Here is a 57,059-nt window from a genome sequence, read left to right as displayed (position 1 = left end):
GGCGGGGTTTGGTCCCACCGGCTGCGCACAGGGTTACCTCCCAAATCGTCCTCGGACATGTCGGCGCCCCCGCTGCGCGCTTCGCGCTGCGGGGGCGCCTCCGTCCTGCGGAAAGATTTGGGAGGTAACCCTGTGCGCGGCCTGCGGCTACTATGGGGTCGCCGCGTGATCTTGGGGTGCTGCACATACAAAGTTGGGAGGGCTGAATTGCACGTTGCCGTACTGGGCCCTTTTCCCGAAGAAGGCCTTGCTTGATGCGGCACTGATTTTGCTGAAATATAAAAACAGGGGCGTCCTCTTTTTGAGGGCGTCCCTGTCTACGTCTATTTGCTATTGGCTTGTGGCCGATTTGAGCGGTGGTTGCTCTATGCCAAGAACTCCTTGGTGGTCGCCACGATGTTGGCGGCGTCCAGGCCGTACTTGTGCAGGAGCTCGGCACCCGGGCCGGACTCGCCGAAGGTGTCGTTGACGCCAATCTTCTTGAGCGGCGTCGGGCACTGCTCACACAGGACGTCGGCAACGGCGCTGCCCAGGCCACCGATCACAGAGTGCTCCTCGACGGTCACGACGTGGCCGGTCTTGGTGGCGCTCTTGACGATCAGGTCGGCATCGATGGGCTTGATGGTGTGCATGTTGATGACCTCGGCGTCGATGCCCTCGGCAGCGAGCTGCTCGGCGGCCTCGAGAGCCTCGCCGACCATCAGGCCGCAGGCGATGATGGTCACATCGGCGCCCTCGCGCATGATAATGCCCTTACCCAACTCGAACTTATAGGTCTCGGGGTCGTTGATAACCGGCGAGGCCAAACGGGCAAAGCGCATGTACACCGGACCGTCGCACTCGTAGGCGGCGCGCGTCACGGCACGGGCCTCGACGTCGTCGGCAGGAACGATCACAGTCATGCCGGGGATGACGCGCATCAGGGCGATATCCTCGCAGCACTGGTGCGTGGCACCATCCTCGCCCACCGAGATACCGGCGTGCGTGGCACCGATCTTAACGTTGAGGTGCGGGTAGCCGATGGAGTTACGAACCTGCTCAAAGGCGCGACCGGCAGCGAACATGGCAAAGGTACTCGCGAAGGCAACACGACCGGTGGTCGCGATACCGGCGGCGACGCCCATCAGGTTGCTCTCGGCAATGCCCACATCGAAGAAGCGGTCGGGGCAGGCCGCCTTGAACTTACCGGTCTGCGTGGCGGCGGCCAGATCGGCGTCGAGGACCACAAAGTCATCGTGCTCGTTGGCGAGCTCGACGAGGGCCTCGCCGTAGCTTACGCGCGTGGCGATTTTCTTGACGTCTGCCATCCTAGAGCTCCTCTCCGGCGGCCGTGAGCTCTGCCATGGCCTGCTCAAACTGTTCATCATTGGGGGCCTTGCCGTGCCAACCAACCTGGTTCTCCATAAAGGACACGCCCTTGCCCTTCAGGGTCTCGGCGATAATGGCGGTCGGCTGGCCCTTGGTAGCGCGAGCCTCGGCAAAGGCGGCGCGGATCTGATCGAAATCGTTGCCGTCGGCAAGCTCCACCACGTGGAACTTAAAGGCGCGGAACTTGTCGGCGAGCGGCATGGGGTCGTTGACCTCCTCGACGGGACCGTCGATCTGCAGGCCGTTGTGGTCGACGATCACACAGAGGTTGTCGAGCTGCTGGTTGCCGGCAAACATGGCGGCCTCCCAGACCTGGCCCTCCTCGCTCTCGCCATCGCCCAGCAGGGCGTACGTGCGATAAGTATCGCCCCAGTGCTTGGCGGCAACGGCCATGCCCACGGCGGCGGAGACGCCCTGGCCGAGCGAACCGGTGGACATGTCGACGCCCGGAGTGTCGTTCATGTTGGGATGACCCTGCAGGTGGCTGCCGATGTGGCGCAGCGTCTCAAGATCCTCCTTGGGGAAGAACCCACGCTCGGCGAGCACAGCGTACAGACCAGGTGCACAGTGGCCCTTGGAAAGCACAAAGCGATCGCGGTCGGCCTTGCGGGGATGGGCCGGGTCGACGTTCATTTCCTCAAAGTACAGATAGGTCATGATGTCGGCAGCGCCGAGCGAACCGCCCGGATGGCCGGACTTGGCAGCGTGCACGCCGGTGACGATGCCCTTCCTTACCTCGTTGGCAACCTTTTTGAGCTCTTCGTCGCTCATTGTGCCTTCCTTTCATCCTCATTAGACAAAATGCGCACGGCACCGAAGGTAATCCCAACACAGCCGTAATGCACGTACGTCATTCATTATGCTGGAAACTGATGGCTTTACCAGAGTTTTTATCATTATTTGAACAATTTAGCAGGCAGAACCGCTGATGAAACGGTTTATCAATGTGAACGTCTTTTGGATGGGACGCGGTCGGCCCTACGCGCTAATGTCCTTGAATCCCTCGCCGAAAGCTTCCGTAACGTCGGCGACCGTCACAATGGCGTGAGGATCGCGCTCGCGCACGATCGTCTTGAGGGTATTGAGCTCTCGACGGTTCACGATGACCATGATCACCGGCTTCTCGGCACCCGAATACATGCCAGTCGCCTTAAACTTGGTACAACCACGACCCAGGCCATACATGATATCGGCAGCGATATCAGGGAACTTGTCCGAGATGATGAGTACCATACGGCGTTTGTTGCCACCATCGACCACGGCATCGATCACGTAGCCGCTAATGACCATCGAAAGGCCTGCATATAGTGCATTTTCGATTGAAAAGACCGGAGCCGACAGCGCGCATACGGCAACATCGATCGCCATGACGGTCGAGCCCACGGGCAGTGAGGTATTACGCGAGATGATTTGGCCAATCGTGTCCGAGCCGCCGGTGTTGGCGCCGGCGCGCAGCACCATGCCGTAACCGATGCCTGTAATAATGCCGCCCCACATGGCAGGGAGCATCAGGTCCGCATCCGCCAGAGGTGCTACAAACGGGGCGAACAGATCGGTAAAGAAGCCCAGCAGCACAAAGCCCGTCGCGGTCTGCACCACGTAGAACATGCCGCCCTCGCGCATAACGACCAGCAACAGCAAGGCGTTCATCACGATCGTCTGAATACCAACGGGAAGCGATAGACCGCGCGATGCGCCGACCGCCTGGATAATGGTGGCAAGGCCTGTAACACCACCGGCAGCAAGGCCGTTGGGAATCAAAAACAGGTCGGTCGCAATAGCGGCCAGAGCGCACCCCAACATAATCTGGGGCAGGTCGTGAAAGAAGTTCATCGATAGAATGCGCTTGATGTCCAGACGATATGCCATGCTACCTCCCTCAAAAAAGCGCACCCAAACGGATGCGCTTCGAACTTCTTGCTGTATTCGATTCTACCGATTCGCCGAACAAAAACCACCCCTGCGCAGGGTTTGCTTTGGATACAAAACCACCCTGCTCGGAGGGTTTTATCCATTTCCACATAAACCGGGCGGTTTATGCAGATGGGATCTCTGCGTCAGCGTTGCCAGTGGCCCAGCGATGGTAGCCAATAACAAACGGGTCCAGGTCGCCATCGTCAAGAACGGCCTCGACATTGCTGGTCTCCACGCCCGAGCGCAAATCCTTGACCATCTGGTACGGGTAGAGCACGTAACTGCGAATCTGGTTGCCAAAACCGATCGTGGTTTTGGGTCCGCGAATCTCATCGAGCGCCTCGGCGCGCTTCTCGAGCTCAATCTCGTACAGGCGAGCCTTGAGGATCTGCATGCACGCGGCCTTGTTCTGGATCTGGCTACGCTCGTTTTGGCAGGTAACCACAATGCCGCTGGGAAAATGCGTCACGCGCACGGCGGAGTCGGTGGTGTTGACGCCCTGACCGCCCGGGCCGCTCGCGTGGTACACGTCCACGCGGATGTCATCGGGGTTGATCTCGATGTCGATATCATCGGGCAGTACGGGAATGACCTCGACGCCAGCGAACGTGGTCTGGCGGCGCTTCTTGTCGTCGGTGGGGCTAATGCGCACCAAGCGGTGAACTCCGGCCTCGGCACGAAGCATGCCAAAGGCATCCTTGCCTTCGACGGTAAAGGTCGCGCGATCGATGCCGATGACCTCAGCAGCGGGGCAGTCGTTAATCGTGACCTTCCAGCCGCGACGCTGGCAGTACTTCATGTACATCTTAAAGAGCATGAAGGTCCAGTCCTGGGCCTCCAGACCACCCTGTCCGGGCTTGATGGTCACAATGGCATCGCCGTGATCGAACTCACCGGTGAACCAGCTCGAAAGCTCAAGCTCATCGATGGCACGGGCCAGGCGCTCAGCCGTGGCTGTAGCCTCCTCGCGAAGGGCGGCGGCATCGGGGTCATCCCCCATCTCCTCGGCAAGCTCCAGCGCGGCGCGGGCATCGGAAAGCTCGCCGCGCGCGTTGTCCACGGCAGCGATATCTTCCTTGGTGCGCGCGATTTCCTCCATGGTGGCACGGGCGGCGTCGGCGTCATCCCAAAAGCCGGGGGCCACGCTTTTGGCCTCGAGCTCGGTCACGCGCGTGCGCTTCTCGTCCAAATGAAGATACGACTCGACCTCGCCGAGCCGGTCCGCAAACGCGTCCAGCTCGGCGGGCGTTACCTCTAAAGCCTCAGCCATTAACGATTCCTGCCGTGGCAGTACTTAAACTTCTTGCCGCTACCGCAGGGGCACGGGTCGTTGCGGCCCACGTTGACGTACGGATCGTCGCTCTCGGACTTGCGATAGGTGGTCACCTTGCCACCGTTGTTGACGGCAGCCGGACCACCCTGGACAGCCGTGCGGGCCTGCACCTGCGCCTGCTTGCGCAGCACCGAGTCGCCGTTGTCACCATCGACCTCGGCAGGACCGGAGAAGTGCGCACCCTCGAGCGCGGGCTCCTCCTTGTGCTCCACGACACGCGGGGCAGCCTTGATCTCGATGCGCAGAACCGTGCGCAGGTAATCCTCGTACATGGTGTCGACGAGTATCTGGAACGCGCCGTAGGCCTCGGTCTTGTACTCGACCAGCGGGTCGCGCTGGCCAAAGCCGCGCAGGCCGATGCCGGTCTTGAGGTAGTCCATCTCCTGCAGGTAGTTCATCCAGCGGGTATCGATGACGCGCAGCATGACCTGGGTGTTGAGCTCGCGCATCAGGTCCTCGCCCAAGCGCTCGGCTTTCATGTTGTAGCACTTCTCTACGTAAGCCAGGACATCGGCAGCTAGGGCCTCATAATCCTCGTCGGGGAACTTCGGCGTATCGATGTGGCCGGTGAGCTCCACAACCCACTTGCGCAGGCCCTCCAGGTCGCGCTCGCCATCGTGACTGTCCTTGGTGCAGAACTCCTGCACGCAGCGGTACACGGTATCGTGCATGACCTCGGTGATGTGGTCGGTCAGATCCTTGCCGTCCAGAATCTTATTGCGCTCGGCGTAGATGACCTGGCGCTGCTTGTTCATGACGTCGTCGTACTCAAGAACGCTCTTGCGCATGGAGAAGTTGATGCTCTCGACCTTGTGCTGGGCGCTCTCGACAGCCTTGGAGATGATCTTGTGCTGGATGGGCATATCGTCGCCCATGTCAGCCGTGACCATCATCTTGGAGACGCGGTCCATCTTGTCGCCGCCAAACAGACGCATCAGATCGTCCTCGAGCGACAGGTAGAACTGGGTCTCGCCCGGATCGCCCTGACGGCCGGAACGGCCGCGCAGCTGGTTGTCGATACGGCGGGACTCGTGGCGCTCGGTGCCGATAACGGTCAGGCCGCCGGCGGCAAGAACGCGCTCGCGCTCGGCCTTGCAAGTCTCCTTGGCCTCGGCGTTAAACTGCTCAAGCTGCTCGGGCGTTACGTCCTCCATGGTCAGGCCCTCGTACTCCAGGCGCTCGCGCACCAGCTCGTCGGGGTTACCGCCCAGCAAGATGTCGGTACCGCGGCCGGCCATGTTGGTAGCGATGGTCACGGCGCCATAGCGACCAGCCTGGGCAACGATATGGGCCTCGCGCTCGTGGTGCTTGGCGTTGAGGACCTCGTGCGCGATGCCGCGCTTGGTAAGGGCGGCCGACAGTTTCTCGGAGCTCTCGATGGAGACGGTGCCCACCAGGACCGGCTGGCCCTTGGCGTGACGTCGCTCGACGTCGTCGGCAACGGCGTTGTATTTGGCCTGGATGGTGCGGTACACCAGGTCCTCGTGGTCAACACGCTGCACGGGCTTGTTGGAGGGGATGACCTCGACGGGTAGCTTGTAGATCTCGCGGAACTCGGCATCCTCGGTGAGTGCCGTACCGGTCATACCGGAGAGCTTGTCATACAGACGGAAATAGTTCTGCAGGGTGATGGTTGCCAGCGTCTGGTTCTCCTCGCGCACGAGCACGCCCTCTTTGGCCTCGATGGCCTGGTGCAGGCCCTCGGAATAGCGGCGGCCTTCCATGATGCGGCCGGTAAACTCGTCGACGATCTTAACCTCGCCGTTGGTGACCACGTACTGCTTGTCGCGATGGAACATGTACTGGGCCTTCAGCGCCTGCTGCAGGTGGTTGACCAGCTGGCCCGAAAGGTCGGCGTAGATATCCTCGATACCCAGACGGCGCTCGATCTTCTTAAGGCCGCGCTCGGTGGCGGCAATGGTGTGCTTGGCCTCGTCCATGACGTAGTCGCCCGTGGGCTCCACATCCTCGGTGGCGGTGAGCATGTCATGCGACACGTCCTCGCCGCGCTCCAGGCCGCGCACGGCGCGCGCAAAGTCCTTGTAGGTGCTGGCCGACTTGGTGCCGGCGCCCGAGATGATGAGCGGCGTCCTGGCCTCATCGATCAGGATGGAGTCGACCTCGTCGACGATGGCGTAGTTGTGGCCGCGCTGTACGCGCTGCTCGGGGCGGGTGACCATGTTGTCGCGCAGGTAGTCGAAACCGAACTCGGAGTTGGTGCCGTAGGTGACGTCTGCCTGGTAGGCCGGACGCTTGAGCTCGAGCGGCATGTTGTTCTGGAGCAGACCGACGGTCATGCCCAGGTACTTATAGATGCGGCCCATCCACTCGGAGTCGCGCTTGGCAAGGTAATCATTGACAGTAACGACGTGCACGCCCTTGCCGGCAATAGCGTTGAGATAGCCAGCCAACGTGGAGACGAGGGTCTTACCTTCGCCGGTCTTCATCTCGGCGATGTGGCCCTCGTGCAGTGCCATGGCGCCAATGAGCTGCACGTCAAAGTGGCGCATACCCATGGTGCGCTTGGAAGCCTCACGCACGGTGGCAAAGGCCTCGGGGAGCATGTCGTCAAGCGACTCGCCGTTGGCGTAACGCTCGCGGAACTTATCGGTCTGGCCGCGGAGTTCCTCCTCGGTCATCTTCTCAAACTGGGGCTCAAGACCGTTGATCTGGTCGACGATCTTGTAGTAGCGCTTAAGGTCCTTATCGGATCCAAAGGACAGCAGCTTTGACATGAATCCCATGTGGTTTTCCTTTTTGGCCATCGCCCACGCCGTGCAGCTGCGGGCGAGTTAAACACAGATGATTGTACTTTAGCCAAACAAGGCGCGGCCTATACGGTCGACCTCGACCGCCACGTAATAACTATGACCAACCTGCCACAATGGGACAGGTTTATTTTGGCAAGTTTTATCTGAGCAAACGCCGTCTCTCTGCCATTTGGTGCCACGGGGACAGGTTAGCTTGCACCAATAAAAAGAAAAGGGCCGCGCACCCAAACGGATGCACGGCCCTTATGCCATGAATGCGAGCGATTCCGCGGCGAGCTAGTTACTCAGCAGCCTCGGTGGTCTCGGCCTCGGCAGCGGCCTCCTCGACGGGAGCCTCTGCGGGAGCCTCGGCGGCCTGCTTGGCAGCCTCCTCGGCGAACTTAGCAGCACGCTTAGCCTTCTCGGCAGCCTTAGCCTCAGCGGCGGCCTTGCGAGCGGCCTCGGCCTCAGCAGCCTTGGCGGCCTTGGCGGCCTTGGCCTCCTCAGCCTTCTTGAGCTGGGCGGCAGCGGCGCCACCGAACTTGTCGGCGAAGCGCTGGACGCGTCCACCGGTGTCGACGAACTTCTGCTGGCCGGTGTAGAACGGGTGGCACTCGTTGCAAAGCTCGACCTTCATCTCGGACACGGTAGCGTGCGTCTTGAAGGTGTTGCCGCAGGAGCACGTCACCGTGCACTCGACATACTGGGGATGGATACCCTGCTTCATGGTAGGACTCCTTATTGGTCAGGCGCTGGTTACCGATCAGCGCATAAGGCGTCTTGGTTTCCGACCAAGACAACAAACTTGGCTATGGTACCACGGCGCCGCGCGTCCCACAAAAGGTTCACGGTCTTTTCGGAACGACACGAATCTGACCCATCGAAACACATCTCCACCGTTCCTTCAACTGGGAAAATGCCGTCCCCGGGGCCTGAGAAGGGCCCCGGGGACGTTCGACTGACTGCGGGAACGGCCTTTCCGCTCAATGTGTTCGGCTGAGATCGGAAATCAACCAAACTGAACCAGGTTCAGCTGGCATGGTTAAAAACGGGGGCGACGCTTTTGCGTCGCCCCTCGTCCCAGCCGGTTGCTTTAGTTGTACACGCGGTAGTTACACTTGAACTGGGTTATGTGTCCATAGCTGGAGCGGTACCAACCCGACGTATAGCTGATTACTTTTGCGCCTAGATATTCGTATCTCTTGTTGTAGCGAAGCTGACGGTAGGTCGTGTCGTACTCTGCTACGTAAAACGTGTCTCCAGAGAAGGCTTTGTACCGGTCTTTAACCGTCGAAGCCATGTACGCGGGTTCGACATCGCCTTTCTCCCCGTTGAGCGCATAGACGGGTGCCGCGATTCCGCATAAAGCCGTTGCCACGAGGATGGCGTAGACAGCCATGCGCGACGCATTGGACTTCAGCTGTTCAAATAGTTTCATGTCATTCACCTCCCTCGTATGTATCGAGGTATTCCTGCTTGAGCGTCTGCGAGGACGACTTGATCTTTTCCACGAGCGTGCCGGCCTCGATGAAGTAGAACGAGTTGGTGAGGTCTGCCAGGTCGTCGAGCAGATGGCTTGAAATGAGCACGCTGCGTCCCCGCGCCACCTCGCTGCGCATCGCGTCGCAGGAGGTTTTCCGCTTTCCCGGATCGAGGCCGTTCAGCGGTTCATCGAGGATGAGGTACGGGCAATCGGTCGCTATCGCCATGGCAAGCTTTACCTGCTGCTTCATTCCTGTCGAGAGTTTACGGGTCGGCTTGTCGAGATATGGGGAGATTCCGAGGGAGCTGCAGAGCGAGTCGATGTCGGCGGCCGATTTCCACGCCTCCCTAACGAAAGAGAGGTGCTCGCGGGCCGATAGCGTGGGATAGAGATCCGCGCCGCCCGAAGAGCTCAGGTAGACGAGTTCTGCAAATTCGGCTGATCGACGTTGGCTGATTCCGTCTGCCGCCAGGCTTCCCGAGTGGATACGGGTGGGAAATTGGCCCGACAGCGCTTCAAGAAGGGTGGTTTTCCCCGAGCCGTTGGGAGCAACGAGGCCCGCCGCCGTTCCCGGGCTCAGGAAAAGCGATCCGATTGAAAGTATCGTCGTGCTCCCGTATCCCACGCTCGCGTCCAGAAGCTCGAGCCCATGGTGCTTTTTCGCGGGTCCAGGCTGTTTGGGGGAACGTGCCGCAACGGCGCCGACCGCAAAAAGGACCGCGACGTATGCCAGGGCCACGGCAAGCATCGATGCGCTGCCTGAACCGGAGCCAATGAATTCTGTCGGGAAGCATCCTACGTAACCCGTTGCCTCGATAGGCGAGAACACGGCCAGCGGCAGGAGCCCGAGCACGGCGTTATGCTCCAGCGCCGAATCGGACAGCAACGGGAATGCCGGGGCCGCGACAAGCAGCGCGGAGGTAAGGGGGCCTGCGAGGACGCGCCTCGTTGCGGTCGATAGGACGGCGGAGAAAACGGATATCAAGGTTCCGCCCGCAAGCAGCGCGAGAAGCAGGGTCGTGAAGACGTTTCCCGCGGTCGTGGTGGTAAGCGCGCCGTCATGGAAGAAGGCGATCGGGTACCCAATTTGCCCGAAGCCGTTTAGGACCGAGGCGTAAATGCCCCCGGGTGCGAGGCCGGCGAGGAGCATCGCGGTCCCCGCGACGATTATCGAAAACACGATCTGGATAAGGCGCCGGAATTTGGGCGCGGGCGCCTTTGCCGCCAGGGTCCCGGGCCTTGTGGCGCCGAGCACGAGTATCGACGAGAGAAGGAAGGGGATGAAGGGAAGGAAAGACGGCGCCGTGGCAATGGCGTAAGGCAGGAAGGAAAGGAATGGCAGGTCGTTTGCGGAGGCCGGGATATCCGTGATGCCGGAGCTGCTCAGGGCACGGCAATATGCGAGCGCCGCGTCATTGGTCTCTCGGTCTCCCACGATGGACCCGGATTGGAAGCCTTCGCCCATGAGCGCGTAGTAGCTCTCGGCAGAATCGAGAAAGGCGGCGTCGGTTTGAGCGGCAAGGGCGGCGTTCGCGTATCTTGCAAGCTCCGCGTCATTTTGCTGCTCTGGAGATAGGTCTGTGCCGCTGGCCTGGGGCGCGCGCGTATTGAATGCGTCGACAAAGCTCTGCATGCCCTGTTTCATAAAGAAGGGCCCGTAGATGGGTGAATTGAACGCAATGGGGACGGAAAAGGCTGCAGCGAGAACGAGCGTACAAATCCATACGGCCTTGTCTCTTAGGATTAGTTTGAGAAGAAGTCGACAGTACATTTAGAAGCACCTACGTTCCTCAAAGAATTGTTAGATTAAAAGTAACAGACCGGATGAAGATACGTGCGACGGGGGCGAGGCGAATGGCTGAGCGGTATCGATATGCGGGTTCAACGGTATCACATTGGCCACATAGATTTTTAACTTGCATTTCTACCCGCCCTTTTCGTAGAGTCGCCGATACGTGCTTAGCGCACCCTCGGCGCGTCCGGCAGGCTTTGCGAAATGGGATCCAGGAGACTTCGGCGCAGCATCATCTTGCGGAATGCTTCTAATGAGCCTCCCATCCTTCAAAAACAGAATCTCATCGCACAGCCTATCGACCGAATCCAAGATGTGGGATGACATGATGATGCACGTACCAGAATCGGCCAGCTTCCTGAGAATCTCGGAATGCAAGTCCACCCTGCTGGGGTCGAGCGAGTTCATGGGCTCATCTAATAGAAGGTACCGCGCGCCCGTCGCATACGCAATCGCCAGGGTAAGCTGCTGCTTCATGCCCTGGCTCAGAGTGCGGATCCTCATCTTCGCGAACTCGCCTATCTGCGTTTGTTCCACTATCTCTTCGATATCGCGAGCATGCGGCCACATATCGCAAACCATCTTGAGGTGATCTTCCGCACGCAATCCGGGATACAGCAGCGTCCCCTCACCAGGTGCATAGAAGATCATAGAACGGACCTCTCTCGCACCCGTACCCTGCACCTCATCCAGAACGATGCTCCCGTCCACGCGAGGACCCGGCAAACCTGCCATCGCACGCAGCAACGTCGTCTTTCCATGCCCGTTCGGAGCGACGAGACCGTAGACCGTACCCGGGGCAAACTCAGCGTTCACCGAATCTACGAGCACCTTCTTTCCATAAGAGATCGTCAGCGTTTGAAGGTCAATCATCGAGATCATCCCCTTTCGATCTTTGGAACACTCAGGCGCACCATCAACGGAGATACGGCGCCCAAGACCACCAGCAGAGCGCCCGATGCGCCGACGACCTCTCCAAAAGGCATCGCGTTCGTCCCTCGCCCAAGGAACTCAATCGTCCCCACCTGGGAAGCGGGATCAAACGAGGCGAATGGAGCCAGCAGCGCGACGCCCATGCCCACGCTTTCAACATGAGCGCTCAACGAACCCAACACCAAGAGAACCGCGCAAACCATTCCGGTGACAACGGGGTTGCGGCTAATCGCTGCTGTCAACGCAGCGACGACGGAAATCACGCCGTATGCCATGACCAGCAACGGAATACTGCACAACACCGCCTCCCCCACCATGGACGTTGTCGAAGCTCCCGCCCGAATGAGAGCGACGGGATACTCCGATCCACCCGCACCGTTCTTAATCACGGACACAACGACAGCGGGAACCATCGACACCAAAAGCAGCACCAAGCCAAGCAGGAGAGCCAGCGCAACAGCCGTCAGAAAACGCACATGCGCTGTTGCGGGGATCTGGAGAACCAGAAGGGAACGACACTGCAGGTGGGTGCACGCGAGCGATGTGACAACCACGGGCAACAGCAAAAATAAGGAGGGAAGCGCTGCCTGGAGATACGAAAGGAGGATTAATGGGGGCATCTTCGTACTTAACTCGTAAACCTTGGGGTCCGGCAAGCTCGCGATCGACTCAAGCAGAAGGGCGCGCGCCTCCGCACGAGAAGGAGTCTCCGGCTCGATTCCGATCGATTGCAGGAGAGTCGCATCTGCCGCGCCCAGCTCACCTCGAGCGCGCTCGTACGTCGCAAGGCCTCGAAACCCCTCCGCAGGCATAGGCGCGTACACGAAACCCGAAAGAGCATCCCGCATGTCTTCCAGGGCCGCTTTGCCCTCGACGTCCATATTCGCAGCGTTCTGCTCTAGATACCGATCTATTGAACGGAGCTCCCCATCCCTATACCGAACAGCGGAAACGTTATCAGCGTCAGGAAACATCTCGACCAGAGCCGGGGCCAGCATCGTCGCCGACATTGCAATCGCGCATACGGCGAGGGTAGGAGAACGCAGGAGCAGTTTCCCCATCGTTCTTACGTATGCAACGGCGGAGGCACAAGCGCTCGAACGAGTTGCCGTTCTCGATGCAGCGAAGGAACCTCTCTCAAGACAAATCGGGGATATCGGGCGCGCGCAGCCGCTCTTTCCAGCAACGCAAAGCAGGCTAATTGCCAGCACCTCGATCCCGATTGCGCATACGAGGGCAATCGCGCCACGCTCGAAGCAAAGTCCAGGCAGATTCACTATCTGCGTTGTCGGGTACGGGCTATAGGCGCCGACGGTCAACTCAGTGTTCGCATACGTAAGGGGATTCAACAGGGCGAACTCACGTAAAGCGATGGATCTTCCGTAATACCCGGGAACCATCGTCACCCCCATCAGGGCACATACGAACACGATTCCAAGCGTAGGGTTATTGGCAATCTTCACGGCAAGGTGAACGACAAGCGAGATGAACGCTGCCACCAAGAATTGCAAGATGGCCGTCTGCGCGAACACCAGCCAAGCCGGTTTGATAACCGGAGTCGCATATTGAATGTAGCCTATCGGATAGAACGGCGAGCCCGGGCCATTCTTCACAAGCGCGGCGATTATCCCTGGAAGATTGATGGCGAGGACGGCAAGCATTGCAAAAACACTCGCCCATACGCTCGATGCAACAAGTCTACCCAGCTCGCCCATCGGCGCCTGGATGATGAGCTTTTCACGTTTGTTAAGACGTGCGGCAAGGAACGAGACGGCAACGGCCGTTGCGACCCATAGCAAGTACTCCTTCGATCCGTCATAATAGGTGTACTCTCCATCCGATATCTGCAGAAACGGAAGTAGGGGAGAGAGCGGTGCCAAGATAAGACGTCCCGCGGCAAGAGGGTACAGAAGCGCGGGCATGCTTGATGAAGAGGTATAGACACCGTCCTCCCCCGCATTCACAAGCGCATCCGCATAGGATGCTGACAATTCCTGCTCAACACGGGTTATTCCCGACTCGAGGTATTCGACCCGTCCGTCGATGCCAGCCGCGCTCCTGAAGACGGGCAGAGCACAAAGAACCATCAACGCAACAACGACAACACAGAGCGACCTGGAGGAGAGAAGCGACCTAAAGATCGCCTTCGAGATTTTGAGCATATTCATCGCCAACCTTAACCTCATCCAGTCGGAACAGAGGGGCCGAACAAAATGCTCGGCCCTTATTACTTGCCGGCAAAGTCAATTTAACATAAACTGTTAAAAAGTAACCTGAGTTTTTTAAATTCTTCGGAGGTTATTATGAGTTCCGACAATCGCACTCCCCGGCTTCATTCCTTCCGCATCGCATGTGCGATAGCCTCTGCGACCCTTTGCGCCACCGCCATCGCACAAGTGGCGTTCTCCTTAAAGCCAGCAATCGAAGTGCTCGACAACCCTGTAATTGCAGACTCCCCCGCGTATCCAGCCCTTGCGATCTCGACATTGGTCCCTGCCGTCATCGGTATCGCTACGACCATCCTCAGCGCCGTTCTCGTGTGGACGATCAAGAGCGGAGACCCCTTCAAGAAAGGGTCTGCGACATGCTTGAAGGTGCTCGGCATTCTCTTCGTTGTTCAAGCTGCCACCAGCCTCTACGCCGGCTCACTCAAAACCTCCGTTTCGATGTTTGGCGGCGAGGGGGCCGTCGGCGCCCAAGAGATCGCTTCATCATTCGATTGGACCTCTCTGGTTCTCGGCATCGTCCTGTTCATGCTTTCCCAGCTCTTCTTGTACGCCCGAGAGCTGTACCTCGACTCCGACGAGATTGCGTAAGGAAACGCCATGCCCGTAATTGTTCGCCTCGACAAGATCATGGCCGAGCGAAAGATTTCCTCGAACGAACTTGCCGAAAGGATTGGAACCACGCCCGTGAACCTGTCCCGTATTAAAAAAGGGCATATTCGCGGCATTCGCTTCAACACACTCGAGCAGCTATGCCTCGCCCTTCGTTGCCAACCCGGAGACCTTCTCGAAGTCATGAGCGAAGAGGATGCCCGAAAGGAGTTCGGACTCGATTGGTCCGCCGAGGATTAGAGGGCGGTCGTACTCGCCCTGCACACGGGGATGCGAATCGGCGAGGTCTGCGGCCTTCGGTGGTGCGATGTGGATTTCGAGACGGGCCTGATCTCGATCAGACACTCGGTGGCGTACGCGAAGGGAATGGGTTCGTTCATCAAGGACACCAAGACCCATGACGCCAGGGGTATCCCCATCGACCCGGTCGGCCTACTCCCCTTCCTGAAGGAGACCCACGAGATCGACTGCGGAAAGCTGCGCTTGCGCGGCCTTACCGGGGCGGTCGAGATCGGGGACTGCTACATCCTGTCGGAACCGGGCGCGACCTTCGCGACGACAAGCTATATCCGCAGGGCGTTCAAGACGTTCTCGGAGACCAACGGCCTCATGGGCACCAACGACGAGCTGATCACGTTCCACGGCCTTCGCCACACGTTCGCAACGCAGTGGATCCGCCAAGGCGGCGATATCAAGGCGCTCCAATCGATCCTCGGCCACAAGGACGCCATGGCGACGCTCAACGTCTACGCCGACATCGAGCCCATCTCCAAAATCCATAACATGCTGCGCGCCACGCCGTGCCTTTGGCGCGGGCACCTCGGGCCGAGGGTCGATCCGGGTCCCATGTTCCAACAGAGGATCCAGGAGTCCATCGAGACGCTCCAGGCGTTCGGCTACGGCATCACCGAGCCGGACGACCGAAATATCGCCATACGCGACGTGAAGACGAACAGTTGGCTCTAGCTCACCGAGTACGCGGCAGTGCTGGGCCCATCCCAACTGAGGTCACGGTGGTCCGATAGGGGCGCCGCCCGCGGCATGCGCCGCGGAGCGGTATCCCCTACCGAAGGGCGAGGATGCCCTCCGCTTCCAGTTCGGAATCAGCCGTCGGAGGCGTTCGGCTGACTGCGGGAACGGCCTGTCCGCTCAATGTGTTCGGCTGAGATCGGAAATCAACCCAACGCGAGCCGGACACGCGCCAGACGGCTCTTCCCCGTACGGCCTTCCCCCTTACGCTCATGTTGCAGGCATGTAACGCCGCAGCGAGCGCGCCTTTTTTGCGCCAGACAGGTACAATGATGAACACTGTACCGTAGCGGAGCGCCCCGCGCGCGCCGCAACCACGCGAAAGGGTTTCCCATGGCCGAGATCTCGTCCTCCCGTATCGTCATCACCGTCCTTGGCAAGAACCGCCCCGGCATCGTCGCCGGCGTCACCCGCGTTCTGGGCGAGGCCAACGTCGACATCCGCGACATTACGCAGTCCATTATCGAGGACATCTTCACCATGACCATGCTGGCCGATACCGCCGAGTCCAAGCTCGACTTTGCCGAGCTGCAGAAGGCCCTGGCCGAGGCCGGCGAGCTTTCGGGCGTCAATGTGTCTATCCAGCGCGAGGACGTCTTTAACTTTATGTACCGCCTGTAGCGAGCAAGCCGCTGGGGATAGCCTGACGCGCGCATGCCCATGCAAGTCACCCCGATGCGGCCCAGAGAGGAGCGCGCATGGCCTACGACGCCAAGAAAATCTATTACCGCTTCGATGACCACTTGAGCCGCCTGGTTCTGGATTACGAAGCAAGCCGCCAGATTTCGTCTGAGAGCGAAAACCTCTACCACGGCCTGCCGACCGACCCTTATGACGAGGGCCTGTTTGTCGAGCACAATGTCAAGCGCGGCCTGCGCAATGCCGACGGCTCGGGCGTGGTCGCGGGCCTCACTCGTATCTCGGATGTGCACGGCTACAACAAGGTCGACGGCAAAGTCGTGCCTGACCAGGGCAAGCTCACGCTGCGCGGCTATAGCATCGAGGATCTGGTCAACAATGCCCAGGCCGAGAATCGCTATGGCTACGAAGAAGTCGCCTATCTGCTTATCACGGGCTCGCTGCCCAACAAAGAGGAGCTCGACGGTTTTTGCGAGCGCTTGGGCGCCTTTAGGCATCTGAGCGACGAATACGTCAAAGAGTTCCCCATGACCACGGTGTCGTCGAGCATCATGAACGTGCTCCAGCGCGCCGTGCTGCTGCTCTACGCCTTCGATGCCGAGCCCGACGTGATTACGCCCGAGCATGAGATCGACGTGGCTATTTCCATGCTCGCACGTCTCCCGCGCATCGCCGCCTTCGCACACATGGCCTCGATCGCCAAGCTTCGCGGCTCCGAGGTTCACGTGCCGCACCCCACGCCCGGCCTCTCCACCGCCGAGACCATCCTACAGGTGCTCCGCGGCGGTATGGCGTTCACCCGCGATGAGGCCATGCTGCTCGACGTGATGCTCATGCTGCATGCAGAGCACGGCGGCGGCAACAACTCCACGTTTGCCTGCCGCGTGCTGTCCTCCTCGGCCACCGACCCGTATTCCGCCTACGCCGCGGCCATCGGCTCGCTCAAGGGCCCGCGCCACGGCGGCGCCAACGCCAAGGTCGTGTCCATGCACGAGGACATCCGTGCGCATGTCTCCAATTGGGAGGACGAGGACGAGGTCGCGGCCTACCTGGGCAAGATCCTCGACAAGCAGGCCTTCGACGGCACCGGCCTCATCTACGGCATGGGCCACGCCGTCTATACGCTGAGCGACCCGCGCGCCGAGGTCTGCCGCCGTTACGCGCGCTCGCTTGCCGCCAAGAAGGACTTGGGCGAGGAGTTCGCGCTCATCGAGCGCATCGAGCGCCTGGCCCCGCAGGTGATGCGCGACCACGGCATGACCAAGCCCATCTGCGCCAACATCGACCTGTACACGGGCTTTATTTACAAAATGCTCGGCGTGCCCGAGACGCTCTTTACACCGCTGTTCGCCGTCGCCCGTATGGCCGGCTGGTCGGCGCACCGCATGGAAGAGCTCTTCTGCGCGCACCGCATCATCCGTCCCGCGTATCGCCCGGTTATCGAGCCGCTGGAATACAAGCCGCTCGCCGATCGCTAGGACGCGGACCGTTATAGAACCCGAGCGTGGCCAGGGCATCACCGCCCTCGGCCACGCTTTTTATGACAGTAGAAAGGATCGCAGCGAATGATTGTGTTTTCCGATATGGATGGAACGCTGCTGACGAGTGATAAGCAGATGAGCGACGCCACCTGGGCGATGCTCGACGAGCTTGCGCGCCGCGGTATTGAGTTTGTGCCCTGCACGGGGCGCCCGCTGTCGGGCGTCTTTGAGCCCATCCTCGCCCACCCCGCCGTACACTACGCAGTCTGCGCCAACGGTGCCAGCGTCTGGCAGCTCGACGACGGTACGCCTACCGATGTCTCACGTGCTACGCGCATTTTGAGCCAACCGCTCGACCGCGCCATCGCCCACCGCGTCCATAGCATTGCCGCCGGCCACGATGTGACCTTCGATATCTTCGCGGACGGGCAGTGTTTCCTCCCCCGCTCGCTCTACACGCGCCTGGACGAATTCTGTGGCGGGGATCCTCACATCGCGGCTTCGCTCAAGCGCACACGAACACCGATCGACATGGATATCGATAGCAAGATCGACGAGGTCGAGACACTCGAACGCATCGCCATGTACTGGCACGACCCAGCCGATCGCGACGCCATCGCGGCAGCGCTCGACACGCTCGAAGGCATCGAGGTCACGCGTTCGTACGCCATGAATATCGAGGTCATGGGCGAGGGAGCCACCAAGGGAACGGCATTGGCTTTGCTATGTGGGCATCTGGGCGAGTCTCTCGCCGACGCCTGGGCCTTCGGTGACAACATCAACGACATTCCCATGCTGCAGGCAGCAGGCCACGGCATGGCCATGATCAACGGCGAGCCCGAAGACCGCGAGGCCGCCGACGCCATCACCGAATACGACAACGACCACGACGGCGTCGCCCGCACCATCATGGCCGCCCTCGCCTAGCAGCAGCAACCCGGCAGAAAAGGAACGTCCCTAACTGCTGGATTAAGCAAGGCTCTCCAGAACACGGCGGAGTTCTTGCTGGACGGCGTGGTCGCGGTTACGACCCACCACGCGATCGGCCACCGCCTTGAGCGCGGGGCGCGCGTTTTCCATCGCGCAGCCCGTGCCGACAAAGCGAATGATCTCGTAGTCGTTCATCGAGTCGCCAAACGCCATGACCTCGTCGCGTTCGACGCCATAGTGCTCCATGAGCTGTGCGATGCCCGAGGCCTTCGACACACCGGGTTGCATGGCATCGATCCACGCGTTGCCCGAAGGCGCGAAAGAGAACAGGTCGCCCAGCTCGCGCTGCAACACGTAGGCGTTGTCCATCACGTTGCCGTCATCGCAGATAATCGATGCCTTGATGATATTCACATGCGGATCGGGCAGTCCCCAAATGCGTTCGGCGTTGGGCAGATCTTTGTCGATCTCGCGGACAAATTTGTCCTCGTCGTCGAGCAAAAAGGACTTGGTGCGATCAAAGAGCGCCAGATGCATGTTAGGAAACATCTTGACCGTGCGCGCGAGCTTGCGGACGGCGAGATGCGAATATACCTCGCGATCGACCTCGACCCCTTCTGCATAGACCTGCGCACCATTCGCCGCGACAAAGTCCATTTTGTCGACCACGGGCGCAAAGAACTCACATAGGCGGTCGTAACGGCGGCCCGAGGACGCAGCAAAATGCACGCCGTGCTCGCGCAGGGCCTCAATCAGCTCATATGTCTCGGGCGGTACCCGGCTATTCTCATCAAGCAGCGTGCCGTCCATATCGGATGCAATCAGTTTAAACATAGAAAAGCTCCCTTCGGACTTGTTGGAATCGAACGTGTATCCGATTCCAACGTACCCAAAGGGAGCTCAGATAAGACCCTGCGGGCGCAAACGTTACAAGGACCTGGCAAATAGCTCACACATGCCAGAGGTCTCACGGTCGCGGCGTCAGGCGACACGCCACCCCGATGACTAGTCGGCGTAGGTGAAGGTTGTAACGTCGAACATGCCCTCGGGGCGGATGCGGAGCGTCGGGATAACCGGCAGGGGCAGGAAGATGATGCCCATGATGGGGTCGAGCGGCGGCTCAATACCCATGGCGCGTGCCTTGACCATAAAGTCGTCGTGCTGCGCGGCAACGTCCTCGGCCGTGCCTTCGCTCATAAGGCCACCGAGCGCCAGCGGAATGCGCGCCACGACCTCGCCGTTACGCACCAGCACGTGGCCGCCCTGGCCCACGGCCTCAACGGCAGCCATCATATCGGCCGCGTTGTCGCCCACCACGCACACGTTGTGCGAGTCGTGGCCGATCGTCGAGGCGATGGCACCGCCCGTAATGGTAAAGCCACGCACCCAGCCGCGACCAATGTGCTTGCCAACAAGACCCAGGCCCGCAGGGCCATCACCGTCGGCCCCCTCGGCCTGCAGTGACAAGCCGCGGCCGTGGCGCTCGATCAGCATAATGCGGCGCAGGCCCTCGGTGTTCTCGGGGCGAACCATGCCCGTGATGGCCTTGCCCGGCACCACGTCAATCACGGCCTCGCCCGGCTTAAAGGCATAGTTGAATACGTCGAGCGAAAGCTTCGGCAGCTTAACGGAGGCGCGCAGCTCATCGGCAAGGGCCGCGACCTCGGCCATCTCGGGTGCAATCTCGCCCACAAAAGTGCCGTCCTGTGCCACGAGCGCGCCGGCGGCATACACGCGATGCGGAGCCGTGGCAAACGTCAGGTCATTGAGCACCAGCAGGTCGGCACGCTTGCCCGGGGCAATCGCACCACGCAGCTCGTGTGGGTCGCGGCAACCGTGGTCCAGGCCAAACGCCTCGGCCGTGGAGAGGGACGCCATAGAGATAGCGACCACGGGGTCAATACCGGCGTCGATAGCCACGCGGCAGGCATTGTCGATCATGCCGGTCGCAAGCGCATCGGAAGGGGCGCGGTCGTCGGTCGCAAAGCAGCAGCGGCGGGCGCGCGCGGGATTCTCTAGCAGCATCGGCGACAGGTTGGCCAAGTCGTGGCTACACGTACCTTCGCGCAGCATCACATACATGCCGCGGGACAGTTTATCGAGCGCCTCCTCGGGAATCGTCGACTCGTGGTCGGCGATAATGCCCGCCGCGGCATAGGCGTTGAGGTCCTTGCCAGCAACGAGCGGCGCATGGCCGTCGACCTGCTTGGACGGCGTCTGGTTGGCAGCATCGATGCGAGCACAGGTCTCGGGGTCGGCCATAAAGACACCCGGCAGGTTCATCATCTCGCCCAGGCCAAAAACGTCGCCCGGGTGCTCGGCAAAAAACGCCTGCATATCGGCAGCAGAAATAACGGCACCGGCCTGCTCGTCGGGCAGTGCGGGCACGCACGAAGGCATCATGTACTTGATGGAGATGGGTGCGCGGCGGCCGTCCTCGATCATAAAGCGCAAGCCGTCGAGACCGGCAACATTGGCAATCTCGTGGCTGTCGGCAATGGCGGTGGTAGTACCGCGCGTCGCGGCCATGCGAGCATACTCGGCGGGACGGATGTTCGAAGACTCGATATGCAAATGCCCGTCAATAAAACCGGGAGCGAGATAGCGACCCTGGCAGTCGATGACCTCAGTTGCCTCGTAGGTGCCAGCGGCATCGTCGCGACCATCGTAGAGCACGCCGACGATCACACCGTCCTTGACGGCAACGCTACCGGGCGCCACACGCTGGCCATACACGTCGACGATCTGCGCATTGGTAAACAGCGTGTCGACAGGCACGCGCCCCTCGGCAGCATCGATCACAGACCTCATGACCTCAACGGACATACATACTCCTTTAACCGTAGAAAAAAGCTGCGGAGCGGACAGACCTTCACCGCAGCAAACCAATAGCCATTGTATGCCCAAACGGAGGATCAGGAATACACCCCCTCCGCTTAACGGTAAGCGTCCAAAAGTAGTCGTTGGGGACGTTCTTAAACGACTAGTCATTAAAGAACGTCCCCAATGACTACTTGCGACCAAGGCAACGCCGATGTCTTGGCAACGACAGAAAACCCGCCAGAGCGAGCAAGGTGCCTTGAAACAAGGCGGCATTGACCTTCTGGTCATGCCGCCGAAGTTGAAAGGCAGATTGCCGCGCTGGCGGGTTTGCAGCGTCGACCGGTTACGCGGTTTGGTAAAACCGCGTAACTAAATAAGCTTGAAGCCCTTGCGCTTGCCCACGGAGAGGGTGTCGCCCAGTTTGAGGGCGCTGGGATCGATGTTATAGCTCTTGGGAGCCACGGCCTTGCCGTTGATTTTGACGCCGCCGCCGTCGATATCGCGACGAGCCTGGCCGGCGCTCGCCGAAAGACCCAAGTCCTTGAGCAGGCCGGCGAGGTAGATCTGGCCCTCGTCGTTAACAGTCAGCTCAACGTGCTTCTCGGGGAAGTCGGCGAGCTGGCCTTCCTTGAACACGCGGTCGAACTCGGCCTGAGCCTCGTCGCCGGCACCGGCGCCGTGGTAGGTGTCGCACAGGTCGCGGCCCAGAGCGCGCTTGAGCTCGTAGGGGTCGGCAGAACCATCGGCCAGGGCGGCGTCGATCTTGTCGACCTCGGCCGGGGTGAGCGAGCTGGCCAGACGATAGTACTTGCCGATCATCTCGTCGGGGATGGACATGGTCTTGCCGAACATATCCTTGGGGGCGTCGGTCAGGCCGATGTAGTTGCCATAGGACTTGGACATCTTACGAACGCCATCGGTGCCCTCGAGCAGCGGCATGGTGAGCGCGATCTGGGGCTCCATACCCATCTTCTCCATGAGCTCGCGACCAGCGAGCAGGTTGAAGAGCTGGTCGGTGCCGCCCATCTCCACGTCGGCCTTGATCTGAACGGAGTCGAAGGCCTGCATCACGGGGTACAGGAACTCGTGCAGGGCGATCGGCGTCTGAGACTGGTAGCGCTTAGTAAAGTCGTCGCGTTCAAGAATGCGGGCAACGGTGAACTTGGAGCACACCTGCAGCAGGCCGGCCAGATCCATCGAAAGGATCCAATCGCCGTTGTGCACGATGGTGGTCTTCTCGGGGTCCAGGATCTTCATGGCCTGGCTCACGTAGGTCTCGGCGTTGGCCTCGATCTGCTCCTGCGAAAGCTGCGGACGCGTGGAGTTCTTGCCCGAGGGATCGCCGATCAGCGCGGTGCCGTTGCCGATGATGAGGGTAACGTTGTGGCCCAGGTCCTGGAACTGGCGCATCTTGCGCAGCGGCACGGCATGGCCCAGGTGCAGGTCGGGGCTGGTGGGGTCGACGCCGAGCTTGATGTTGAGGGGCTCGCCCTTCTCAAGCTTCTTGCGAAGGTCGGCCTCGGGAACGATCTGCGCGGCGCCCGAGGTGATGATACGCATTTGCTCGTCAACAGACAGCATTGGGTATCCTCCTTTTGCTATAGCACCCTCACCGGATACGGCGGTGCTGGAAGTCCATAAACTCTCATATGATAACAAACTGACGCGACGCGGCACCTACGACAGGAAAATCCTCGTCCTGCCGCACGCGTCGATGGCAACTGACAGACGTGTACCGTCACGCTCGACCAGATAGCGCACCTGCCGACGACGCAAGCAGTCGCGGCAACGGACCTGTCCCGTCGCATCGGTAGCGCAGACGCCCTCGGCGGTCAGCAGGCAGTGCTCGCACACCATAAGCTCGGAACAGTCGGCGTCGACCGGACCCCAGACGCCGGGTTCAGCAGCCAGTTCGGCAATACGCTCCGCATCATTGCCGAGCAACTCGGCCGGCAAGTACACCCGCCCCGCACCGAGTCCGCGCAGCCAGGTAAGCGTGGCCCGATTCGCGCAGAACACCGGCGCCGCCACGTCAAACGTCACGCCCAGCTCGCGAGCGATCACCACCTGTCCCAGGTTGCGGCAGACAACGCGCCCGGCACGCTGCATCAGTGAGCGGGTCCGGTCAGCGTCACCCGTGCGGCACACCTCGTCAAGCACCACAACGGCGTCGGACAAATCGAGTTCTCCGCGCGGGTCGGCATCCATCAGCTGCCAAGCAAAAACCATGCGAGCGGGAGCCGTGCACTCCACCAACTCCGTCGACGCACCGCCATCCACCGCAACGTCCTCAAAGGGCAGTACCTCAACGGCACGTGCAACGGGCGCAATCGCATCTGCCTCGGCCCGCATGCGCTCCAACACCGTTGCCGTTTGCCCCAGCACGCCGGCACTGCGAATCAGGTACACCTCGCAGCCCGCGTCCACCTTACGCTTGCAATGCACGACGACGCGCTTCCCCGCTGCGGCATCCACCGGGCAGGGCACCTGCGGCCAGCGCTTGGGCACATCGGGACGCGCGTCGGCACCCGGATAGAACCGAATCTCGAGCGTGTCACCCGCCGCCACGGCGGCATCGAGCTCGACGGTCACTTCCTCGTGGCCAACGGCCACCAGGCGTCCCACGCGCACACCTTGGTTGATCGCACGCTCAAAGCTCATAAGCTCGGCGCCCGAACGCCCCCGCAGATACGCGTCGGTAAACCCGCGGTTGAACGACCGGCCCAGCTCGCGTTCAAGCTCTTCCACGGCACCGGGGTCCCACGCGCCGTCGCACAGCATATCGAGCGCCCGGCGCCACACCCGCACCACGTTAAAGACGTAGTCGGGATTCTTCATGCGCCCCTCGATCTTGAGCGACGCCACGCCGGCATCTACAAGCTCGGGCAGATGCGCAATACCCAGATAGTCGCGCGGGCACAGCAGGCGATCTCCCTCGACGGCGACAACGCTCTGTCCCGCCTCGTCCACCAGGTCGTACGCCAGACGGCACGGCTGTGTGCATTCCCCGCGCATCGCCGAGCGCCCGCGTCTCAGGGCTGAGAACTCACAAGCACCCGAGTAGCCAATGCAGATGGCCCCGTGGCAGAACACCTCGATAGGCACGCCCGTACCGCACAAGGAGGCAATCTCGTCGACCGTCAGCTCGCGTGCCGTCGTCACGCGCTCGACCCCCAGCTCATCGGCGGCAAGCCGCACGGCACCCTCGCTATGAGCGCCCGCCTGCGTGGACAGGTGAATCTCGACCCCGGGAATCGCCGCGCGCAGCGCGCAGGCCAACCCGGCATCGGCGACAATCAGAGCATCGGCGCCCAGCTCCAGTGCATGAGCTCCCAACGCCACCGCGTCGGACAACTCATCGTCAAACACGAACACGTTGAGCGTTACGTACACACGCACGCCATGGGCATGCGCCACGGCGCAGCCGCGCGCAAACTCGTTATCCGTAAAGCCATGGGCGCTCACACGGGCGTTAAAGCCGCCCAACCCCGCATAGATGGCATCGGCACCCGCGGCGATGGCCGCAAGCATCTGGTCGAGTCCGCCCGCCGGCGCCAGCAGCTCGGGCAGCGCCGCACCGGCAGCATCCAATCCAGTCTCGTATTGTCCGCTCGGCCCCATCGTCCGAATCGCCATCGACAAACTCCTTACCAAGGTATGCATTCACTCTGAAAAATGCCGTCTTCCAGCATACACGAGGCCTCGCGCGCCCCGTTTGGTTTATCGTGTAATAACTTATGTCCATCCTGCCCCGACGGCACATCCACCGTCCGGCACGACATACCTGGAGGTCAATATATGGGTCCTCGCCAACGACAGGGACGCAGCCGTTCAAAGACGCATGCTCTGCCCATAATCCTGCTCTCGTTTTTGGGCTTTCTGCTGATTGCGGGCGTGGCATTTGGCATCGGCATGGTCGGCAACGTCAACCGCTGGCTGTCCGATCTGCCCGACTACACCGACGCCAACGCGTATCTGGTGAGCGAGCCCACCGAGATCGTCGACTGCAACGGCAACAAGATCGCGAGCTTCTACACGCAAAACCGCAAGTCTATCACCAAGGACGAGGTCTCCCCCTACGTGCTGCAGGGCACCGTTGACGTCGAGGACGAGCGCTTCTACGAGCACGGCGGTATCGACCTGTGGGGTATCGCGCGTGCTGCGGTGGCAACCCTCGGCGGCGGGCACGAAGGCGCCTCGACGATCACCCAGCAGCTTGTGCGCAACACCATCCTGCAGGAGGAGCAATTCGACTCGACCATTGAGCGTAAGGTGCGCGAGGCCTACATCGCCATCAAGATGGAGGACATGTACTCCAAAGACGAGATCCTCATGATGTACCTCAACACCATCTATTACGGCCACGGCGCCTACGGCATCGAGGCCGCAGCCGAGACCTATCTGTCCAAGAGCGCCGCCGACCTCACCCTGAGCGAGTCCGCGCTACTCATCGGCCTTCCCAACTCGCCTTCGCAGTACGACCCCACGGTCAATCCCGATCTGGCACTGTCTCGCCGCAACAAGGTTCTCGACAACATGCTGCGCCTGGGCCACATCACCCAGGAGGAGCACGATGCCGCACAGGCCGAGCCCATCACCCTCAACGTGACCGAAATCTCGGGCAGCGGCGTCGACGTTTACTCGCAGCCCTACTTTGTCTCCTACGTCAAGCAGCTGCTGGAGCAGGAGTTCTCGACCGACGTGCTCTTTAAGGGCGGTCTGACCGTCAAGACCACCATCGATCCCACGATGCAGCAGGTGGCAGAGAATGCCGTTCGCGAGCAGCTCGACACGCTCTCGCTCGACGGCCTGGACATGGGCATGGTCGTCGTCGACCCCAAGACCGGCTACATCAAGTGCATGGTGGGCGGCTACGACTACAACGCCGACGAGAACCACGTAAACCATGCCACGGCCAAGCGTCCCGTCGGCTCCACCTTTAAGGCCTTTACGCTGGCAACTGCCATCCAAAACGGCATGAACCCCAACGTCACCCTCAACTGCAACTCGCCGCTCAAGGCCAAGGGCACCACGACCGAGGTCCAAAACTACGCCAACCATAGCTATGGCAACATCACGCTTAAGCAGGCGACGGCATACTCCTCCAACACCGGCTACATCCAGGTGGCGGAAGCCGTCGGCAACAGCAAGATCATCTCGCTCGTCAAAAAGCTCGGCATCGATCCCGCCAAGGACAACATCGAGGACGTTCCCGTCATGACGCTCGGCACCGGCTCGATCTCGCCGCTCGAGATGGCCGCCGCCTACGCGACGTTTGCCAATGGCGGCTACTATCGCCAGCCGATCGCCATCACCGAGATTGACTCTCGTACCGGCTCGGTGCTGTACCAGCACACTGACAATCCCTCACAGGTGCTTACCGAGGGCGAGGCCGCCGCGGTCACCGATGTTCTGTCCGGCGTCATGCAGGGCGGCGGTACGGGCGCTGCCGGTGCCCTAAGCGTCAACCAGCCCTATGCCGGCAAGACGGGCACCACCGACAACACCACCAACCTGTGGTTCTGCGGCTATACCCCGCAGCTGGCGTGCGCCCTGTGGACCGGCTATTCCGCGGGCGAGATCCCCATCCAAAAGTACGGCACGGACCTGCTGGGCGACAGCACCAACCTGCCTGTCTTTAAGCGGTTTATGAACACCGTTCTGACCGGTACCGAGCGCGAGGAGTTTGCGACCGGAACGGCGCCCACCTACAAGAACAACAGCGTCTGGAAGTTCTACGGCACCAACAACACCAAGAAGTCGGAGAACGACGACAAGGACAAGGACGAAGAGGAAGAGGAAACCACCACAACGACTACCACGACGACCACGACCACCGAGACCACGGGCGGCGACACCACCGGCGGCACCGGTACGACCGGTGGCTCGACGGGTGGCTCCACTGGTGGTTCGACCGGCGGCGATGGCGGCACGCCTACGCCTACGCCTACGCCTACGCCCACTCCCGACCCCTCGCCCACGCCTGACGATACGGTCGGCTAAGAAGTACGCGACTAAAGCCAACAAGGCCCCGAGCAGCTTATTGAACTGCTCGGGGCCTTTTAGTTTGAAGCGACCTGGTGGGCGGTCTTTATACCGGCAAACAAAAAGGGGTACCGACCAACGTCGATGCCCCTTACAAGCCACTATGTCAGCGCACACAATGCCGAGCGCACGACCCGCACACCTACTTGCGAGAATTGCTCAACTTATTGATCAGCGCCTCGAGACGCTCGCCGTCCTCGGCCGTCTGGGCAATAACCAAAATCGTATCGTTGCCGGCAAGCGAGCCAAGCACATCGGGTAACTCTGCCGCATCAACGGCGGCGGCGATGCCGGAAGCCGTGCCAGGCTGAGCCTTGATCATAACCAGATTATCAGTACGCAGAACGCCCGTTACGAGCTCGGAAACCATACGCTGCAGGTGCAGGTCCTCTGCCAGAACATAGATGCCCTCAGGGAGCTTACGCAGCCCCATATCGGCAATATCGCGAGAGACAGTCGCCTGCGTGCAATCAAAGCCCATAGCACGGAGCTCATCGACCAGCACGCGCTGCGTGCGGACATCCTTATTGCGCACAATATCTCTAATGGCATCCTGGCGCCCATTGCGTTTTTTAGCCATACAAACCCTCTCTCCAAAAGATGGCGGAGACAATCAATCAGTGATTGAATAGTTTAACGCTATTTGAAGGCTTTTGTGTATAAGAACGCATTTCGAAACAATTCTATGCAAGTTTGTTTCGTAATGAGCCGTTTAGGCGGTTTTTGCGCCCGTCCGGTTAAGAAAAGCTGCCAGATGCGTACACATCACGCAGCGCGCGGGCTTGGCGCTGGCGATCGGCCCAAACAACAGACCGAGTCCCCGATGGTTATCCTTGAGCGCGGCGACCATCTGACGGGTTCGAGGCGCCTCGAGCATATCACGCATGCGGGCGGAACGCTCGATTGACGACACCCCATGCGGGCTCAGACACAAATTCTCGATGCAGGCGACCAGTCCGGCAAAGTAGAACTTTTGGCTTGCCAGCTTGAGCCGACCACCGCTATCTGCTTCCGAGAGTGAGTCCGCAAGCTCGTCGAGCGCTCGAGTGTCATCGGATATCCTGGCATACATGGTGGGATCAAAGGCATCTGTAAGCTTAGGTGCCGCCGCGTGGAAACAAGCGTCGCCGCAGCCGGACACGAATCGTGCCTGCGAGAGCGCATAAGCCATAAACTCAACCGTACGGTACGCCTTGCCGCGCGACAGGCATGCCTCAAACAGCGGACGGCTATACATCACGCCAGAGGTCTGAGCGACTAGGCCGCCCAAAATCAACTGGGGCAGCCCAGTCACCATAGAAGACTCGTCTTCTATGGCAATAGAGGCAGCATCCAAGACGCGCGAATGACGCTCGCGATGCGCATCGTATCGATCGAGCGACACCGAGGGGAGCACAATGTCTGCCGCAGTATCGCACGCGATATCGACCATCTTGGAAAGGGCCTGCGGAGCAAACCACTCATCGGCGTTCATGGCGATGATTTGAGAGCCGCGCGAGGCATCAAAACCGGCACGAAGACAAGCGCCGCGCTTCGCGTCCTCGACGTCAATCAAATCAATATGGATGTCCCTGTCGGCAGCAACTTGAAGCGAATGGCGCACACCGGGCGCAGCATCGCGGCAGACAACGACAATCTGCAAATCGTAGAGGTCTTGGTTCTGGATACTCTCGAGCGCACGCATCGCATAGCTGGGCGAACCTTCTACCACAAGGATCACCGAAAGTCGCGGATGCGAACCACGTCGAACCAAATTATCCGTCCTCTCGACAGCAATGAATCAAACCGTGGTTCATGGTACACCCCGGCAATAAAAGCAATGAGACACCGGTTGCATTGCACGCCAAGAACAGATGTTGCACACGCGCAGCCCACAGATGACAGGTGTCGACGCACGACACGTCGAGCCCTCCCCTAGTCGAGCACGACAAGCTCGGCGGGATCGTAATCCACGCCCATAAACGCAAGGCCGCAGGCAGGAGCCGTGGGGCCCGCAGCGGTACGGTCGCAAGCATCGATAACCTCGCGCATCCACTCGGGTTCACGGCGATGCATGCCAATCTCGACAAGCGTGCCCACGATCGTACGGACCATCGAATGCAGAAACGCATTGCCCTCGATGGTAAACGTCAGGATGTCCTCGCCAAACGCAACCTCATGGCCAAATTCGGCACGCATCACGCAGCGATGCGTGGGTTTGCCAACGGCCGAGGCAACCTTGCAAAAGCTTTTAAAGTCCTGCTCGCCCAGCAGCGCGGGGCAGGCAGAAGACATAGCCTCAACATCCAAGGGATAGCGATGCCACCACACGGCACCGCGGGACAGCACGGGGCGCGCATCGCGATCGGCAATACGGTATGTATACGTACGGGAATGCGCGTCAAAGCGTGCAGAAAAGCCTTTACGGGCCCTGTAGACCTCGTTTATGGCGATATCTTTGGGCAGCAGGGCATCCATGGCCCGCAGCCACCTACGGCGCGTACACGCGAGCTCAGCGTCCGTTACGGGCACGCTGATGTACTGAGCCACGGCATGCACGCCGGCATCGGTACGCCCCGCGCACGTCAGATCGATCGGGCGGCGAAGCAGCGTCTCGATGGCTCGACGTAGCTCACCAGCAACCGTCGTCTGTCCCGGCTGCTCGGCAAATCCGCTATACGACGAGCCATCATAGGCCACACGAAATACGAGTGTGGCGTCAAGCTCGGAAATCGAATTGAAATCAGACGGCGCAGTCATGGGCGCTCCCAACAAACAAGCAACGGTATCGCGACAAAAAAGAGGGGTACGCGAACGTACCCCTCGAATATAGCCTATGCAGACGGAAAGTCTACTCAGCGGTCTCCTCAGCAGGAGCCTCCTCGACGGCCTCGACCTTCTTGGGAGCAGCGGCCTTCTTGGGGGCCGGAGCAGCCTTCTTGGCCTTAGGCGTGCAAGGCTCGGTGACGAGCTCCATGATAACGATGGGAGCGTTGTCGCCCTTGCGGTTGCCGAGCTTCATGATGCGGGTGTAACCGCCGTTGCGGTCCTGCCACATGCCCTGGGCAGCCTTGTCGAAGATCTCGGCAACGAGCTGCTTATCGCCGAGCTTGGCGATAGCCAGACGACGAGAGTGCAGGTCGCCTTTCTTGGCCCAAGTGATGATCGGGTCGACGACCGAACGCAGCGCCTTAGCGCGGGTCTCGGTGGTCTTGATGCGGTCGTTCTCGAAGAGGGCCTTAGCAAGGCTCTTCTTCATGGCCTTGGTGTGGCTCGCATCGGTGCCGAGCTTCAGGCCCTTCTTAACGTTGTGACGCATGGTCTAGTTTCTCCTCAAATATGCGAAGCATTAAGCCTTCAGGCTCAGGCCCATGGACTCAAGCTTGTCCTTCACTTCCTCGATCGACTTAACACCGAAGTTACGGATGTTGAGCAGATCGTTCTCCGAGAACTCAACGAGCTGACGGACCGAGTGAATGCTGGCGCGCTTAAGGCAGTTGTAGGAACGGACAGAAAGGTCCAGATCCTCGATCTGCTTGTCCAGCTCGGCGTTGTCGTTGGTGACCTCGGGAGCGAAGATCGAAGCCTCCTCCTCGACCTCGGGGGTCTCGGCAAGGTTCATAAAGGCAGCCATATGCTGGTTGATGATATTGGCAGCCTGGACCACGGCGTCGCGCGGAGCGATGGAGCCGTTGGTCTCGATCTCGAGGACAAGGCGGTCGTAGTCGGTGTGCTGACCGACACGGCAAGCCTCAACGAGCTTGGCGCAACGGGACACCGGCGAGTACAGCGAGTCGACGTGGATCACACCGATGGGATCGTTGTCGCGCTTGTTAGCCTCGCCAGAGACATAGCCGCGGCCATAGCCGATGCGCATGCTCATGGTGAGATGGCCGCCCTCGGTGAGCGTAGCGATGTGCTGCTCGGGGTTGACCAGCTCAAACTCGGACGGAATAAAGAAGTCCGCACCGGTGACCTCGCAGGGGCCGTCAACCGAGATGGTGGCGGTCGCCTCGTCGGTCGTGCCGAGAGCCCTGAAGACAAGACCCTTGACATTCAGGACGATGTCGGTGACATCCTCGACCATGTTAGGGATGGTCATGAACTCGTGCTGTGCACCATCGATCTGAATAGCCTCGACGGCGGCACCCTCGAGCGAGGACAGAAGTACGCGACGAAGGGAGTTACCCAGCGTATCGCCGTAGCCACGCTCGAGCGGCTCGACGGAGACACGAGCAGACGTCTCGTTGATCTCTTCGACCTGAACCTGAGGCCTAATGAATTCTGACATGTATTACCTCCAGCCTCAGCAGCCCGGATGGACTACTTAGAGTAGAGCTCGACGATGAGCTGCTCGTTGATATCACCGCTGATCTGCTCACGCGTCGGCAGAGCGAGCACGTTACCAGACAGCTTCTCGATATCGACCTCGAGCCAGCCAGGGACCTCAAAGCGCTCGGAGGAAATCAGAGCCTCCTTGATGGGGAGGAGGTCACGGAACTTCTCGCCGACAGCGACGACGTCGCCGGCCTTGACGCGGTAGGACGGGATGTCCACGCGCTTGCCGTTCACGGTGAAGTGACCGTGACGGACGGACTGACGAGCCTCTTTGCGGGTGCGGGCGAAGCCAAGACGGAAGACGACGTTGTCGAGGCGAGACTCAAGGATGATCATGAGGTTCTCACCGGTGACGCCGTTCATCTTGCGGGCCTTGTTGAAGTAGCCGTGGAACTGCTTCTCCAGAACGCCATAGATGAACTTGACCTTCTGCTTCTCGCGCAGCTGCATGCCGTACTCAGATTCCTTGCGACGGCGCTTGGGCTGACGGATAGATTCCTTCTTGCTGCTGTAACCGAGCTCAGCGGGATCGATCCCGAGCTGACGGCAGCGCTTAAGAACAGGAGTCCTGTCGATTGCCATATTGATACGATCCTTTCAGTTACACGCGGCGACGCTTCTTGGGGCGGCAGCCGTTGTGCGGGATGGGGGTCTTGTCCTGGATGCTCGAGACCTCGAGGCCAGCAGCCTGGAGGGAGCGGATGGCGGTCTCACGACCGGAGCCGGGGCCCTTGACGAAGACGGAAACCTTCTTCATACCGTGCTCCATGGCCTGCTTGGCAGCAGCCTCGGCAGCCATCTGGGCAGCGAACGGCGTGGACTTACGGGAGCCCTTGAAGCCCACCTGGCCAGCCGACTTCCAGGAAATGACGTTGCCCTGGGGATCGGTGATCGAAACGATCGTGTTGTTGAACGTAGAACGAATGTGAGCCTGGCCCACGGAAATGTTCTTACGGTCCGCGCGCTTCAGACGGGCAGCGCGAACGTTCTTCTTAGCAGTAGCCATCTATCTAGCGCTCCTTATTTCTTCTTCTTAGCACCGATCTGACGCTTCGGGCCCTTGCGGGTACGAGCGTTAGTGTGGGTGCGCTGGCCGCGGACCGGGAGGCCCTTGCGGTGACGAAGGCCGCGGTTGCAGCCGATGTCCATAAGGCGCTTGACGTTCTGGTTGCGCTCACGGCGGAGGTCACCCTCAACCATGATCTGGTTCTTATCGATATAATCGCGGATGGCGTTAACCTCATCCTCGGTGAGGTCCTTAACGCGCGTATCCACGTTAACGTTGCACTCGACGCAGATCTTCGTCGCAGTGGTGCGGCCGATGCCGTAAATGTAGGTCAGACCGATCTCAACGCGCTTCTCACGCGGGAGGTCGACACCATTAATACGGGCCAACGTAGTCTCCTCTCTTAACCCTGACGCTGCTTATGACGGGGGTTCTCGCAAATGACGAGGACCTTGCCATGGCGCCTAATGATTTTGCACTTATCGCACATCTTCTTGACCGAAGGACGTACCTTCATCGTTCTTCCTTTCGGTAGCGCTCAAACTACTTCCCTACTATCTACTCGCCCAGCCGCAGGCGTTTAAAACTATGGCTGGTCTTCACACACAATCCGACCGTAGGTTGAGCTAAGCCTGCAGCCGGAAATGGAGTGCGTGTATGCGTGCCGCTATTTGTAGCGATAGGTGATGCGGCCGCGGGTCAGGTCGTACGGGGAAAGCTCCACGACAACCCTGTCACCGGGGAGAATACGGATGTAATTCATTCGGATCTTGCCAGAAATGTTGCACAGAACCGAATGACCGTTCTCGAGCTCGACCTTAAACATGGCGTTGGGCAGCGGTTCCTTTACCGTACCCTCGAGCTCAATTGCGTCTTCCTTCTTCACAAGCAATCATCTTTCTCTAGAAAACGACAGCGATTGAGTATTCTACAATACGCATGCACGTATCGTAGTATCTTCGTAATGGCTCCACAACTAAGCGGAACTTGTTACATTTGAGAAATGTAAAACAAAGCCGTTCCCTGATGCCCAAGATCGCCTTGAAATGAGAAGGCATAGACCTTGGGGTCATGCCTTCGAAATTGAAAGGCGAGGTTGGGCATCAGGGGGCGGCGACTTTTACATTTCACCGCCTTGCAAGGAACACCAAGCACCCTGGGCATCCGTGGTGAGAATCACCGGACCGTCATTGGTAATGGCGACGGTGTTCTCGTAGTGTGCGGCGGGCAGGTGGTCGTTGGTCGTAACAATCCAACCGTCGGAGCCCGTGCTCACATGGTTGGAACCCATCGTAACCATCGGCTCGATGGCAATGACCATGCCGGCCTGGAGGCGAACGCCCCTCCCCTTCTTTCCATAGTTAGGAACGTTGGGGTCCTCGTGCATCACGCGGCCAATGCCATGGCCCACATAGTCACGAAGCACGCCGTAACCGTGAGACTCGGCGAGGGACTGAACGGCGTAACCAACATCCCCGATATGGTTACCGGGAACAGCCTGCTCGATGGCAGCCTTAAGGCAATCGCGCGTGACCTCGCACAGGGCCTTGGCCTCGGGCGTGGGTGTGCCGACAAAAAACGTCCAAGCGTTATCGCCAACCCAACCGTCGACAACGGCTCCCGTATCGATGGAGATGATATCGCCATCGCGCAGGATCATGTCGGGGTTGGGAATACCGTGGACCACGGCATCGTTAATCGATGCGCAAATGGTACCGGGGAACCCGCCGTAACCCTTAAAGGCCGGGGTGCCGCCATGCATACGGATAATCTGCTCCGCGAGCTGATCGAGCTCAAAGGTCGAAACACCAGGGCGCACCATGGCTCCAACGTGGCGGAGCGCCATCTTAGATAGCGCTCCTGCCTTCTTCATCTGCTCGATTTGCGTTGCAGACTTAATCTTGATCATAGACCAAGAGCCTCTTTGACATCCCCGTACACGGTCTCGCGAGCCTGGTCACCGTTGACCGACTTGAGCAGACCCTGGCCACGATAGTAGTCGACGAGCGGGCTCGTGGACTTCTCGTAGACGTCGAGACGGTTCTTGATGGTCTCGGGCTTGTCGTCGTCGCGCTGATACATCTCGCCGGCGCACTTGGGGCAGGTAGCATCGGCAGCGGTGCCGGTGTAACCGCAGGCGCGGCAGGTGCGACGCGAAGACAGACGATCGATGATGACCTCGGGGGCCACGTCGACCAGAAGGGCGCAGTCGATCTCGCGACCCATGGCGGAGAGCTCGGAATCGAGCGTCACAGCCTGGGCGGTGTTGCGCGGGAAGCCGTCGAGGATGAAGCCCTGCTGGGCGTCATCGGCAGCAAGGCGCTCCTTGACAAGGTCGATCACGAGCTGGTCGGGAACGAGCTCGCCAGCGTCCATGTACTTCTTAGCCTGAATACCAAGCTCGGTGCCACCCTTGACGGCAGCACGCAGCAGGTCGCCCGTGGAAATGTGAGCGACGCCAAACTCGGCGACGAGCTCCTGTGCGACGGTGCCCTTACCGGCACCCGGAGCTCCGAGCAATACGAGGTTCATGAGCAATCCTCCTCTAGCCTATTTAAAGAATCCATCGTAATCATACATCTTGATCTGGCCTTCGAGCTTATCGACCGTGTCGAGCACGACGCCGACCATGATGAGGATGGACGTGCCGCCAAATGCCTGGATCAGATGGTTACCCGTGAAGGAGAAGATGATCGAAGGCACGATGGCGATGAGCGCCAAAAAGACAGCGCTGGGAAGCGTGATCTTGTTGAGCGCGTTCTTGATGTAGGCCGCGGTAGCCCTACCCGGACGGACGCCCGGAATAAAGCCGCCCTGCTTCTTAAGGTTGTCGGCCGTGTCATCGGGGTTGAACACCATGGAGGTGTAGAAGTACGCGAAGAACACGATGAGGACAACATTAAGCACCCAGTTGAGCCAACCGGTCGAAAGCGCAGAGGCAACTGCCTGAATCCAGCCGATGCCGGGGAAGAACACGGCAATCTGAGCCGGGAAGTACAGCAGCGCCGAAGCGAAGATGATCGGCACGACACCCGCGGTATTGACCTTGATGGGCAGGTAGGTGGTCTGGCCACCCATCATGCGACGGCCCACGACGCGCTTAGCGTAGGAGACCGGGATGCGGCGCTGGCCGCGCTCAAGAAAAACAATCAGCGGGATAACCAGCAGGATGATGGCGCAGATGATCACCATGGTGATGATGCCACCGGCATTACCCTCGGTGCTGGAGAAGATCGCCTGCGGCAGGCCGGCCATGATGTTCGCAAAGATGATCAGGGACATGCCATTGCCGATACCGCGCTGGGTGATGAGCTCACCAATCCACATGATCAGCATAGCGCCCGCAGTGAGCGTGCCGACGATCATGAGGTCGAAGATGATCTCGGGAGCGCCGGCGCCATGAAAGCTGATGCCGAAGCTCTTAAAGAGGAAGAGGTAACCCACGGAGTTGAGGATTGCCAGAGCCAGGGTGAGGTAACGCGAATACTGCGTAATCTTGGTCTGACCGACCTCGCCCTCGCGGGCAAGCTCATGCAGGGAAGGCACAACGGCCTGGAGCATCTGGAGGATGATTGAGCTGGTGATGTAAGGCATGATGCCCAGCGAAAACACCGACACATAGCTCAACGCGCCGCCAGAGAAAAGATTCAGGAGGGCCATAGCACCTGCGGCGACCGAATTGTTATCGGTCGAGAAAAGGCCCAGCATCCCCTGGAAGGGAATGCCGGGCACAGGAACGTGCGCACCAATGCGGTACACGACGAGCATAGCTATGGTAAAAAGAATCTTTTCGCGCAATTCTTTGATGCGGAAAGCATTCTTAAGACCATTTAGCACGGCAGCTCGACCTTTCCGCCGGCGGCCTCGATCTTGGCCTGCGCAGAAGCGCTTACCTTGTCGACCTTGACCGTGAACTTCTTGGTGAGCTCACCATTGCCGAGCACCTTGACGGGCTCGAACTCGCTCTTGGTGATGCGAGCGGCCTTAAGAGCGGCACCGTCGATCACAGCGCCATCCTCGAACTTACGCTCGAGACGCTCAACGTTAACAGCGGTGTACTCGATACGACGGGGGTTGCGGAAGCCCGGAAGCTTGGGCAGGCGCATAGCCAGCGGAGTCTGGCCACCCTCGAAGCCGGCACCCTTGGTGCCGCCAGAGCGGGAACCCTGGCCCTTCTGGCCGCGGCCAGAAGTGGTGCCGTGACCCGAAGAATTGCCACGGCCGACGCGCTTGCGGTTCTTGGTGGAACCGGGCGCGGGAGTAAGATCGTGAAGCTGCATTTGCTACTCCTCTACAATCTCGACAAGGTGCTTGACCTTGAAGATCATGCCGCGGACGGACTCGTTGTCAGCAATCTCGCGAACCTCGCGGATCCTGTGGAGACCGAGGGCACGGACAGTACGGACCTGGTCCTGCTTGCAACCGTTGGTGCTGCGGACCTGCTTGATCTTGATGGTGTCAGCCATGCTTAGTTCTCCTTACCGACGAACATCTCGGAGACCGTCAGGCCACGGCGAGCCGCGACGTCCTCAGGGCTGGAGAGCTCCTTGAGGCCCTCGACGGCAGCCTTGATGATGTTGAGGCCGTTGTCGGTACCGAGGGACTTGGACAGGACGTTCTTGATGCCAGCAAGCTCGAAGAGGGGACGCACAGCGCCGCCGGCGATAACGCCGGTACCCTCGACAGCGGGCTTGATGATGATGCGGCCGGCACCAAAGTGGCCGAGAACCTCGTGCGGGATGGTGCCCTGCTCGGTCACCGGCACGTGGAACATGTTCTTCTTGGCATCGAGAGACGCCTTGGAGATGGCCAGGGGCACCTCAGCGGACTTGCCCATGCCAACGCCGACGTTGCCCTTGCCGTCGCCAACGACGACGAGAGCGACGAGGCTCATGCGACGACCACCCTTGACGGTCTTCGACACGCGGTTGATGTAAACGACGCGCTCCTCGAACTCGGAGGCCTCGCGCTGCTGCTTCTGATTACGAGCCATGTGCTACATACCTCCTAGAACTCGAGACCGGCGGCACGAGCACCGTCGGCGAGGGCCTTGACGCGGCCATGGTAGATACGGCCACCGCGATCGAAGGCGACCTTGGTGATGCCGGCCTCGATGGCGCGCTTGCCAACGAGCTGACCGACCTTCTCCGCAGCCTCCTTGTTCGAGGTGTGGGTGCCCTTGAACTCGGCCTCGAGGGTCGAGGCAGAGACGAGCGTCAGGCTGGAGCCCTTGCTGTCGTCGATGATCTGGGCATAGATGTTGGCGTTAGTACGGGTCACGCGAAGACGCGGACGCTCGGAGGTACCCGAGACCTTGCCGCGAACACGACGCTGACGACGCTTGAGGCCTTCCAGCTTCGCCTTATGCTTGTTCATACGTAAACTCCTAAAAAGGTTGATCTTGCCAGCACCTGACGGGGTGCTGGTCTTATGCGAGTGAGTCGGTTACGACTACTTGGCGGCCTTACCCAGCTTGCGGCGGATGTGCTCGCCAACGTAGTGGATACCCTTGCCCTTGTAAGGCTCGGGAGGACGATGGCCGCGGATCTCAGCGGCGATCTGACCGACCTGCTGCTTGTTGATACCCTTGACGTTCACGTGGGTGTTGTCGGGAACCTCGAAGGTGATGCCCTCGGGAGCCTCGACGATCACGGGGTGCGAGAAGCCCAGGGAGAACTCGAGGTTCTTGCCCTTCTGCTGCACGCGGTAACCGACGCCGGCGAGCTCGAGCTTCTTCTCGAAGCCCTCGGAAACGCCAACAACCATGTTGTGGATGAGGGCACGGGTGAGGCCGTGGCGGGCACGGGTCTCACGCTCGTCGTCGGGACGGGAAACGGTGAGGACGTTGTCCTCGATGTTGATAGCGAGCTTCTCAAAGACATCGAGCTCGAGCTGGCCCTTGGGGCCCTTGACGACAACGTTGTTGCCGTTGACTGCCACTTCGACTCCGGCGGGAATCTGGACAGGCTTATTACCGATACGAGACACGGTGATCTCCTTTCCTTCTACCTACCGAGCGAATTACCAGACGTAAGCGATGATCTCGCCGCCGACGTTGTGCTTGCGAGCATCGCGGTCGGTCATGACGCCATGGCTGGTGGAAATAATGGCGGTACCAAGGCCACCGCGGACGCGGGGCATGTCGGCAACGCCGGTGTACTTACGCAGGCCCGGCTTGGAAATGCGGCGGATGCCGTTGATGACCTTAGCCTTCTTGGGACCATACTTAAGCGTGATGTGCAGAGTCTTCTGGGGAACGGTGTCCTCGACATCGTAGCCCTCGATGTAGCCCTCCTCGTGCAGAACACGAGCGATCTCGACGAGCTTCTTGCTGCTCGGCATGGAGACCGTGGCCTTGTTCACAGAGTTAGCGTTACGGATGCGCGTAAGCATATCTGCGATCGGGTCTGTAAGGTTCATACAGATTCTCCTTCGTTCTTGATGAACACGTGCTCTTGGTTCTTCGCCGCCCTTAACGGCAAAGCCTTTTTAGCGCGTTTTCCCTGTTCCAAACTGATGCTTGAAACGCTGGTAGTGACTTACCAGCTGGCCTTCTTAACGCCGGGAAGCTCGCCCTTGAGTGCAAGCTCGCGGAAGCAGACACGGCACAGGCCGAACTTGCGGTACACAGAGTGCGGACGGCCGCAGCGCTGGCAGCGCGTGTACTCACGAGTAGAGAACTTCTGCTTGCGATTGCACTTGACGATCATCGATGTCTTAGCCACTTATATCCTCCTCACATAGAGTATTGTTCGCCCCAAGCGCCGCCCCCTTTGTGGGAACGGCGCTTATAGGGCAGGTGAACCTATTTCTTGAACGGGAAACCGAAGGCGTCCAGAAGGGCCTTGGCCTCCTCATCGGTGTTGGCGGTGGTCACGAAAGTGATGTCCATACCACGCTGGTGATCGACGGAGTCGAAGTCGATCTCGGGGAAGATGAGCTGCTCGGTGACGCCCATGGAGAAGTTACCACGGCCGTCGAAGCTCTTGGCGGAGATGCCGCGGAAGTCGCGGATACGGGGGATCGCGACGGAGGTCAGACGATCGAAGAACTCCCACATACGGTCGCCACGCAGGGTAACCTTGCAGCCGATCGGCATACCAGCGCGCAGGCGGAAGGTAGCGATGGACTTGCGGGCACGGGTGATCATCGGCTGCTGGCCGGTGATGGCGCGCAGGTCGCGCACGGCACCGTCGATGGCCTTGGAATCGGTAGCGGCCTCGCCGACACCCATGTTCACGACGATCTTCTCAAACTTGGGGATCATCATGACGTTCTCGTACTGGAACTTGTCCTGAAGCTGCTGCTTGACCTCGTTGTTGTACTTGGTCTTCAGACGCGGCACATACTTCTCTTCTGCCATTGTTCACTCCTTCTTGGGGTTTTAAGCACGGGGCGTGGCCACGATGGGTTGTCCTCGTGCCTCCTGGCTGCATCCGCGCCGCTCATGGCATTTCGCGGTTTGGACTCGACGCAGCAGGAGCCGACAAAACAATCGGTACTATACGCGCATCGGGAGCGTATTTCCAGAAAAACCTCGTCTGCCTGCACAACTCCACAACTCCCCCGCACAAATTGATCCCTAGGGCACGGAGGAAAACAGCAGTTGCGGTGAAATAGGGACCGTTTGGCGGCCTAACAGGCTTAAACAGTCCGTATTCCACCGCAACTTATTGATGGGGATGCGACTAGCGCTTGCGGGGGACGAGTTTGGTGCGGCGCAGGTGGATCATCTCGGCGGCGATGGAGATGGCAATCTCCTCGGGATCCTCGGCCTCGATGGCAACGCCGATCGGCAGGTGCAGCTCGTCGATCTGGTCCTGCGTAAAGCCCTCCTGCTCCAAACGGGCGCGCACAAAGGCCGTCTTGCGGCGCGAGCCCAAGCAGCCCAGATAGGCGGGTTTAGCGCGCATGGCCTGAATCACCACGTCGATATCGGACTTGTGGCCTGCTGTGGCCACGACCACCAAGTCGCGCGGGCCGATGGGGCACTGCTTGCTCAGGTTCTTGTAATCGACCAGGCGACGATCGTAGACACCGGGCACCCATTCGGGCGTCAGCGTGCCGGGGCGGTCATCGCACGCCACAACGGCAAAGCCCGCCGCCGTGAGTACGCGCGCCGTCGCAGCGCCCACGTGTCCGCAGCCAAAGATGTAGGTCAGGCCCTCGGGGCAGAGCGTCTCGATGTGCGCCGGGGGAATCTCGGAGGCGGCGTTGGTGTAGGTGACCTTACTCCCCTCCTCCACCAGCGAAAGCTCGGGGCAGCCCGCAATGGTATGGCGCGATGCCCCGCCATGGTACTCGGCCACATCGCCCTCGAGCGCGTTTGCGATAAACGGTTCAAAGTCGATGACGAAGTCGCCGATGCGTCGATACGCCAAGACGTCGGCAACCGACTGGAACAACAGCACCTGCGATACATCCAGGTGCAGATAGCACAGGCAGATGGCTCCGCCGCAGATCATGCCGGTATCGGAGTTCTCGCCGCCCATGGTGTAGCGGACCAGACGCGATTGCCCTGCGGCCAGCAGCTCGCGCGCCTCGTTCAGCGCAAAGAGCTCGATCTTGCCGCCGCCGATGGTACCTGCTTGGCTGCCATCGGCAAAGACGGCCATCCAGGCGCCCACGCCGCGCGGCGATGACCCTGCCGTGCCGGCAACTACCACCAGCTCGCACGTCTTACCGGCCTTCAGAGCGCCAAGCGCAGCATTCACCACATCGAGCTTTTCCATTGCAATTTCCTATCCCTGGAATACACCGGTGAGCATGGCGAGCGCCTCGAGCACGCCGCCGCCGACCGACGTCGCCTTGTCCGAAATATAGTTGATATAGCTGGCATCGCCGCGCGGGTCGACGTCGGCACATTTAAAGCCCTCGGTCACCTGAACGCCGTCGGCCAAAAGGCCGCGCAAGCAGCCATCGATCTGCGTGCACATGGGCGTATCGCCCGCGTAGCCAATCACGTCTCCGGCGCTCACGATATCGCCGATCGCATGGTCGGACCTAAACACACCGGCAGCGGGGCTGTGGATAACACGTTCCTTGCCATAGCCGGCGATAATGCCCGGCACGCCCGTGTTAGGCTGGGGCGAACCTTGGGTAATGACACGGCCGAGAAAATGCCCGCGCATGGTCTCGACCACGGCGTCGCAGTCAACCGGCGCGGTAAAGCCCGGCCCCACGGCGATGACGGCGGGCGCCATGTCGCGCGTGGTGCCCAAGTTGCGCTTAGCCAAAATCGCGTCGACCACAGCCGCGGGTTTCAGCTCGCCGATCATCTTGGCCTGGGGGTCTACCACAACGGCGACGTCTCCAGCCTCGGCAATCGCAAGCGCCTCAGCCGGCGTCTGTGCCAAGCGAGCGCGAATGCCCTCGACCTGGACCTCGCCCAGGCGAATGGCCTCGCAAAAACTGATTGTGCGGCGGATGCACGTGGGAACCGCGATATCGGCCATGACAACCGACACGCCGGCGCGCACCAAACGGGCAGCGACACCCGTGGCGATATCGCCGGCGCCGCGAACATAAACGAGCATTCCCGGGGCACCTCCCTGTGCTACGGTTTGAGCAGAGCAAAAGCGGTTCGACCGCTACTCTGATGATTATTTATTATCACAGTATTATACGGCGGTGAACAGATGGAAACGGTTAGCGGCAATCTTGCCTCGGCGCTCAGGATCGAGCCGGGCATTACCGCGATTATCGGCAGCGGCGGCAAGTCGACCTTGCTCAAGACGCTGGGTCTTGAGCTCATGCGCGCTGGCGGCCGCGTGCTCCTCTGTACCACCACGCATATGCTTCCCGTTGCCGGCGTGCCATGGGACGGGTCGAATCGTCGCCTGGACGCCGCACCTTGGAAGCCAGGTGCCTTACACGCCCCCGGCTGCACCTGCGAGGCCTGCGCGGGCCTTGTGCGCGGAAGCATCTGCCAGGCAGGCGTCTTGGACCCGGAGACAGGCAAGCTCTCCGCCCCCGCTGAGCCGCTCGACCAGCTGGCGCAGCGCTTTGACTATGTGTTGGCCGAGGCAGATGGCAGCAAGCGACTCCCGCTCAAGGCGCATGCCGCCTGGGAGCCGGTAATTCCCGCCGCCACGGCAAACGTTGTCTGGGTCGTCGGCGCCTCAGGGCTGGGCAAGCCCGTCGCCAAGGTTGTCCACCGCCCCGAGCTCTTCTGCGAGCGCTGCGGCTGCGAGCCCACCGACGCTGCCACCCCAGAGCGCGTCGCCATGGTGCTCAATGCCGAGCTGCAGATGCTGAACCTCGACAATGCCCGCATCATGCTCAACCAAGTCGACACGCTTGCCGATCCAACGATGGCAGATTGCTTCGAGGCAGCCCTCGGCCGCCCCCTCATCGCCACCAGCCTCCAGGGGTAGCAAATTTGGGACGGGGCTCTTTTTGCTACCCCGTCCCAAAAAATCATCTCCCAAATTAGCTACCCCGGCGGTCTTCCCGTTAGCGGGGCACGTAGCGGCCGGGTTGGGCTCCGGTGGGCTCGCCGTCGCGCGCAGCCAGCACGCCGTTCACAAACACGGCCTTGGCGCGGCCGTGCGCCTCAAAGCCCTCGAGCGGCGTATAGTCCACAGCCTGATGCTGCGTCGCGGCGCTAATCGTCCAGCGCGCCTTGGGATCCCACACGCACACGTCGGCATCGGAGCCCTCGGCAAGACAGCCCTTGCGCGGATACATGCCAAAGACGCGCGCCGGGTTCTCGCTCATCAAGCGGCACAGATCCTCGGGGCCCAGCTGTCCCTCAAAACTCGTAGCGATCGCGACGGGGCGATGCTCCACACCGGGCCCGCCGTTGGGAATCGCGCGGAAGTCATCGCGCCCGCGGTCCTTTTGCCCGTGCAGGTTAAAGCTGCAGTGGTCGGTCGCAATCGTATCGATCTCGCCGGCCACAAGCGCCTCGCGCAGTGCCGCATGGTCGCCGGCATGGCGCAGCGGCGGGCTCATCACATACTTGGCGCCCGCAAAGCCGTCCTCGCCCTGCTCCAAGTAGCGCGTATCGTCGAGCATCAGATATTGAGGACAGGTCTCGACATAGATGTTCTTCTGCCCGCGCGCTTTGGCAGCGCGAATGGCCTCGAGCCCCAGCTTGGTCGAAAGATGCACCACGTTGACCGGTGCGTCGCCGGCTAGGTGCGCCAGATACAGCAGGCGGCTCACGGCCTCGGCCTCACACACGTCCGGACGGCTGAGCGCATGCCCCTCGGGCCCATGAATCCCCTGCTCGTACACGCGCTTCTGCAGCTCATTCACCAACGTGCCGTTCTCGCAATGCACGCAGAGCATGCCGCCCACGCGTTTGAGCTCCTCCAGCACCTCGAGCGTCTCGGCATCGTCCAAGCGCAGGTGGTCGTAGGCAAAGTAGGTCTTAAACGACGATACGCCCGCCTCGCGCATGGCCGAAAGATCGGCGCGGTTGCGCTCATTCCACTCGGCGAGTGCCATATGAAAAGCGTAGTTGGCCGTGCAGGTGCCGTCGGCGCGATGATGCCACTCGACCAAGGCATCGGGCATGGTCACGCCGCGATCGGCCGTCGCGTAGTCCACAATGGTCGTCGTGCCGCCGCAGGCAGCCGCGCGCGTGCCGGTCTCAAAGCTATCGGCTGTCCAATCCATGCCGGTCCAGCACTGCATGTGCGTGTGCCCATCGATAAAGCCCGGGAACACCCAGCAGCCCGCAGCATCCTCGACGGTATCGCCCTCGGCCGGCTCAATCGCCGCGGCAATCCGTACGATCTTATCGCCATCCATGGCAAGATCGGCGCGGCGAAGCCCCTGGGGCGTCACGAGTGCGCCGTTTTTGATGATAATCATAATTGCTCCTTATTGATTGATGCAGTTGGCCACGCGATCAAAATACGAGCAGGCGGCGATATGCTCCGTTATGCGTCGCTGTCCCTTGACGGTATCGACGTCCCACAGCTCGTAGGCACGCGCCTCGACCAGCACCACGTCGGTACGGTCCTTGAGGATCGAACCGCCGCCGTCCTTACCCTCAAGACACATAAGTGCATCGAACAGTTCCGCCGGAAAGAGCACCGGGCTCGAAGGCTCACCGTTGCACGCAAGACGCACCGGATACTTGCGGCCACGCTCATCAAACGCGCGAACCATGGCCTCAAAAGAATCCGAACTCACGAGCGGCTGGTCGCCCGGCAAAAAGAGGCAGCCTTTCCAGTTGCGATCGACCCCCCACGAAAGGCCCGCACGGACGCTTTCGCTCCTGAGCTTGCCATCGTGCAGCACATACGGGCAATGCTTGTCCTCGCAAATCTGGGCGACCTCGGGCCAACGCGTCGAAACCACAACGTCAAAGCCCCGGGGAACCGAATCGATGGTCCGGGCAATCAGCGGCTCGCCATAGATATCGGCAAGCATCTTGTTAGAGCCAAACCGCTTGCCCTCGCCCGAAGCCATAATCACGCAACCAAGTTTCATGGTGATACCTCCCCTGAAACCATCGTACCCATAACTCGCGCCGCGGGCATCCACATCGAAGGCGCTTATCCCGCACGCCCGCGATGCAAAAAAGGGGCACCCCGCCGGTTGGCAGAGCGCCCCCTTTACATGGCTTACCTCAACCCGGCTTTAGGCCTGGAACCAACGGGCGGTGTTGCGCTCGTCGAGGGCCTTGAGGGTAGCGGCGGGATCGGCAACCTTCTGCAGGAACATCATGGCTGCGATAGCGTACGGCTTGTAGCTGGCCTCCTTGTACATGCCCACGCGGTGCATGTCGAAGACGTCGGCGTTGACCTCGCCGTGCTCGCAGGAGACACCGGAGATGTCGGCAGGCAGCGGGTGCATAAAGATGGTGTCCTGACCGTTGGCAGTCTTCTCCATGAGCTCGGTCGTGGAGCACCAGTCCTGATGGGTGGCGTTCTGGGCGAGCAGCTCCTTCTCGAGCGCGGCGATGCCGGCGTCGTCGCCCTCGGCGTACAGGTTGGTGCGCTTCTCCATGGCGGCAAACGGAGCCCAGCTCTTGGGAATCACGATGTCGGCGCCCTCGAAGGCCTCGGCCATGGTGTTGACCTGCTTAAAGGTGGTGCCGGACTCGGCGGCATAGCCCTTTGCGCGCTCGACGACCTCGGGCATGAGGTCGTAGCCCTCGGGGTGAGCCAGGGTGACGTCCATGCCAAAGCGGGGCAGCAGGCTGATCAGCGACTGCGGGCAGGACAGCGGCTTGCCGTAAGAGGGCGAATAGGCCCAGGTGACGGCAACCTTCTTGCCCTTGAGGTTCTCAAGGCCGCCAAACTCGTTGATGAGGTAGAGCATGTCGGCAGAGGACTGCGTGGGGTGATCGGAGTCGGACTGCAAGGAGATGAGCGTGGGACGGTGATCCAGAACGCCGTCCTCGTAGGCCTGCTGGACAGACTCGGAGACCTCGGCCATGTAGGCGTCGCCCTTGCCGATGTACATGTCATCGCGGATGCCGATGACGTCGGCCATGAAGGAGATCATAGTAGCGGTCTCGCGGACGGTCTCGCCGTGAGCGATCTGGGACTTCTTCTCGTCCAGGTCCTGCAGCTCAAGGCCGAGCAGGTTGGCGGCCTTAGAGAAGGAGAAACGCGTACGGGTGGAGTTGTCGCGGAACAGGGAGACGGCCAGGCCCGAGTCGAAGATCTTGGACGAAACGTTGTTCTCACGCAGCTCGCGCAGGGCGTCGGCGACGATGTAGAGCGCCTTGAGCTCATCGGTGGTCTTGTCCCAGGTGTGCAGGAAATCGCTGCCGTACATGCCCTTAAAATCGAGGCCGTTCAGCTGCTCGACGAGCTCGGTAAACTTGGCGTCCATGTAAATATCCTTTCCAAAGATGAAACGATTGCAATGAGTAGATGTGCTCCGGCATGCGCGTGTGGCTAGAACATGCAGAGCGCTATGACGAGGACCCGCTACCGTTGAGGAAGCATGGGAGATAACGACTGCGGGCCCCAAGTCAACAGGAGGTGCCGGGGGCATAGGCTGTCCCCGGCTCAACAAAATCGAGGAATGGGACTAGTCGATCTTGTTGTTGGTCAGACCAGCGCGGAACACGGTGGCGTCGCCGTCGGCCTTGCTGGGATCGTAGAGGTTCAGAGCGGCAACATACATGGCGGCAGCGGTGACCAGGTCGTCCTTGTAGGTGACCTCGTTGGGAGCGTGAGCCTGAGACTCGGCACCCGGGCCAAAGCCCACGCAGGGGATGCCGTAGCGGCCCTGGATGGAAACGCAGTTCGTGGAGAAGGTCCACTTGTCGCACAGCGGACGACCGGTGCGCTTGTCCATGCTGGGCTCGCAGCCGATGCGCTCGTCACCGAACATGGCCTTGTGGGCGTCGACGAGGGCCTTGACGTGCGGAGCGGTCTCCTTGTTGATCCACGTGGGGAAGTAAGCCTCGGTCTCGTAGACCTCGCCGGTCCAGGACGGACGGTCGTACATGTACATGGAGACCTTCACGTCGTCGCCGTACTTCTTGGCGGCCGGCAGGTTGCGGATCTCGTCCAGGCAAGACTCCCAGGTCTCACCGGCGGTCATACGACGGTCGATGGAGATGGCGCAGGAATCGGCCACGGCGCAGCGGCTGGGGCTGGTGTAGAAGATCTGGCTGACGGTGCAGGTGCCGCGGCCCAGGAAGCGGGCATCCTCGTAGTGCTCGGGGTTGTACTTGGGATCGAGCATCTTGACGAGGCCCTTGATGTCGGTCGACTCGTCGCAACCGTTGTTGTTGAGGGCGCGGACGTCGGCGATGATGTCGGCCATCTTGTAAATGGCGTTATCGCCGCGGTCGGGAGCGGAGCCGTGGCAGGAGGTGCCGTGAACGTCGACGCGAATCTCCATGCGGCCGCGGTGACCGCGATAGATGCCGCCGTCGGTGGGCTCGGTGGAAATGACGAACTCGGGCTTAATGCCGTCCTTGTTGTAGATGTACTGCCAGCACATGCCGTCGCAGTCCTCTTCCTGGACGGTGCCGACGACCATGATCTTGTAGCCCTCGGGGATGAGGCCCATGTCCTTCATCATCTTGGCAGCGTAGGTAGCAGAAGCCATGCCACCCTCCTGATCGGAGCCGCCGCGGCCGTAGATGATCTCGTCGGTCTCGTAGCCCTCATAGGGATCGGCATCCCAGTTCTCGATGTTGCCGATGCCGACAGTGTCGATGTGGGAATCGATGGCGATGATCTTGTCGCCCTCGCCCATAAAGCCCATGACGTTGCCCAGGCCGTCAACCTTGACCTCGTCATAGCCAAGGCTCTCCATCTCGGCCTTGATGCAGGCGACAACCTCACCCTCCTCGCAGGACTCAGAGGGATGGCTAATCATTGCGCGAAGAAAACGCGTCATATCAGCACGGTGGGACTCAGCAGCAGCCTTGATAGCGTCGAAATCGAGTTCTTTAGCCATTGTTCATAACCTTTCAAACGAAGGAATCTACCTGTGAGGTGGCGGAGCGATACCTATTTACTCCGCCCAGTATTAGCAAGTGGGGTATTCGCCCTCCCAGACGATGCGGCGATACTGATCCGGATCGGTGTCGCCCTCGGTGGAGAAGCAGAGCACGGAGCTCGTCTTGTCCAGACCGATGAGCTCCTTGAGCTCGGCGTACTCGGGATCGAGCATGAGGGTCTCGACCAGGCCGGTGGTCACTGCGCCGGACTCGCCGGAGATGACGCGCGGGTCGCCCTTCTCGGGAGCGCCCAGGGTGCGCATGCCGCGAGCGGTAACCCAGTCGGGGCAGGACACGAAGGCGGTGGTGTGGTTGCGCAGGATATCCCAGCCCAGGATGTTGGGCTCGCCGCAGCACAGGCCGGCCATGATGGAGGGCATGTCGCCGTCCACGATGCGCGGATTGCCGTCGCCGGCGGCAGCGCCCTTGTACAGGCAGGCGGCAGGCGCGCACTCGACCACGACGAAGGTGGGCGGGTTATCGGGATACAGGTTGGTGAAGTAGCCCACCACAGCGCCGGCCAGCGAGCCCACGCCAGCCTGAACAAAGACGTGCGTCGGGCGGTTGATGGCCATCTCGCGCAGCTGCTCGGCAGCCTCGGAAGCCATGGTGCCGTAGCCCTCCATGATCCAGGACGGGATCTTCTCGTAGCCCTCCCAGGCGGTGTCCTGAACGATAACGCCGCGCTCGCAGGCATCGGCCTCGGCGGCGGCCATGCGCACGCACTCGTCGTAGTTGACCTCTTCGATGGTCACCGTGGCGCCCTCGGCGGCGATGTTATCGAAGCGGGGCTTGGTGGAACCCTTGGGCATGTGCACGACGGCCTTCTGGCCCAGCTTGTTGGCAGCCCATGCCACGCCGCGGCCATGGTTGCCGTCGGTGGCGGTAAAGAAGGTGGCCTGGCCAAAGTCCTTGGCAAGCTGATCGGAGGTCAGGTAATCGAAGGTGCACTCGGCAACGTCCTTGCCGGTCTCGTCGGCAATATAGTTGGCCATGGCAAACGAGCCGCCCAGGACCTTAAAGGCGTTGAGGCCAAAGCGATAGCTCTCGTCCTTAACGCACAGGTTGGACAGGCCCAGGCGCGCGGCCTGGCCGTCCAGGCGGGCAAGCGGAGTAACGGTGTACTGGGGGAACGACTGGTGGAAGGCGCGGGCCTTCTTCACGTGGTCGAGGCTCATGATTCCCAAGTGCTTATCATCGCTCTTGGGCATCGTGTTGCCCGCCCACTGGATCTTATCGGCCATACGGTGAACTCCTTAAGTCCTCTCTTGCCGGCCCCCGCATACGCGTTTCAGCCCGATCCCATTCACACGGCTGAACTTTTATGTGGATGCCAAACAAAAAGTTTGTTAGCACTGTTCTATCACACTTTTTGATTGGAAAACCTAACAAATTGTTTGTTGCCGTAATCGGTACCTTTTCGCCGCCGAACGGTCACATAACACAGCGACGCTTTCGTTATTTGCGAACAAGTGGGGTTTATGGCACAGTGAGCCCAAACTAATTTTTAGGAAGGCACCCATGACCCCCGCACAGATTGAGTTCTACAAGCGCCTTGCACACGGCCTGGCGCTCCAATTTGGCCCCAACTGCGAAGTCGTCGTCCACGACCTGGAGACCGAGGACGTGGACCGCTCCATCGTAGTGATCGAAAACGGCCACGTCAGCGGGCGCAAACTGGGTGACGGCCCCAGCCATATTGTGCTTGAATCCATGCACGAGGGCACCGCCGACGTGCACGACCGCGAGCCGTACCTCACCAAAACCGCCGATGGCAAGCTGCTCAAGTCCTCGACCATCTTTATCCGCAACGATGAGGGCAAGCCCGTCGGCATTTTGGGCATCAACTTTGACATTACGCTTATGAAGGCTTTTGAGCGTTCGCTCGACGCCTTTACCGGCACCGGCGGCACGGGCTACACCGAGCCCGAGCCCATTACCAAGAACATCGGCGACCTGCTCGAGGACCTGCTGCACGAGTGCGAACAGTTTGTGGGCAAGCCCGCGGCACTCATGACCAAAGACGAGCGCATTCGTGCCATTGGCTACCTCGACCGTCGCGGCGCCTTCCTCATTTCCAAGTCGAGCGAACGCGCCTGCGAGTTCTTTGGCATCTCCAAGTACAGCTTCTATAGCTACCTCAATGAGGCCAAGGCGGCGGCCGACGACAAGTAGGCACTCGCCTAGATTGCCCCTCCCCTTTTGGGCGCGAGTTCTGGAAAGCTCGAATCCAAGACCGAGCCGCTTGGGAAGTTCCATATAATCGATGTCATTAGTATTTCGAAAGGGTGGAACAGAATGGCGTTGAGCAAGGCATCATGCACCGGTCGCGGATTGATTCCGGCAATTGGTGGACATGTGCACCGCATGTTCGATGAGGGTGAAGACGACCTGTTTTCGCTGAGCCTTGACGACGTGATGGATGATCGCCCGTGGACCGCCGACGAACTCATGGGCGGCGGGGCTCGCCCGTCAAGCCCCAATCCCGCACTTGCGCCTAAGCCCGCATCTGCGCCGGCTCCTGCGCAGTCGCCTGTTTCGACGCCCGCGTCTGCGCCCACACCCACTTCGGCGCCCACGCCCACTCCCCGCCCCGCAAGCGACCCGTCCGAGACGGCGGCGTTTCTCGCTGCAGCGACGCAGGGCAAATCGGCCGACAGCACCGTTATGTACAGCGCCCGGCAGTTGCCTGTTCCTGCGGCACGCAAGCCTCCGGTCACAAGGCTCGATGAGCCCGTTGCCCATCAGGTTGCCTACGATTCCTGGGCTGCAGCCGATCTGGATGAGACCTCTACCGGCATGCCGGCGCTCGACGTTCCAGTTAATCCGCTTTTTGCCGCCAACACGAGCGCCGCGGGCTATGAGGGCGGTGCGGCATATTCCGATTATTCCGATGGCTATGCTGACGCCGGTCGCATCGAGACCGAGGATTATGGCACCACATCGAGCGATTATCTCAACGATCCGTACGCCGCCACGCCTGCACCGGAATATGACCCGGAGGCCGCGTCCGCACCGGCGTATACCAAAAGCACGGGCGAAGAGCGCTTCGCCGATTATTACGCCGAGGAAAAGTCTCTGCGTTTTTCGGAATTTCCGCAGGCAGTCAAGGTTGCCTTTATCGCCATTGTCATTGCCCTGCTCGGTGTCATTGCGTTTGAGGGATTCCGGCTGTTCTCCGGCCCCACCCAAGCGGAGTCGGAGACCCAGCAAAAAGAGGACGATAACGAGTACCTGGACATCAACACCCTCAAGGGCGACCCCAACGACGGAGACGACGAGTAGCGAGAGCTGAAGGCGGCCGCAGGATCCCGCATCCAGCACCGGCTTCTAAGTGCTGTTTTGTCATCCAGCTACACTTTTCCGGATAATTTGCCTATCGAATTAGACACTTTTTTTCCGAAGTTTTAAGGTGCCCATTTCGACACTTTTCCGTACTTTTACACGGCTGATTTCGACACTTTTCCGAATGAAAGCCGAATAATCACTTGGGAAACCAACGCCATCCGCGCGTCATTTCGCGGATGGCGTTGGTTTCTGTCCGTACACGTTGATAGACTTCCTCTTGCCTGCAAGGAGCGGGCGCGTTTTATCCAGAGTCGGGGTAGAGAGTTGGCTCCACGATCCCGACGCCAACCGGCCAAGAGTCACGGTGGCCCTGCCAACATCGATGAAAGGAGTCCGTATGGACAATTTCTCTGTGCGCAGCGAGCGCAACTTCCACAATCTGGTCGTCAAACCAAAAAGAATGCATCTTCTGGACAAGCCGAACGGCTATGCCTCGGCCATGGTCAAGAGTAGTCTCTCCCACCAGATGCGCTTTACGGTGCAGAAGCTCGAAGAAGAGCTCTGCGTTGCCGGCGACCCGCATGTGTTGCAAATCAAGCTGCTTGGAGACGACTCGCGTGAGCCGTCCAGCTGGAAGCTGTTTGCCGACGGCGTGTGTGTTGCAAGCGGCTCGGGTGACTTTGCCCGCGAGTGCTTCTACGAGGGAGCTGAGGTGTTTCTGGACCTGTGTCGCGACGCCGTACGCACGGCCGAGCTGTACTAGTGGAGCCAGAGGGAGTATGAGCTGTTGAGTGCGGCCCGCGGGATTGCGGGGGCGTAGGAACAGAAGCCTCATGATGGTGGCCTCGGCTGGAATGACGTATCGCTCGATAAATGATCTCAACAACGTAGCCGATGCGCCGCATTTCGCCTCAAAGGCATTGAGCGATCGGGCGGCGTCCAGCATTTCTTTGATATCCCCAATTGATTGTTCCGAGAAAGTCTCTTCATGCCCTCATAATCGCCCTTACGAGAAACTTGGACGAGACGGGCGTCCATACGCCGTCTCTAAACTAACGAGCCGTTCGCGGAAAGAACATCAGGCTAGCGTGGGCCAAAGATATACTGGTATCGTTGCAACAATTATGGAAGATCGGCATCGTCAATGACCTCCTTGAAATTCTCCAGGCGCTTCGCGCTTAGCCTGCTCGTCCCGCTGTCCGCCGCCGTAGCGCTAGCTTTGCCCTCAACCGCCCTCGCTGCGTCGGACCCGAACCCGCCCAGCATCTCCAACGTGACGTTATCCGCGACGACAGTCACGGCCGGCTCCACACTGCATGTCGGCTACGATGTGGACGACCCCGATGGGGTGCGGTCAGTCACGCCGATAGTCGAGGTCGTCGTCGATAGCGATGACGGGGACCAGGGCAACAGCTCCCGCCTCGCCTTCCGGTCGACCGGCGACACGACCGCGGGCTTCGATATCCCCACCTCCCCGAGCGACCGGCCCTGCAGGTACCGGATCATCGGCCTCGGCGTGACCGATAGCCTTGGATGGGTTACCGATGTCTACGACGCGGCGTATGCCGAGGAGAAGGGGCTCAACTCTCCGACCTTCGCCACCAGCCCCCTCGTCTATGAGGTGACCGAGGGGCCCGCGGACCAGAACCCGCCGACCGTGTCCTCCGTGTCGCTCTCGAGCAGGGAGGTCGCGACCGGCGCCGACTTCCACATCTCTTGGTCCGTCGCGGACCCGGACGGCGTTCGCTCCGTTTCCCCCATACTGCAGCGGGGCTGGGAGGATAAGGACGACGGCTGCTCCGTTTCGTCGGCCTATTATCACGGAGGCTCGTCTATCGACGGGTTCGACCTCACATTCGACAGCAATAGGATCGGAAGGCACAGGCTGATCGGCCTTTCGGTCACCGATGACCTAGGGTTCGAGACCGATGTGTACGAGAGTTCCTACGCCAGGGCCAACGGCATCTCGGGCGCGACTTTCTCGGTTGCCGACCCGAGCGAGCTGTGCTTCGAGGTGACCGGCAGCGCGATCGACCGGAACCCGCCCACGGTCTCGAACGTTTCCATCTCCGCGAAGAGAGTCCCTGTCGGCGGGCTCCTCCGCATCTATTGCAATGTAGGCGACGCGGACGGCGTGAAGTCTGTCTCCCCGATTCTCGGCGACCCCGGCTATGTCGAGGACCCGAACTCTGTAAAGGCCCGTAAAACGTTGAGCTGCAGCTACGATGCGGCAAGAGGCTATATCGAAATCGAGTTCCCCACGTCGCTCTCGATGGGCTCGTTTGAAATCCATGCCCTCGCGGTCCTCGACAAGGCGGGTCATGAGACCTTCGTCTACAGCTCCGCCTACGCCGAGCGTAACGGCAAGACCGGCGTCCGGACCTTTGATGTCGACGACGCGGAGGACGTCACCTTCGACGTGACCGCCCCGCTGTATGCCGCCACCAAGGGCAACGGGCAGGCATATGCAAAGGGCAACGAGGACGGTCTGACCTTCCGCTTCAGCGGTCCTCTCGATGAGTTCACGCGTCTCCTCGTGGACGGAAATGAGGCCTCCACTGAGAACTACACCGCAACCAAGGGCAGCACGATTATCGAGCTCAAGCCGGCCTACCTGGACACGCTTGCCGCCGGCGGACACACCGTCACGGCCGTCTGGAAGGACGGGACGGCGACCGATGCATCCTTCACCGTGGAGGGGAAGGCCCAAGGGGAGCAGGCGGGCGGCAAGACCGATGTAGATTCACCCGGCGACAACAAAAGTGATCCTGCCACTCCTGAAAAGGACGCCGACGAGGCGTCTACAAAAAGGTCGGGACACACGACAACCGATGAACCAAAGCTCGCCGTAACCGGCGACTCCGCTTGGATGGCCAGCATCGCATTAGCCATGGCGGCCACGGCCTGCTTCGCGGCAGCGAGAAGGCTTGAGCCCAAGCAGCATAGGCACGAACAGTAGCTCAAAGCGAACTCAACTGGGAAGGGCAGATGGATAGCCGTCCTTCTCTTGCAATCAACCCAATCCGCTGAAATGCAATCAGTTAACGAGTTTTGCCAGACGCTCGGTCTCTACCCCGCTCTGGCAAGCCACCTAGCAATGAGATAATGCCCACGGCGATCAACGCAAACAAGGAGCACGCTATGGCAGACAACGAGATCAAACCCTCAACGGACGGCGGCCGAGAGGAACTCGTGGCAAAACAGCTCGCATCGACCAAAATCCACCTCGCGCTCACCCAGGAGCGGGCGGACATCTCCGGCGCCATCAAGCTGCCGCTCGAGCGAATTCCCCAGCTCGGCGTGGCGTTCACCTCGCTCCCCTCGATGTTTCGCACCGTCACTAACACGGTGAGCGTACCCACGTTGCTCCAGGCGACTGACAAATTTGGCAACCCGCTCGATCCGTCGAAACTCAACTCATTCAAGGACGGCAGCGGTCTCACAGGGGGCTACCGCGACGCAGCCAAGGGCTTTGGACAGGCGCGCTTCCACGTAGTCGAGGGCGACATCGCCACGAGCGTCACTCAAGTGCCTTACGACCCGACGTCGTTGTTCATGGCAGCCGCAATCGCGCAGATAAACCAAAAGCTCGACTCCATCCAGGAGTCCGTCGACGAGATGTTCGAGTACATGCGTCAGCGCGACAAGGCCAACATGCGTGGCAACCTCAAGACGCTCGCAGACATCCTCAACGGTTACGGCCTCAACTACGGCAACGCCACCTACATGGCAAACGCCCATATGAAGGTGCTCGACATCAAACAGTCGTCCGCGCAGGACATGGAACTCTTCCGCTCGCAGGCGCAAGCGGATCTGAAAAAGAAAGGGTTCATCGAGGTGCGAGACGGCTTGGGCAGACGCCTCGACAAGGTGCTCGACTACCTCAAAGACTGCCAGCTCGCCACCTACATCCACGCGTTCTCACTGTTCCTCGAACCCATGCTCGCCCAGAACTTCGAGCCCGCAAAGCTCGCGGACGCCACCGCGAAGATCGAGGCCGATTCGATTGCGTATCGCGAGCTCTACACCGAGTGTTACGACGCCCTCGAGGCGGGAACTGCCGACACCGTCGATGCGGCACTGCTGGGCGGCATCGCGTCCGCGGGCAAATTGCTCGGTCACGCCATCGCAAAGACCCCCGTGGGCGAACATACGCTCATCGACGAGGCACTCGAGGGTGCAGGAGAGGACATCGGCAGATTCAACGACAGGCAATCCGAGAAACTCCTCGAAAAGCTCCATCGGGCAAAGACGCCTGACGTCGCACCGTTCAAGCAGAGCGTAATGGAAGTAGACACCCTCTACAACCGCCCCACGCAGATCGCCGTGGACGCCGAGAACGTCTACATCCTGCCTGCCAAGCGGCAGGAAGAGTAGCGATACGCGACAGGCCACGCGCCATGCAGACGGCCAACGCCGCCTATCTCCCCTCCGCCTTCAACCTCAGCTGCAGGTCGCCCAGCTCGGGGCACTTGCTGGAAAGGCGCGTCTGAGCTCGCTCGCCCATCCCCCACCGCTGGCGGATCTCCTGGGCGTGCGGGCTCACGTGATAGTCCCCCTCCATCATCTGCTTGAGCAGCTTGGCGGTCACGCGCACATCGGCTAGGGCACTGTGGGCATGGCCCGTCGACTCGTCGAACTCGATGCCAAACCACGCTGCCGCGTCACTCAAAGAGACGCACCCGTGGCTGCCCACGTCCATGATCGAGGTGTAAAACGCCTGCAGGTCGGACCAGTCCGTAGGAAATACGGAAAGATCGATTGCTTTGCCTGGCACTCGGTCAAGAGCTATCGACGATCCGCCTCGCTCCAGCAAACCACCTGGGCGGAGTAGCGACCAATCCAATCGCTGAGCCTTTTGATCACCGTGTAGAGCGGATCGGCCATCGCGGTGTCCACGGCCGATATCCCCGTAAGCTCGCGGACGGGAAACACAACGCCTTCGGTAAATTCCGTCTGCACAAACTGCGAGAACTCGCCCATAACGTTGCCGTGGTAATCGAGCTTGACAGCGCCGACCTCGATAATCTCATTGCGCCGGTGTCACGGCGCTGGCGCTGCCTTGGCACCGGCGCAAACTCAAAGTCCAGCACAATCTGGCGCGCAAAGTTCGTCGTATCGATAGCCGAGATACACGGCGTCTTTTCAGCTGACACGGTTAGGGCCTTTCTCCGTTGCCTGCCGCTTGGTTACATAAGCGGCTACATTGCCGTAAGGATAGGCGCCCGTGCGGACACAAAAGCGGGGTGCAATGCCATGCACCAGGCACGCGCCACACAGACGGACCCAAGGGATCCCGCCCGCTCTATTCGAATGCATGTGATAAAAATTGAGGCCCGGTGACTTGAATCAGCGGTCATCCCGGGCCCATCAGAGCTCACAGAGCTCTTGGTTGCTTTGGTCTTGCTCTTCACGGCGCTTATCGAACTTTCCGAGGCACTCAAGCAGCATTCGAAGCATGACAAGTCGCTGCCATTAAGGCACTGACCTCTTGACCAAGCAACGGCGCTGCCCAGCTCTTCACTACTTGGGCTGCCGTCGACTTTATTCTACCCGCCCAATTAAACTGAGACAAGCATCGGTAAATGGACTATACCGATATCGCAGGCCCCGAATTCTGAGCCTTGATTCTCATCTTCATTGCAACAGCCTCAGGACTCA

At 60.4% G+C, this 57,059-nt stretch carries 57 protein-coding genes and 1 riboswitch; of the genes, 13 read left to right on the top strand and 44 right to left on the bottom strand.

Translation table 11 applies throughout. From position 1 onward, the window contains the following. Positions 1–365: 365 nt before the first annotated feature. The 10 genes from DW661_RS05540 to DW661_RS05495 all read right to left on the bottom strand — a co-directional run bounded on the left by DW661_RS05540 (position 366) and on the right by DW661_RS05495 (position 13,741). Positions 366–1,307, bottom strand: coding sequence for a transketolase family protein (locus DW661_RS05540; RefSeq protein WP_117778508.1), 942 nt, complete (start codon positions 1,305–1,307; stop codon positions 366–368). 1 nt (position 1,308) lies between these two features. After that, positions 1,309–2,139 carry a transketolase gene (locus DW661_RS05535; RefSeq protein ID WP_118934926.1) on the bottom strand — a complete coding sequence of 277 codons (831 nt, stop codon included), beginning with the start codon at positions 2,137–2,139 and terminating at the stop codon, positions 1,309–1,311. Positions 2,140–2,346: 207 nt separating this feature from the next. Then, a complete protein-coding gene (locus DW661_RS05530) occupies positions 2,347–3,237 on the bottom strand; it encodes a YitT family protein (protein WP_089572238.1) in 891 nt (296 codons plus the stop codon). 166 nt (positions 3,238–3,403) lie between these two features. Beyond that, positions 3,404–4,552 carry a peptide chain release factor 2 gene (prfB, locus tag DW661_RS05525; RefSeq protein WP_118934924.1) on the bottom strand — a complete coding sequence of 383 codons (1,149 nt, stop codon included), beginning with the start codon at positions 4,550–4,552 and terminating at the stop codon, positions 3,404–3,406. After that, positions 4,552–7,359 (bottom strand): preprotein translocase subunit SecA, encoded by a 2,808-nt coding sequence (gene secA, locus DW661_RS05520; RefSeq protein WP_117757883.1) that lies wholly within the window; start codon positions 7,357–7,359, stop codon positions 4,552–4,554. Before secA ends, prfB begins: the two co-directional genes overlap by 1 nt. Positions 7,360–7,666: 307 nt before the next feature. Further along, positions 7,667–8,092, bottom strand: coding sequence for a 50S ribosomal protein L31 (rpmE, locus tag DW661_RS05515; protein ID WP_006235303.1), 426 nt, complete (start codon positions 8,090–8,092; stop codon positions 7,667–7,669). A 366-nt stretch (positions 8,093–8,458) separates the two neighbouring features. Next, positions 8,459–8,803: a hypothetical protein gene (locus tag DW661_RS05510; RefSeq protein ID WP_118934922.1), complete on the bottom strand. Its 345-nt coding sequence runs from the start codon at positions 8,801–8,803 to the stop codon at positions 8,459–8,461. A 1-nt stretch (position 8,804) separates the two neighbouring features. Next, on the bottom strand, positions 8,805–10,493 hold the full coding sequence (locus DW661_RS05505) for an ABC transporter ATP-binding protein (RefSeq protein WP_158568415.1): 1,689 nt from the start codon (positions 10,491–10,493) through the stop codon (positions 8,805–8,807). Positions 10,494–10,772: 279 nt separating this feature from the next. Then, positions 10,773–11,513 (bottom strand): ATP-binding cassette domain-containing protein, encoded by a 741-nt coding sequence (locus DW661_RS05500; RefSeq protein WP_158568414.1) that lies wholly within the window; start codon positions 11,511–11,513, stop codon positions 10,773–10,775. 5 nt (positions 11,514–11,518) lie between these two features. Further along, positions 11,519–13,741, bottom strand: coding sequence for a hypothetical protein (locus DW661_RS05495; RefSeq protein ID WP_118934918.1), 2,223 nt, complete (start codon positions 13,739–13,741; stop codon positions 11,519–11,521). Positions 13,742–13,876: 135 nt separating this feature from the next. On the opposite strand from DW661_RS05495, the gene DW661_RS05490 reads away from it, so the two are divergent. The 6 genes from DW661_RS05490 to DW661_RS05465 all read left to right on the top strand — a co-directional run bounded on the left by DW661_RS05490 (position 13,877) and on the right by DW661_RS05465 (position 18,486). Next, positions 13,877–14,389 carry a DUF2975 domain-containing protein gene (locus DW661_RS05490; protein WP_006235293.1) on the top strand — a complete coding sequence of 171 codons (513 nt, stop codon included), beginning with the start codon at positions 13,877–13,879 and terminating at the stop codon, positions 14,387–14,389. A gap of 9 nt (positions 14,390–14,398) precedes the next feature. Beyond that, the gene (locus DW661_RS05485; RefSeq protein WP_006235292.1) at positions 14,399–14,650 is read left to right on the top strand and encodes a helix-turn-helix transcriptional regulator; all 252 of its coding nucleotides are present in this window, start codon (positions 14,399–14,401) and stop codon (positions 14,648–14,650) included. 18 nt (positions 14,651–14,668) lie between these two features. Beyond that, the gene (locus DW661_RS05480) at positions 14,669–15,376 is read left to right on the top strand and encodes a site-specific integrase (RefSeq protein WP_255360342.1); all 708 of its coding nucleotides are present in this window, start codon (positions 14,669–14,671) and stop codon (positions 15,374–15,376) included. Between the two features lie 396 nt (positions 15,377–15,772). Continuing rightward, positions 15,773–16,060: an ACT domain-containing protein gene (locus DW661_RS05475; RefSeq protein ID WP_006235289.1), complete on the top strand. Its 288-nt coding sequence runs from the start codon at positions 15,773–15,775 to the stop codon at positions 16,058–16,060. Between the two features lie 77 nt (positions 16,061–16,137). Then, the gene (locus DW661_RS05470; RefSeq protein WP_117630075.1) at positions 16,138–17,556 is read left to right on the top strand and encodes a citrate synthase; all 1,419 of its coding nucleotides are present in this window, start codon (positions 16,138–16,140) and stop codon (positions 17,554–17,556) included. Between the two features lie 87 nt (positions 17,557–17,643). After that, a complete protein-coding gene (locus DW661_RS05465; protein WP_118934916.1) occupies positions 17,644–18,486 on the top strand; it encodes a Cof-type HAD-IIB family hydrolase in 843 nt (280 codons plus the stop codon). 42 nt (positions 18,487–18,528) lie between these two features. Here DW661_RS05465 and DW661_RS05460 read toward each other — a convergent pair whose 3' ends face one another. From DW661_RS05460 to DW661_RS05445, 4 genes are all read right to left on the bottom strand, one after another. Continuing rightward, entirely contained in the window at positions 18,529–19,323 is a 795-nt protein-coding gene (locus tag DW661_RS05460) for a Cof-type HAD-IIB family hydrolase (RefSeq protein WP_118934914.1), read from the bottom strand. Positions 19,324–19,494: 171 nt separating this feature from the next. After that, a complete protein-coding gene (locus DW661_RS05455) occupies positions 19,495–21,315 on the bottom strand; it encodes an adenine deaminase (protein WP_118934912.1) in 1,821 nt (606 codons plus the stop codon). A 366-nt stretch (positions 21,316–21,681) separates the two neighbouring features. Next, entirely contained in the window at positions 21,682–22,893 is a 1,212-nt protein-coding gene (gene tyrS / locus DW661_RS05450) for a tyrosine--tRNA ligase (protein ID WP_006235283.1), read from the bottom strand. Positions 22,894–22,989: 96 nt separating this feature from the next. Next, the gene (locus DW661_RS05445; protein ID WP_158568413.1) at positions 22,990–24,948 is read right to left on the bottom strand and encodes a U32 family peptidase; all 1,959 of its coding nucleotides are present in this window, start codon (positions 24,946–24,948) and stop codon (positions 22,990–22,992) included. Between the two features lie 162 nt (positions 24,949–25,110). On the opposite strand from DW661_RS05445, the gene DW661_RS05440 reads away from it, so the two are divergent. Continuing rightward, positions 25,111–27,315: a transglycosylase domain-containing protein gene (locus tag DW661_RS05440; protein ID WP_118934908.1), complete on the top strand. Its 2,205-nt coding sequence runs from the start codon at positions 25,111–25,113 to the stop codon at positions 27,313–27,315. Positions 27,316–27,499: 184 nt separating this feature from the next. Here DW661_RS05440 and DW661_RS05435 read toward each other — a convergent pair whose 3' ends face one another. The 23 genes from DW661_RS05435 to yqeB all read right to left on the bottom strand — a co-directional run bounded on the left by DW661_RS05435 (position 27,500) and on the right by yqeB (position 42,216). Continuing rightward, entirely contained in the window at positions 27,500–27,937 is a 438-nt protein-coding gene (locus DW661_RS05435; protein WP_006235280.1) for an arginine repressor, read from the bottom strand. Between the two features lie 132 nt (positions 27,938–28,069). Further along, positions 28,070–29,068 (bottom strand): glycosyltransferase, encoded by a 999-nt coding sequence (locus tag DW661_RS05430; RefSeq protein WP_128620365.1) that lies wholly within the window; start codon positions 29,066–29,068, stop codon positions 28,070–28,072. Between the two features lie 203 nt (positions 29,069–29,271). Continuing rightward, on the bottom strand, positions 29,272–30,096 hold the full coding sequence (truA, locus tag DW661_RS05425) for a tRNA pseudouridine(38-40) synthase TruA (RefSeq protein WP_118934906.1): 825 nt from the start codon (positions 30,094–30,096) through the stop codon (positions 29,272–29,274). A gap of 91 nt (positions 30,097–30,187) precedes the next feature. Then, on the bottom strand, positions 30,188–30,655 hold the full coding sequence (gene rplQ / locus DW661_RS05420) for a 50S ribosomal protein L17 (RefSeq protein ID WP_006235277.1): 468 nt from the start codon (positions 30,653–30,655) through the stop codon (positions 30,188–30,190). 30 nt (positions 30,656–30,685) lie between these two features. Continuing rightward, complete coding sequence (locus tag DW661_RS05415; RefSeq protein ID WP_006235276.1) at positions 30,686–31,627, bottom strand: DNA-directed RNA polymerase subunit alpha; 942 nt, start codon at positions 31,625–31,627, stop codon at positions 30,686–30,688. A gap of 32 nt (positions 31,628–31,659) precedes the next feature. Continuing rightward, on the bottom strand, positions 31,660–32,256 hold the full coding sequence (rpsD, locus tag DW661_RS05410) for a 30S ribosomal protein S4 (protein WP_006235275.1): 597 nt from the start codon (positions 32,254–32,256) through the stop codon (positions 31,660–31,662). Between the two features lie 19 nt (positions 32,257–32,275). Beyond that, positions 32,276–32,680 (bottom strand): 30S ribosomal protein S11, encoded by a 405-nt coding sequence (gene rpsK, locus DW661_RS05405; protein WP_006235274.1) that lies wholly within the window; start codon positions 32,678–32,680, stop codon positions 32,276–32,278. 14 nt (positions 32,681–32,694) lie between these two features. Next, positions 32,695–33,069 carry a 30S ribosomal protein S13 gene (gene rpsM / locus DW661_RS05400; protein ID WP_022094275.1) on the bottom strand — a complete coding sequence of 125 codons (375 nt, stop codon included), beginning with the start codon at positions 33,067–33,069 and terminating at the stop codon, positions 32,695–32,697. A gap of 14 nt (positions 33,070–33,083) precedes the next feature. Further along, a complete protein-coding gene (gene rpmJ, locus DW661_RS05395; protein ID WP_006363204.1) occupies positions 33,084–33,197 on the bottom strand; it encodes a 50S ribosomal protein L36 in 114 nt (37 codons plus the stop codon). Positions 33,198–33,347: 150 nt separating this feature from the next. Continuing rightward, positions 33,348–33,566 carry a translation initiation factor IF-1 gene (infA, locus tag DW661_RS05390; protein WP_035137443.1) on the bottom strand — a complete coding sequence of 73 codons (219 nt, stop codon included), beginning with the start codon at positions 33,564–33,566 and terminating at the stop codon, positions 33,348–33,350. Between the two features lie 234 nt (positions 33,567–33,800). Beyond that, the gene (gene map / locus DW661_RS05385; RefSeq protein WP_006235270.1) at positions 33,801–34,589 is read right to left on the bottom strand and encodes a type I methionyl aminopeptidase; all 789 of its coding nucleotides are present in this window, start codon (positions 34,587–34,589) and stop codon (positions 33,801–33,803) included. Continuing rightward, a complete protein-coding gene (locus DW661_RS05380) occupies positions 34,586–35,212 on the bottom strand; it encodes an adenylate kinase (RefSeq protein ID WP_055252238.1) in 627 nt (208 codons plus the stop codon). The genes map and DW661_RS05380 overlap by 4 nt, the downstream gene beginning before the upstream one ends. Before the next feature lie 18 nt (positions 35,213–35,230). After that, positions 35,231–36,517, bottom strand: a complete 1,287-nt coding sequence (secY, locus tag DW661_RS05375; protein WP_118934904.1) for a preprotein translocase subunit SecY — start codon at positions 36,515–36,517, stop codon at positions 35,231–35,233. Beyond that, positions 36,511–36,960: a 50S ribosomal protein L15 gene (gene rplO / locus DW661_RS05370; protein WP_006235267.1), complete on the bottom strand. Its 450-nt coding sequence runs from the start codon at positions 36,958–36,960 to the stop codon at positions 36,511–36,513. The genes secY and rplO overlap by 7 nt, the downstream gene beginning before the upstream one ends. 3 nt (positions 36,961–36,963) lie before the next feature. Beyond that, the gene (gene rpmD, locus DW661_RS05365) at positions 36,964–37,146 is read right to left on the bottom strand and encodes a 50S ribosomal protein L30 (protein WP_006235266.1); all 183 of its coding nucleotides are present in this window, start codon (positions 37,144–37,146) and stop codon (positions 36,964–36,966) included. A 2-nt stretch (positions 37,147–37,148) separates the two neighbouring features. Beyond that, positions 37,149–37,673, bottom strand: coding sequence for a 30S ribosomal protein S5 (gene rpsE / locus DW661_RS05360; protein WP_055252236.1), 525 nt, complete (start codon positions 37,671–37,673; stop codon positions 37,149–37,151). Between the two features lie 14 nt (positions 37,674–37,687). Continuing rightward, the gene (gene rplR / locus DW661_RS05355) at positions 37,688–38,056 is read right to left on the bottom strand and encodes a 50S ribosomal protein L18 (protein WP_006235264.1); all 369 of its coding nucleotides are present in this window, start codon (positions 38,054–38,056) and stop codon (positions 37,688–37,690) included. A 75-nt stretch (positions 38,057–38,131) separates the two neighbouring features. Then, positions 38,132–38,668 carry a 50S ribosomal protein L6 gene (gene rplF, locus DW661_RS05350; RefSeq protein ID WP_117564182.1) on the bottom strand — a complete coding sequence of 179 codons (537 nt, stop codon included), beginning with the start codon at positions 38,666–38,668 and terminating at the stop codon, positions 38,132–38,134. Between the two features lie 33 nt (positions 38,669–38,701). After that, on the bottom strand, positions 38,702–39,100 hold the full coding sequence (gene rpsH, locus DW661_RS05345; protein WP_006235262.1) for a 30S ribosomal protein S8: 399 nt from the start codon (positions 39,098–39,100) through the stop codon (positions 38,702–38,704). Between the two features lie 119 nt (positions 39,101–39,219). Further along, positions 39,220–39,405, bottom strand: coding sequence for a type Z 30S ribosomal protein S14 (locus tag DW661_RS05340; protein ID WP_022094280.1), 186 nt, complete (start codon positions 39,403–39,405; stop codon positions 39,220–39,222). Positions 39,406–39,485: 80 nt separating this feature from the next. Continuing rightward, on the bottom strand, positions 39,486–40,043 hold the full coding sequence (gene rplE, locus DW661_RS05335; protein ID WP_006235260.1) for a 50S ribosomal protein L5: 558 nt from the start codon (positions 40,041–40,043) through the stop codon (positions 39,486–39,488). A 325-nt stretch (positions 40,044–40,368) separates the two neighbouring features. Continuing rightward, positions 40,369–41,412: an XdhC family protein gene (locus DW661_RS05330; RefSeq protein WP_117583041.1), complete on the bottom strand. Its 1,044-nt coding sequence runs from the start codon at positions 41,410–41,412 to the stop codon at positions 40,369–40,371. Positions 41,413–41,421: 9 nt separating this feature from the next. After that, on the bottom strand, positions 41,422–42,216 hold the full coding sequence (gene yqeB, locus DW661_RS05325) for a selenium-dependent molybdenum cofactor biosynthesis protein YqeB (RefSeq protein ID WP_118934902.1): 795 nt from the start codon (positions 42,214–42,216) through the stop codon (positions 41,422–41,424). Between the two features lie 102 nt (positions 42,217–42,318). On the opposite strand from yqeB, the gene yqeC reads away from it, so the two are divergent. Continuing rightward, on the top strand, positions 42,319–43,056 hold the full coding sequence (gene yqeC / locus DW661_RS05320) for a selenium cofactor biosynthesis protein YqeC (RefSeq protein WP_118934900.1): 738 nt from the start codon (positions 42,319–42,321) through the stop codon (positions 43,054–43,056). Between the two features lie 79 nt (positions 43,057–43,135). On the opposite strand, the gene hydA is transcribed toward yqeC, so the two are convergent. The 5 genes from hydA to dpaL form a co-directional block, all read right to left on the bottom strand. Further along, positions 43,136–44,503, bottom strand: coding sequence for a dihydropyrimidinase (gene hydA, locus DW661_RS05315; protein WP_118934898.1), 1,368 nt, complete (start codon positions 44,501–44,503; stop codon positions 43,136–43,138). Between the two features lie 9 nt (positions 44,504–44,512). After that, positions 44,513–45,127 carry a nucleotidyltransferase family protein gene (locus DW661_RS05310; protein ID WP_117655005.1) on the bottom strand — a complete coding sequence of 205 codons (615 nt, stop codon included), beginning with the start codon at positions 45,125–45,127 and terminating at the stop codon, positions 44,513–44,515. A gap of 150 nt (positions 45,128–45,277) precedes the next feature. After that, entirely contained in the window at positions 45,278–46,480 is a 1,203-nt protein-coding gene (gene ygeW / locus DW661_RS05305) for a knotted carbamoyltransferase YgeW (protein WP_055252229.1), read from the bottom strand. A gap of 201 nt (positions 46,481–46,681) precedes the next feature. Then, the gene (locus tag DW661_RS05300) at positions 46,682–48,067 is read right to left on the bottom strand and encodes a YgeY family selenium metabolism-linked hydrolase (protein WP_118450491.1); all 1,386 of its coding nucleotides are present in this window, start codon (positions 48,065–48,067) and stop codon (positions 46,682–46,684) included. Between the two features lie 72 nt (positions 48,068–48,139). Continuing rightward, complete coding sequence (gene dpaL, locus DW661_RS05295; protein WP_117797442.1) at positions 48,140–49,354, bottom strand: diaminopropionate ammonia-lyase; 1,215 nt, start codon at positions 49,352–49,354, stop codon at positions 48,140–48,142. A gap of 277 nt (positions 49,355–49,631) precedes the next feature. Between dpaL and DW661_RS05290 the strand changes: the two genes are divergently transcribed. The 5 genes from DW661_RS05290 (at position 49,632) to DW661_RS05270 (ending at position 55,775) form a co-directional block, all read left to right on the top strand. Next, on the top strand, positions 49,632–50,285 hold the full coding sequence (locus tag DW661_RS05290) for a transcriptional regulator (RefSeq protein ID WP_117647522.1): 654 nt from the start codon (positions 49,632–49,634) through the stop codon (positions 50,283–50,285). A gap of 123 nt (positions 50,286–50,408) precedes the next feature. Continuing rightward, positions 50,409–51,395, top strand: a complete 987-nt coding sequence (locus DW661_RS10235) for a hypothetical protein (protein ID WP_118934896.1) — start codon at positions 50,409–50,411, stop codon at positions 51,393–51,395. A gap of 301 nt (positions 51,396–51,696) precedes the next feature. Continuing rightward, positions 51,697–51,787, top strand: a riboswitch (SAM riboswitch). Positions 51,788–51,795: 8 nt separating this feature from the next. Continuing rightward, a complete protein-coding gene (locus tag DW661_RS05280) occupies positions 51,796–52,161 on the top strand; it encodes a hypothetical protein (RefSeq protein ID WP_118934894.1) in 366 nt (121 codons plus the stop codon). Positions 52,162–52,542: 381 nt separating this feature from the next. Beyond that, positions 52,543–54,357 carry a hypothetical protein gene (locus tag DW661_RS05275; RefSeq protein WP_118934892.1) on the top strand — a complete coding sequence of 605 codons (1,815 nt, stop codon included), beginning with the start codon at positions 52,543–52,545 and terminating at the stop codon, positions 54,355–54,357. 182 nt (positions 54,358–54,539) lie between these two features. After that, the gene (locus tag DW661_RS05270) at positions 54,540–55,775 is read left to right on the top strand and encodes a hypothetical protein (RefSeq protein WP_118934891.1); all 1,236 of its coding nucleotides are present in this window, start codon (positions 54,540–54,542) and stop codon (positions 55,773–55,775) included. 43 nt (positions 55,776–55,818) lie between these two features. Here DW661_RS05270 and DW661_RS05265 read toward each other — a convergent pair whose 3' ends face one another. Next, on the bottom strand, positions 55,819–56,175 hold the full coding sequence (locus tag DW661_RS05265) for a hypothetical protein (protein WP_118934889.1): 357 nt from the start codon (positions 56,173–56,175) through the stop codon (positions 55,819–55,821). Between the two features lie 11 nt (positions 56,176–56,186). After that, positions 56,187–56,381: a hypothetical protein gene (locus DW661_RS05260; RefSeq protein WP_118934886.1), complete on the bottom strand. Its 195-nt coding sequence runs from the start codon at positions 56,379–56,381 to the stop codon at positions 56,187–56,189. Positions 56,382–57,059 lie beyond the last annotated feature (678 nt).

The organism is Collinsella sp. AM24-1 (assembly GCF_003470325.1).
Taxonomy (GTDB): Bacteria; Actinomycetota; Coriobacteriia; order Coriobacteriales; family Coriobacteriaceae; genus Collinsella.
The sequence above is the reverse complement of the archived record's forward strand: the minus strand, read 5'-3'. Positions and strand labels throughout refer to the sequence as shown.

What these genes read in the sequence shown, in the direction of transcription:
- DW661_RS05540 (WP_117778508.1), bottom strand. Translation starts at nt 1,307, where the DNA reads ATGGCAGACGTCAAGAAAATCGCCACGCGCGTAAGCTACGGCGAGGCC.
- DW661_RS05535 (WP_118934926.1), bottom strand. Translation starts at nt 2,139, where the DNA reads ATGAGCGACGAAGAGCTCAAAAAGGTTGCCAACGAGGTAAGGAAGGGC.
- DW661_RS05530 (WP_089572238.1), bottom strand. Translation starts at nt 3,237, where the DNA reads ATGGCATATCGTCTGGACATCAAGCGCATTCTATCGATGAACTTCTTT.
- prfB (WP_118934924.1), bottom strand. Translation starts at nt 4,552, where the DNA reads ATGGCTGAGGCTTTAGAGGTAACGCCCGCCGAGCTGGACGCGTTTGCG.
- secA (WP_117757883.1), bottom strand. Translation starts at nt 7,359, where the DNA reads ATGGGATTCATGTCAAAGCTGCTGTCCTTTGGATCCGATAAGGACCTT.
- rpmE (WP_006235303.1), bottom strand. Translation starts at nt 8,092, where the DNA reads ATGAAGCAGGGTATCCATCCCCAGTATGTCGAGTGCACGGTGACGTGC.
- DW661_RS05510 (WP_118934922.1), bottom strand. Translation starts at nt 8,803, where the DNA reads ATGAAACTATTTGAACAGCTGAAGTCCAATGCGTCGCGCATGGCTGTC.
- DW661_RS05505 (WP_158568415.1), bottom strand. Translation starts at nt 10,493, where the DNA reads ATGAAACAGGGCATGCAGAGCTTTGTCGACGCATTCAATACGCGCGCG.
- DW661_RS05500 (WP_158568414.1), bottom strand. Translation starts at nt 11,513, where the DNA reads ATGATTGACCTTCAAACGCTGACGATCTCTTATGGAAAGAAGGTGCTC.
- DW661_RS05495 (WP_118934918.1), bottom strand. Translation starts at nt 13,741, where the DNA reads ATGAATATGCTCAAAATCTCGAAGGCGATCTTTAGGTCGCTTCTCTCC.
- DW661_RS05490 (WP_006235293.1), top strand. Translation starts at nt 13,877, where the DNA reads ATGAGTTCCGACAATCGCACTCCCCGGCTTCATTCCTTCCGCATCGCA.
- DW661_RS05485 (WP_006235292.1), top strand. Translation starts at nt 14,399, where the DNA reads ATGCCCGTAATTGTTCGCCTCGACAAGATCATGGCCGAGCGAAAGATT.
- DW661_RS05475 (WP_006235289.1), top strand. Translation starts at nt 15,773, where the DNA reads ATGGCCGAGATCTCGTCCTCCCGTATCGTCATCACCGTCCTTGGCAAG.
- DW661_RS05470 (WP_117630075.1), top strand. Translation starts at nt 16,138, where the DNA reads ATGGCCTACGACGCCAAGAAAATCTATTACCGCTTCGATGACCACTTG.
- DW661_RS05465 (WP_118934916.1), top strand. Translation starts at nt 17,644, where the DNA reads ATGATTGTGTTTTCCGATATGGATGGAACGCTGCTGACGAGTGATAAG.
- DW661_RS05460 (WP_118934914.1), bottom strand. Translation starts at nt 19,323, where the DNA reads ATGTTTAAACTGATTGCATCCGATATGGACGGCACGCTGCTTGATGAG.
- DW661_RS05455 (WP_118934912.1), bottom strand. Translation starts at nt 21,315, where the DNA reads ATGTCCGTTGAGGTCATGAGGTCTGTGATCGATGCTGCCGAGGGGCGC.
- tyrS (WP_006235283.1), bottom strand. Translation starts at nt 22,893, where the DNA reads ATGCTGTCTGTTGACGAGCAAATGCGTATCATCACCTCGGGCGCCGCG.
- DW661_RS05445 (WP_158568413.1), bottom strand. Translation starts at nt 24,948, where the DNA reads ATGGCGATTCGGACGATGGGGCCGAGCGGACAATACGAGACTGGATTG.
- DW661_RS05440 (WP_118934908.1), top strand. Translation starts at nt 25,111, where the DNA reads ATGGGTCCTCGCCAACGACAGGGACGCAGCCGTTCAAAGACGCATGCT.
- DW661_RS05435 (WP_006235280.1), bottom strand. Translation starts at nt 27,937, where the DNA reads ATGGCTAAAAAACGCAATGGGCGCCAGGATGCCATTAGAGATATTGTG.
- truA (WP_118934906.1), bottom strand. Translation starts at nt 30,096, where the DNA reads ATGACTGCGCCGTCTGATTTCAATTCGATTTCCGAGCTTGACGCCACA.
- rplQ (WP_006235277.1), bottom strand. Translation starts at nt 30,655, where the DNA reads ATGCGTCACAACGTTAAGAAGGGCCTGAAGCTCGGCACCGATGCGAGC.
- DW661_RS05415 (WP_006235276.1), bottom strand. Translation starts at nt 31,627, where the DNA reads ATGTCAGAATTCATTAGGCCTCAGGTTCAGGTCGAAGAGATCAACGAG.
- rpsD (WP_006235275.1), bottom strand. Translation starts at nt 32,256, where the DNA reads ATGGCAATCGACAGGACTCCTGTTCTTAAGCGCTGCCGTCAGCTCGGG.
- rpsK (WP_006235274.1), bottom strand. Translation starts at nt 32,680, where the DNA reads ATGGCTACTGCTAAGAAGAACGTTCGCGCTGCCCGTCTGAAGCGCGCG.
- rpmJ (WP_006363204.1), bottom strand. Translation starts at nt 33,197, where the DNA reads ATGAAGGTACGTCCTTCGGTCAAGAAGATGTGCGATAAGTGCAAAATC.
- map (WP_006235270.1), bottom strand. Translation starts at nt 34,589, where the DNA reads ATGATCAAGATTAAGTCTGCAACGCAAATCGAGCAGATGAAGAAGGCA.
- DW661_RS05380 (WP_055252238.1), bottom strand. Translation starts at nt 35,212, where the DNA reads ATGAACCTCGTATTGCTCGGAGCTCCGGGTGCCGGTAAGGGCACCGTC.
- rplO (WP_006235267.1), bottom strand. Translation starts at nt 36,960, where the DNA reads ATGCAGCTTCACGATCTTACTCCCGCGCCCGGTTCCACCAAGAACCGC.
- rpmD (WP_006235266.1), bottom strand. Translation starts at nt 37,146, where the DNA reads ATGGCTGACACCATCAAGATCAAGCAGGTCCGCAGCACCAACGGTTGC.
- rpsE (WP_055252236.1), bottom strand. Translation starts at nt 37,673, where the DNA reads ATGGCTCGTAATCAGAAGCAGCAGCGCGAGGCCTCCGAGTTCGAGGAG.
- rplR (WP_006235264.1), bottom strand. Translation starts at nt 38,056, where the DNA reads ATGAACAAGCATAAGGCGAAGCTGGAAGGCCTCAAGCGTCGTCAGCGT.
- rpsH (WP_006235262.1), bottom strand. Translation starts at nt 39,100, where the DNA reads ATGAACCTTACAGACCCGATCGCAGATATGCTTACGCGCATCCGTAAC.
- rplE (WP_006235260.1), bottom strand. Translation starts at nt 40,043, where the DNA reads ATGGCAGAAGAGAAGTATGTGCCGCGTCTGAAGACCAAGTACAACAAC.
- DW661_RS05330 (WP_117583041.1), bottom strand. Translation starts at nt 41,412, where the DNA reads ATGGAAAAGCTCGATGTGGTGAATGCTGCGCTTGGCGCTCTGAAGGCC.
- yqeB (WP_118934902.1), bottom strand. Translation starts at nt 42,216, where the DNA reads ATGCTCGTTTATGTTCGCGGCGCCGGCGATATCGCCACGGGTGTCGCT.
- yqeC (WP_118934900.1), top strand. Translation starts at nt 42,319, where the DNA reads ATGGAAACGGTTAGCGGCAATCTTGCCTCGGCGCTCAGGATCGAGCCG.
- hydA (WP_118934898.1), bottom strand. Translation starts at nt 44,503, where the DNA reads ATGATTATCATCAAAAACGGCGCACTCGTGACGCCCCAGGGGCTTCGC.
- DW661_RS05310 (WP_117655005.1), bottom strand. Translation starts at nt 45,127, where the DNA reads ATGAAACTTGGTTGCGTGATTATGGCTTCGGGCGAGGGCAAGCGGTTT.
- ygeW (WP_055252229.1), bottom strand. Translation starts at nt 46,480, where the DNA reads ATGGACGCCAAGTTTACCGAGCTCGTCGAGCAGCTGAACGGCCTCGAT.
- DW661_RS05300 (WP_118450491.1), bottom strand. Translation starts at nt 48,067, where the DNA reads ATGGCTAAAGAACTCGATTTCGACGCTATCAAGGCTGCTGCTGAGTCC.
- dpaL (WP_117797442.1), bottom strand. Translation starts at nt 49,354, where the DNA reads ATGGCCGATAAGATCCAGTGGGCGGGCAACACGATGCCCAAGAGCGAT.
- DW661_RS05290 (WP_117647522.1), top strand. Translation starts at nt 49,632, where the DNA reads ATGACCCCCGCACAGATTGAGTTCTACAAGCGCCTTGCACACGGCCTG.
- DW661_RS10235 (WP_118934896.1), top strand. Translation starts at nt 50,409, where the DNA reads ATGGCGTTGAGCAAGGCATCATGCACCGGTCGCGGATTGATTCCGGCA.
- DW661_RS05280 (WP_118934894.1), top strand. Translation starts at nt 51,796, where the DNA reads ATGGACAATTTCTCTGTGCGCAGCGAGCGCAACTTCCACAATCTGGTC.
- DW661_RS05275 (WP_118934892.1), top strand. Translation starts at nt 52,543, where the DNA reads ATGACCTCCTTGAAATTCTCCAGGCGCTTCGCGCTTAGCCTGCTCGTC.
- DW661_RS05270 (WP_118934891.1), top strand. Translation starts at nt 54,540, where the DNA reads ATGGCAGACAACGAGATCAAACCCTCAACGGACGGCGGCCGAGAGGAA.
- DW661_RS05260 (WP_118934886.1), bottom strand. Translation starts at nt 56,381, where the DNA reads ATGGGCGAGTTCTCGCAGTTTGTGCAGACGGAATTTACCGAAGGCGTT.